Raw genomic sequence first — 55809 nt, 5'->3', positions numbered from 1 at the left:
GCGGTCAGCCGCTTCGACATCGGCATGGTGATCGCCACAGGCATGTCGATCGGCACGCTGTTCACCCTGTTCGTGTTGCCGAGCATCTATACGCTGCTGGCGCACAGGAGCGCAGTGAAGGCTTGAGGCAGCGCTGCCCTCTTCGCGGGTAAACCCGCTCCTACAACACCCGTGTCGATTCGTAAGGCATCGCCGAACCTTTCCTACTACTGGCGCACGTTGCTCTCAAGGGCACCGCCGAACCTGTGGGAGCGGGTTTACCCGCGAAGCGGTCAACACAAAATCGGCGGACATAAAAACGCCAGGGGCCCTTCATTGGGCCCCTGGCGTTTGTCCATCACGCGCTCGATCAACCGAACGGTCGCAGCCCTTGGCGCATACCGAACAGGAACAACAACAGGTCATGATCCGGCTGGACCGTGCTCTGCTGCTTCACTTCGTGGGGCACCGCGCACAGGCCCCCTATCTCGGCCTTGCTGAACACGGCCGGTCTCGGCTCTTCCCAGGCCGCCACCGCAACGGTGGTCACAGCCAGTGCCGCGACCAGGAACAAAGCTCGAGCGATTTCTAGTTTCATTGCTCTAACCCTTTGACAGCGCTGCCAAACGCCATCTGGTAAAAATAGAGCAGGCTCTGCCACTCTGCGTCGTTGAATGACGAATGGCGCCGTAGCTGGCGCAGGTCCTTGGCAGCGGCGCGCTGGCAACTGATACGCCGACGGCACTTTTCCAGGTCCAGCAGCGCGACTTCGACCCGGGCCCGCTCACCCTCACCGATAACCTTCACGAACACATGCTTGCCATACAGGCAACCGTGCTGCCAGTGGCCCAGGTGCATACGCGCCAGGTTGTCGGCCAACTCCTTGAGCATGCGTTCATGCAGCACCTGTGGATAACGCTCGCGGGCACCTTCGGCGTGCCAAGTGTCCAGGTCGACGAACCCGTCGAGCGCCTCGCTCACCAGCAGGGCTCGCCACTGGTGGTCGGCACCCCGCTCGGCGCCGGCGAAAACCAGACGCGGCACACGCACGCCGAGCTGCTCGAAACTGTTCAGGGCATCCAGCTCACGCAGTACCGTCGGACGGCCGAACGGATGGCGCAGGCTGCGATAGATGTGACCGACCTGGCGCTTGGCGTACAGGACCCTTCCCTTCGCATCGCTCAGGCGCTGCACACCACTCTCACCGCCGCGCCGCTGGTTGGGCTCTTCCACCCATTCACCCTGCTGCTGCCAGTAGAACTCGAAATCGGACACTGCATTGCCGGCCACTGCCATGAACACCTACCCCTTGCGTAATACGTACACCCGCCACATCGCATAGAACGGCAGGAAATCCAGACGGTCCTGAATTCTGAAACCGGCTGTAACAAACTCATTCTCGATGGTATCGACAGGCAACACAAAGCGATTTTGATAGCTGCCCTGCGCAGCCTTGGCACTGCGCCGCTGCTCAAGCTTCTTGCGTCGCCAGGCCTTGAAGTTGCCGTCCACCCAGAGGGACAAGATCACGCTGTCGCGGCTGACCCGATGAAACTCCGAGAGGATTGTCTTGCGGTGGGCAGGGTCGCCGATGTGGTGGAACAGGCGCATGCAGAAAATGCTGTCCACGGCGTTGTCCGGTAAATCGATAGCGAACGCAGAGGTCTGCAGGGGACGCACCCGGGCAACCACCTCGGGCGGCTGGGAGGTGCAGGCGGTCTCGATCATGTCGGCGGAGTTGTCGGCGCCGATGATCACCCGGTTGGGCTTTTCCGCCAGCAACGGCCAGAAACGCCCGGCACCGCACGGCAGATCGAGCACCAGGCCAGGCTCACCCGCCAGCGCCAGGGCGCGGCGGGCCAGTTGTTCGTCACGGTGGTGAGAGAGGCGGCGAGCCAGACCATCCTGGTGTTTGAGGAAGTACTCCTGGGCATGCTGACGGTCGTACTTCTCGGAAAATGGGAGTTTGATCGGGCTCCGCATCGGACATCTCCTGATTCAATTCCGCCCACTCTAGGGAGCGAAGCGTTGGAATCAGGTCATGCCAATGTGAAAAATACGTCATGCCTGCAACAGGATATTTCAGATATCACCCCAACAGTGGGGTCTGGCCACCTATCTCGCTCCCCGTCGCTATCACCTTGCCCTTGCTCAGATCCACCTGGAAACGACAGCCATGGGGCAAAGTCGCCGTCAGGGTAACGCGCCAGCCCTGGTCGTCGCAGATCCGCTGCACCAGCGACAAGCCCAGGCCCAGGCCTTCGCCGCGGCGTTCGTCGCCCCGCACGAAGGGGCGGAACATCGCTTCGCGCTGCTCCTCGGGAATGCCCACGCCGCTGTCCTCGACACTAAAGCCGCTCGGCTCCAGGCTAAGGCGGATGTAACCGCTGTCGGTGTAGTGGGCGGCGTTGCGCAAGAGATTGCCCATCACCGATTGCAGGAAGGTCGCGTTGTACAGCACCGGGCTCGCGCTGACCCGGCCATCGTAGTAAAGGGTCAGGCCCTTCTGCTCGATGGTATCGCGCCATACGCCCACCAGGTCGTCGGCCACTTCGCTCAAGGTCGCCTGGGAGGCGACCGCCCCTTCGTCACGCTGGGCACGGGCGAGCATCAGGAAGGTCTTGACCAGTTCACGCATCTCCTCGGTCGCCCGCGCAATGCGCTCCACCTGACTGCGTGAACGGCTGTCCAGGTTGGGGTTTTCGATCAACAGTTCGCAGGAGGTGGCCAGCACCATCAGCGGTGTGCGCAGCTCATGGCTGACATCGCTGGTGAACAACCGCTCGCGAGTCAGGGCATCACGCAGACGGCCCAGCGTATCGTCGAAGGCCACGGCCAACTGGCCGACCTCGTCTGCCGCATAGTCCGGCGCCAGAGGCGGAGCCAGGCCCAGCAGCTGGTCCCGGTGGCGGACCTGCCGGGCCAACCGGATGACCGGTGCCATCACGCGTCTTGCCAGCAGCCAGCCCAGGGTCACCGCCAACACCAGGCTGAGCACGAAGCCCACCACCACGACCGCGAACAGCACCCGCTCACGCTCTTCGAAATCGCTCTGGTCCTGCAGCAGCACATAGCGCCGTCCATCGACGATCTCGACCATGGCGTGGTAGGAAAGCTGGTCGCGGAACACCTCGTGGAAGCCCGGCGTCAGGTGCCGCAAGTCCTTGGGCAACTCGAAATCGTCACGTCCGCCGCTGAAATAGAACAACTGGTCGGGACGAGGTCGGTGACTCCAGTCGCTGATGCTGTCCATGCGCAGCAGACGCTGCAGGTCGCCGCCGAGCACGGCGGAAATCAGCCGTTCCTCGACCAGGTGGACCGTGGCGACGATACCGAAGGCGAAGGCCCCGGCGACCAAGGCGCTCATCAACGCAAAGGCGATGATGATGCGCTGGGCAAGGCTTTGCTTAAACTCCATCACGGCCCTCGGCGAGGCGATAGCCGACGCCATGGACGGTATGCAGCAAAGGCTTTTCGAACGGTTTGTCTATCACCTGGCGCAGTTGATGGACATGGCTGCGCAGGCTGTCGCTGTCGGGGCAATCGTCCCCCCAGAGGGCTTCTTCCAGCACCTCGCGGCGCAGCACGTGCGGGCTCTTCTGCATCAGCACCGCCAGCAGCTTGAGGCCGACGGGGTTGAGTTTGAGCAGACGGCCCTGGCGGGTGACTTCCAGGGTGTCGAGGTCGTAGCTCAGATCGGCGACCTGCAGCGTGCGCCGGCCACCGCCCTGGGAGCGGCGCAGCACCGCCTCGATACGCGCCGCCAGCTCCGACAGGGCAAAGGGCTTGAGCAGGTAATCGTCTGCGCCGGAGCGAAAGCCCTGCAAGCGGTCGTCGAGCTGGTCGCGGGCGGTGAGCATGATCACCGGGGTATCACGACGGGCGTCTTCGCGCAGGCGCTTGCACAGCGTGTAACCGTCGATCCCGGGCAGCATGATATCGAGGACGATCAAGTCGTAGTGCTCGGTCGCCGCCAGGTGCAGCCCGGACAGGCCGTCCTGGGCGCAGTCGACGGTATAGCCTTTCATCCCCAGGTAGTCGGCCAGGTTGGCGAGGATATCGCGGTTGTCTTCAACCAGTAGAATGCGCATCGGTTTCTCCTGTACGACGCTTTCGCTCTGCGCGGCAGGCGCAGCTTAAGGCCATCGCCCGCGCCGCGCCAGCCTTGGAGGCATTTGGCCGTTGCTGACGTAATTTTCACTGATCCTTCACGAACCCAGGATAGCGGCAGGCCGACAATGCCCGGCATTTATCGTCCCTGGAGCCGTCATGCAAGTACCCACCCGCCCCCGCCCGATCAACCTCTGGCTGTACCTGGGCATTCCCTTTGTCACCGTACTGGCCCTGCTCCTGAGTGAATGGACCTCCGTGGACATGGACGTGGCCAACCTGGCGTTCGACCCGGTGGCCGGGCAGTTCATCGGCCGTCACAGCTACCTGCTGGAAAATATCCTGCATGACCGGGTCAAGCAGATCGTGATCGTCCTAGGCTTGCTGTCCATCGTCGCCTTCATCGCCAGCTTCTTCTGGTCGCGCCTGTTCGGCTGGCGTCGCGAACTGGGTTGCCTGGTTCTGTCGCTGGCGCTGTCCACCTCGTTCGTCACCCCGCTCAAGGCGGTGACCGCAGTGCAGTGCCCATGGAGCCTGAGTCAGTTTGGCGGCAAGGAAACCTATAGCAAACTGCTGGAACATCGCCCGCAAACCGACAAACCTGGTCGCTGCTGGCCGGGCGGCCATGCGGCGACGGGCTTCAGCCTGTTCGCGCTGTTCTTCATGCTGCGTGATCGTCGACCACGCCTGGCCCGCGCAGCGTTCACCGTGGCCTTCGTGACCGGAACCGTGTTGTCTATCGGCCGTATGCTGCAGGGGGCGCACTTCCTGTCACACAACGTGTGGACGGCGGTGTTCTGCTGGTTGATCGGGCTGGGCTGCTATTACCTGGTCTTGTATCGCCGAGGCGTCGCTGTGGAGGTGGTGCCTCAGCGCAGCATTGCCTGAAACAACAGGGGCGCTTGGCGCCCCATCGCAGGCTGTCGCCAGTACCCACATCACCCGTAGATCCCTGTGGGGTTTACCCACGAAAAGCTGTACCACGATTGCAAAACACACGCCCAAGAAAAAGCCCCGCACTAGGCGGGGCTTTTTCATACAGCGGGTAAGGCTGGCTTACATCATGCCGCCCATGCCACCCATGCCGCCCATGTCAGGCATGCCGCCTGCAGCTGGCTTGTCTTCCGGCAGGTCGGCAACCATGGCTTCGGTGGTGATCATCAGACCACCGATCGAAGCTGCGGCTTGCAGAGCCGAACGGGTGACCTTGGCTGGGTCCAGGATACCCATCTCGATCATGTCGCCGTATTCGCCGGTAGCGGCGTTGTAGCCGTAGTTGCCCGAACCTTGCTTGACCTTGTCAGCGACAACGCTTGGCTCGTCGCCGGCGTTGGCAGTGATCTGGCGCAGCGGCGCTTCGACCGAGCGACGCAGCAGGGCGATACCGACGTTCTGGTCTTCGTTGTCGCCTTTGAGATCGGCAACAGCCTGCAGAGCGCGAACCAGGGCAACACCACCGCCAGGTACAACGCCTTCTTCGACGGCTGCGCGGGTAGCGTGCAGGGCGTCTTCAACGCGGGCTTTCTTCTCTTTCATCTCGACTTCGGTGCCAGCACCGACCTTGATCACGGCAACACCGCCAGCCAGTTTGGCCAGACGCTCTTGCAGCTTCTCACGGTCGTAGTCCGAAGAGGTTTCTTCGATCTGGGCACGGATCTGCTTGACGCGTGCTTCGATGTCGGCATCGGAGCCAGCGCCGTCGATGATAGTGGTGTTTTCCTTGGACAGGATGACGCGTTTGGCGTTACCCAGGTGCTCCAGGGTGGTGGTTTCCAGGGTCAGGCCGATTTCTTCGGAGATGACCTGGCCGCCGGTCAGGGTGGCGATGTCCTGCAGCATGGCCTTGCGGCGGTCGCCGAAGCCAGGTGCCTTGACAGCAGCGACCTTGACGATGCCGCGCATGTTGTTGACGACCAGGGTAGCCAGGGCTTCACCTTCGACGTCTTCAGCAACGATCAGCAGCGGACGGCCGGCTTTGGCAACGGCTTCCAGCACTGGCAGCAGTTCGCGGATGTTGGAGATCTTCTTGTCGACCAGCAGCAGCAGCGGGCCTTCCAGCTCGGCAACCATGGTGTCCGGCTTATTGATGAAGTACGGCGACAGGTAGCCGCGGTCGAACTGCATGCCTTCTACGACGGACAGTTCGTTTTCCAGGCCCGAGCCTTCTTCAACGGTGATGACGCCTTCTTTGCCGACTTTTTCCATGGCTTCGGCGATGATTTCACCGATGGAGGTGTCGGAGTTGGCGGAGATGGTACCTACCTGGGCGATGGCCTTGGAATCGGCGCAAGGCTTGGACAGGCTCTTGAGCTCGGCGACGATGGCAGCGGTGGCCTTGTCGATGCCGCGCTTGAGGTCCATCGGGTTCATGCCGGCGGCAACGGCCTTCAGGCCTTCGTTGACGATGGCCTGAGCCAGAACGGTAGCGGTGGTGGTGCCGTCACCGGCTGCGTCGTTGGCCTTGGAAGCGACTTCCTTGACCAGCTGGGCGCCCATGTTCTCGAAGGCGTCCTTCAGCTCGATTTCCTTGGCGACGGAAACGCCGTCCTTGGTGATGGTCGGAGCGCCGAAGCTCTTGGCCAGGACAACGTTACGGCCTTTCGGGCCCAGGGTCGCTTTTACCGCGTCAGCCAGAACGTTGACGCCAACCAGCATTTTTTTACGGGCGGAATCGCCGAATTTTACGTCTTTAGCAGCCATGATCGTTTAATCCTTGAATTCTAGAATGCTTCTGGAAACCGGGAGGGGAATCAGCCTTCGACGACAGCGAGGATTTCGTTCTCGCTCATCACCAGCAGGTCTTCGCCGTCGACTTTGACGGTGTTGCTGCCCGAGTAAGGGCCGAAGACCACTTTGTCACCCACTTTGACGGCCAGGGCACGAACTTCGCCGTTGTCCAGGATGCGACCGGTGCCGACGGCGACGACTTCGCCGCGGTTTGGTTTTTCAGCGGCCGAACCCGGCAGGACGATACCGCCAGCGGTTTTCGATTCTTCTTCGCTGCGACGGATGACGACGCGGTCATGCAGAGGACGAAGCTTCATTGTCGATCTCTCCCAAATTGTGGTTTTCATCGGCCGGTGTCGATACCGGCGGGTTGATACGGTCCGGCGTTGCCGGTCAGGGTTCGCACGGGACGAGCCCCGTATATATGTCTGGTGTCGCCACCAGAAACCTTGCGGTGACCCATACATGTGGTCGGCAAAATCAATTACAAGGCTTGCCCGAGAAAATTTTTCATCGGATTGAAAATGCCGGGGCCGCTTCGCAGCCCCTTAACGACACGAGGCCGCCCTACAGGGCCATGCAGGCGTCTGTAGCGCAGCCTCGTGTCGCGAAAGGGGCGCGAAGCGGCCCGTGTTACTTACTTGTCGTGCCGCTCGTACTCGCCCTCGATCACGTTGGGGCGATGGCCGGCGTCCTGGCTTGGCCGGGCCTGGAACGGGTCGTCCTGGAAGGCCCGCTGGCGCATGGCCTGGGCCTCGGCGCGTTGGCGCATCTTGCGTGCGGCGAGGTGACGGGTGAACGGCAACAGGCACAGCAGGCCCAGCACGTCGCTGATGAAGCCCGGCAGCAACAGCAGACCACCGCCCAGCGCCAGCATCATGCCCTGGAACATGTCTTCGGCCGGCAGCTCGCCGCGTTGCAGGCTCTCACGGGCACGCAGGGCTGTGGCCAGCCCAGCCACTCGCATCACCAGCACGCCCAAGGCAGAACCGGCGATGATCAACAGCAACGCCGGGAAGAAACCGATGGCGGCGCTGACCTTGACGAAGACGAACAGCTCCAGCACCGGAAAAATCAGAAACAGCAGTAGAAAAGCACGCATCAACGGATCCTCGGCGGAAGAAAACCTTCCATTACGACCATCAGATGGATGCGTGCGCTCGCCATTTCAACCCTCGACCTTCGTCGCGGCTGGCCATTGGTCGGCGCGGGCCAGCAAGACCAAGGCTTCGCGAACCTGTATCGGCGTGTTGCAAACATGGGGGAACGCCAACCAGTGGATACCCTGGCCGATGCGCAGGTGCATGCCCTCGCTGTCGATACCGACCATCTCGGCAGGCGCGGTACGCGGCAGGTCGGTCAGCGCGACGTAATGCGCGATGGCATTGGCATGGTCGCTGTTCATGTGCTCGATCATGCTCGCCTCGGCCTTGCCGGCGAAGGGGTTGGCCAAGGTGACCTGGTCGAGCCAGTGGATCGCGCCGAACCCGCCGATGTAGCGATGGCGTACCGGCTCCAGCACCCAGAAGTCGAAATCGTGGGCCTTGTGGTAGTTGGCCGCGTCGGGGAAGTAACGGTAGTAGCGTTCGGCTGCCATCTCGACGGCGGCTTCGTCGGTGAGCTTGCGCGCCTCGGCCATTACCGTCAGGCGCCCTACCGCCTGGACATCCTCGGCATCCCGCTCGCCCACCAGCAAGGAGCACTTGGCATCTTTCTGCAGGTTGTGGGTGTGCTGGGCGATGCGGCTGATGAGGATCAGCGGACGCCCCTCGGCGTCCAGGCAGTACGGCACCACGGAGCCGAATGGATAGCCGGGCATGGACTTGGAATGAGTCGAAAGCACGCCGCGGTATTCCTTGAGCAGGAGTTCGCGGGCGGGGCGCAGGGCGTTGTTACTCACAAAGGGCGCTCCTGGTGGGGGACGGGTTGGCTGACAAGATAAGCATTATCCCCGTCGCGTGCCACATCAGCAGAACAGCGCGGGCGCTGCGGGCCATCCTACGTCGAAGCGCTGGCGTCCTTGAGCCCCTGGGGCCGCTTTGCGGCCCATCGCGATGCAAGGCCGCGCCTACAGGAACCGTCCCTGTCGGAGAGGCCCGATACCTACCAGGTCACGCCAAAGCCTGCGGTGTAGCGGGTCTTGTCCAGGTCACTGTCACGCGTGCCGCTGATGATGTCTTTTTCCGCCTTGAGGTTGAGCGAGGCCCATTCGGTGACTTTGTAGCGCAGGCCCGCTTCGGCATCCAACGCATAGTTCGCCACCCCACCCAGCGGCTTGCCCACCTCGCCGCTGGTGAACAACTCGACACTCTTGCCAATGAGATAGCGGTTGTAGTCCCACTTCACAGCGGCGGAATAGAAGTTGTCCTTGCCGCCGTCGCGGTATTCGAAATCGGTGCGGTTGATCAGCGTGCCAAGGGAGAAAGCGCCCAGCTCGTCGTCCCAGAACTGGTAGCCCGGGCCAGTACCCACGGTACGCTGGCGGGCCAGGTCCTCGACATGGTCACGTTTGTACTCCACACGCCCCTGCCAGAACCACTTGTCGGTGATGAAGCGGTCCAGCGCGTATTCAGCACTCCAATTGTTGGTGGTGGTGACGTCGTCCTTGGTCTCGCGGTTGTATTCGCCTTCGGCGTTGTGTCGCCAGCGGCCATGGCGGGCCGTGGTCTTGAAGCTGATGTCGTAGTCGTCGGTATCGTTCTCGGCGCGCTTGTAATCCATGGCCAGGTCCACATTGCCCTTCCACAGGAAGTCCTCGACCAGCGGTTGGGGCTTCATGATCTGCTCGATGCTGGCCAGGTCCACCGTCTTGGGCGCATCGCCATTGGCCAGGGTGACCTTGCCGGGCTCGGCGGCCTTGAGCGACTTGGCCTTTTCACCGGTATAGGCGTCCTGTTTGACCAGCAGCTCTTGGTCGCTCTCCAAGGTCTGCACCTGCTTCCAGTCCAAGGCGATGGCGCCGCCGTAGGTGGTTTGCAACAATAGCTTGCCACCATCGAAGACCTTGATCGTGCCACTGAGCCTGTCGCCGTTTTTCATCCATACGGTGTCGGCGAATACCGGCACGCAGGAGAAAACAGCAAGGATGAAAAGCAGGGTTCTAGAATACATAAGCTGACTACAGGTTCGATTTGACGAAAAAAGCCGGGCATTATCCAGATCGCCACGACCAGAGCAAGGACAGACCCAGACCATGCCGTTGAGTTCCACTCTCATTTGCCCCGACCGTTGGTCCGCTTTCATCTACAGGCCAGGGCTCCTCTGATGTCTGGCCCCTCGCACGCGCCGCCAGACGATGCCCAGGCCCGACGAATGGCGCTGTACTCGGTACTCGGTGAAATTCCGGCCGGCAAGGTGGTCAGTTACGGTCAGTTGGCCGAGCTGGCGGGCCTGGGCCGCGCAGCGCGCTGGGTGGGCCGCACCCTCGGGCAACTGCCTCCCGACACCCGCCTGCCCTGGCACCGGGTGCTCGGTGCGGGCGGTCGTCTGAGCCTGGCGCTGGGTACGCCGTCAGGAGACGAACAGCGCGCACGATTGCGTGCAGAAGGCGTTACAGTCAGGAACAATCGCGTCGATATGTCGCGTCACGGCTGGCGTCCAATGGAGCACAGCGGTTAGAGTGCGCGTTTTGTTTTCGCAAACTTGAGGCAGATGTTGGCCCATGCCCCGTAAAACCTGGCGCGCTGCGCTCGCTGCCTATGCCAGCCCGTCGACCTTGGTGCTCTTGTTGCTCGGTTTCGCCGCCGGTCTGCCCTACATGCTGGTGTTCTCGACATTGTCGGTCTGGCTCCGGGAGGCTGGCGTTGCCCGCGAAACCATCGGCTACGCCAGCCTGATCGGCCTGGCCTACGCGTTCAAATGGGTCTGGTCGCCCTTGCTCGACCAATGGCGCCTGCCGGTGCTCGGCGCCCTGGGCCGTCGCCGCTCCTGGTTGCTGCTGTCGCAGATGCTGGTGGTGATCGGTCTGATCGGCATGGGCCTGTGCGACCCGCAAAAACACCTTTCCTGGCTGATTGCCCTGGCCGTGCTGGTGGCGTTCGCCTCGGCCACGCAGGACATCGCCGTCGACGCCTACCGCCTGGAAATCGCCGACGACCAGCGTCAGGCCGCCCTCGCCGCCAGCTACATGGCCGGCTACCGGGTCGCCGCCCTGCTCGCCACCGCTGGCGCCCTGTTCTTCGCCGAATGGTTCGGTTCCACCGGCTTTAGCTACCTGCACCAGGCCTGGACCGGCACTTACGTGCTGTTCGGCGTGCTGATGCTGCCGGCCGTGTTCACCACGCTGGTGATGCGCGAACCACCGGTGCCCATGCGCACCCAGCTGTCGGCGGCGCGCTATGGGCTTGTGCACCAATTGGCTTCGGTGTTCGTGTTGATCATCCTGCTGGTATCGGTGCCGGCGAGCTTCACCCAGATGTTCAACACGGGATGGTCCACCGTGATTTCCGGCGACGCGACGATACTCGACCTGCTGCTCGAGGACCGTGCCTTCCTGCGCCTGATTCTTTACGTGCTGCTGACCTGGGCCTGCCTGTCGTCCCTGGGCCGCCGGGGCCTGGCGCCCGTGCTGACACCGGTCAACGACTTCATCCTGCGCTATCGCTGGCAGGCGCTGCTGCTGCTGGGCCTGATCGCCACCTACCGCATGTCGGACACCGTGATGGGCGTGATGGCCAACGTGTTCTACATCGACCAGGGCTTCACCAAGGACCAGATCGCCAGCGTCAGCAAGATCTTCGGTTTGATCATGACCCTGGTCGGCGCGGGTATCGGCGGACTGTTGATCGTGCGCTTCGGCATCCTGCCGATCCTGTTCATCGGCGGTGCGGCATCGGCGGCGACCAACATCCTGTTCCTGATGCTGGCCGACATGGGCCCGAACCTGGAGATGCTGGTGGTCACCATCTCTCTGGACAACTTCAGCTCGGGCCTTGCCACCTCGGCCTTCGTCGCCTATCTGTCGAGCCTGACCAACCTGAAGTTCTCGGCGACTCAGTACGCCTTGCTGAGTTCGATCATGCTGCTGCTGCCACGCTTGATCGGTGGATATTCAGGCGTGCTGGTAGAGAAGTTCGGCTACCACGACTTCTTCCTGATCACCGCCCTGCTGGGCGTGCCGACCTTGATCCTGATTGCCCTGCACTGGCATCAAGAAGCCGGCCGCGGCAAGCAGGCGCCCGTGGAAGATTCCGCGACCGAACGGCCTTGAGATACAGTCTCTAGGCCACAGCCCCTTCGTCCCGACGCCCACCCACCACGTACCACAACGGCCACAACGCCAGCGCCCCGGCGATACCTGCCCCCAGTGCGAAGTGCATCAGGCTCGCCCCCGCCCCCAGCATCGCCAGCAGCGCGCCACCGAGCCCCAGCAGGGCAATGGTGATCATGCCCAGCATGGCCGACACCAGCCCCTTGCTCTGCTCGCTGGAGAACAGGGTCATGCGGTACAGCACCGCGTTGGCCACGCCCAGGCCCAGGGCATACAACGACATCCCCGCGACCAGGCTGGTCACCGTCGGCCAAGTCCAGGTTGCCACGACCATCAGGCACAGGCCTGCCAGGTAGGGCCACAGCGCGCCCCGCACCAGGCTGGCCAGCGGGTAGCGGTCAGCGATGCGGTTGATGATCAGGTTGCCCAGGATCAGGCCACCGAACACCGGCAGTTGCCACAGCGCATACTCCATTGTGCTCAAGCCTTCGTCGCTGATCAGCAGTACCGGCGATAGGCCGATCCAGCCAATCAGTGGCAAGCCCACCAGGCCCAGCGCCGCGCTGCCCGCCACGAATCGGCGATTGGCCAGCAGTTGGCCATAGCCGGCCAGCAACGGCAGCAGATGGATTGGGGTGAACGGCAGGCGAGAACCATCGCGCCGCTCCACGCCCAATGTTTCCGGCATCAGCCGGTACAGCAGCAGCCAAGTCAGCACCGCACCGACGGCGAAGGCCAGGAACAACCAGCGCCAGTCCAGCCATTGCAACAGCAAAGTGCCCACCAACGGCCCCAACAGGGGCGACAGCAAGGCGATGTTCGCCAACAAGGCCATCATGCGCACCGCATCGGCTTCGCTGAACGCCTCGTTCAAAGCTGGGTAGCTGACCGTGACGACAAAGCCCAGGCCAATGCCCTGCAACAGGCGCAGCAGGTTGAACAGCCCGATGTCGTGCACCCAGTAGGTGGCCAGGCAGGCCACGCCAAAGAACGCGCAGCCAGCCAGCAACAGCGGACGACGACCATAGCGGTCGGCCAGCGGGCCGATCAGCCATTGCAACAGCACACCGCCGAGCAGGTACAGATTCAGGGCGTGGGGAATGTACTCGGGGCTGGCCTTGAGGTCGTCGACCACCACGGGCATGGCGGGCATGACCGCATCACTGGCGAGGTACGTCAGCAATTCGAACAGGGCCAGGGTCAGCGCGAACAGCAAGGCTCGCAGAGGCGTGATATGCAGCAATGGTTTCATGATGAAAAACAGCTGAAAACAGGAGGGATCAGCCTATATGCCAGAAATGACAGGATCAGGCTGTGAACAAGTGTAATGGGCTGAAACGCATCGCGGGACAAGCCTCGCTCCACCGTTCGAATGCACGCTGAACGCATGCACTGAATCAGAAGGAGCGGGCTTGCCCCGCGATAGGTACGTCGCGCAGTGCAGTTTACTGCACAGCCGCCTCCTGCACCACGCGGATGACCCGCTGCGGGAAGGGGATGTCGATGCCTTCGGCCTTGAGGCGATCACGGGCATGCTCGTTGAGCATGAACATCACGTCCCAGTAATCGGCGGTCTTGACCCATACGCGCAGGGACACGGTGATCGCGCTGTCGCCCAGGGTGGAAACCACCGCCTGCGGGGCCGGATCCTGCATGACGCGGGGGTCCTTGGCCAGCTCCAGCAGGACATTGCGGGCTTTCTGCAGGTCGGCGTCATAGTCCACGCCCACATCGAACACCACCTTGCGGGTGGGCTGGCGGTTGAAGTTGGTGACGATACCGTTGGACAGGCTGCCGTTGGGCATGATCACGGTCTTGTTGTCACCGGTACGCAACACGGTGTGGAAGATCTGGATGCTGTCCACGGTGCCGCTGACGCCTTGGGCTTCGATCCAGTCGCCGATACGGAACGGGCGGAACAGCAAGATCAGCACGCCACCAGCGAAGTTCGCCAGGCTGCCCTGCAGGGCCAGGCCGATCGCCAGGGCGGAACCACCGATGGCCGCCACGAACGAGGTGGTCTCGATGCCGATCATCGAGGCCACGCTGATCGCCAGCAGTATCTTCAGCACGATGTTGGCGAGGGTGCTGATGAAGCTTTGCAGCGCCGGATCAGAGTTGCGCATCCCGACCAGCTTGCCCAGGCGGGCGCTGAGCTTGTTGGTGACCCACCAGCCGATAGCCAGGGTCACCAGCGCGAGCGCCACGCGGCTGCCGTATTCCATGATCAAAGGGATCCAGGTCTGCGATTGGCGGACCAGCTGATCGACTTCAGCGTTCAAATCCATATTCATCTCCTGATGCCGGATGACACATACACGAAAAAACAGGCCGCGGAATTTCCGCGGCCTCAGGGACCCATGGACATCAATACGCCATCAAGGTTCCTGCGATACCTGATCAGTCGCGGAAGTTGTTGAACTGCAGCGGCATCTCGAATTCCTTGGTGCGCAGCAGGGCGATGGCTTCCTGCAGGTCGTCACGCTTCTTGCCGGTGACGCGCACCTGCTCGCCCTGGATGGCGGCCTGGACCTTCAGCTTGCCATCCTTGATGGTGGCAACGATCTTCTTGGCCAGGTCCTTGTCGATACCCTCGCGGAACTTGGCTTCCTGTTTCATTTCCTTGCCCGAAGGGTAGGCATCCTTGACTTCCAGGCACTTGACGTCGATCTTGCGCTTGACCAGGGCCATGCGAAGAATCTCGATCATCGCCTCGAGCTGGAATTCCGCCTCGGCGGTCAGGAGCACGGTCTGCTCCTTGTCCTTGAACTCGAAGCTGCCCTTGCCCTTGAGGTCGTAGCGACGGTCCAGTTCCTTCACCGCGTTGTCCACGGCGTTGGTGACTTCGTGCTTGTCCAGTTCCGATACCACGTCGAACGAAGGCATGGTTGTTCTCCAAAAATAAAAGCGCGCTCGGTCGGATGGAGCGCGCCAGGTTTGACGGTTAAAATGCGAACTCATTATAACGGGTTGCGAAACGCAGATGAGCAGCACCTGGCATATTCTCGGCGCCGGTAGCCTCGGCAGCCTCTGGGCCTGTCGCCTGGCCCGCGCGGGCAAGGCGGTCCGTCTGATCCTGCGTGACGAGCAGCGCCTGGCCGCGTATCAAGCCGCTGGCGGCCTGACTTTGCTGGAGCAAGAGCAGACCAGCCATTACGCGATTCCCGCCGAAACCGACCAGGCTCACGGCCCCATCCACCGCCTGCTGGTGGCCTGCAAGGCCTATGACGCCGCGCCCGCCATCGCCCGTTTGGCACCTCGCCTGGCCGACGGTGCCGAACTGCTGCTACTGCAGAACGGCCTGGGCAGCCAGGATGAAGTGGCCGATCAGGTCCCTCACGTCCGTTGCATTTTCGCCTCCAGCACCGAAGGCGCCTTCCGCGAGGACGACTGGCGTGTGCGCTTTGCCGGACAAGGCTTCAACTGGTTGGGCGACCCCATCAACCCTTCCCTGCCGGAATGGTTCGACGATTTGCACGATGCCGCCATCCCTGCCGAATGGACGGTGGATATCCTGACCCGCCTGTGGCGCAAGCTGGCGCTCAATTGCGCGATCAACCCGCTGACCGTGCTCCATGACTGCCACAATGGCGGCTTGCTGGAGCATCTGGGCGAGGTCTCCACCCTGTGCGACGAACTTGCCGGGCTGCTGCGCCGCTGCGGCCAGCCTGAGGCCGCCGAAGGGCTGGATGAACAGGTGCAACGGGTGATCCTGGCCACCGCGGCCAACTACTCTTCCATGTACCAGGATGTACGCCATGGCCGTCGCACCGAGGTGCACTACCTGCTTGGCCACGCCTGCCGGGCCGCTGGCCGCCATGGCCTGGACGTGCCACACCTGGAACGCCTGCACCAACGCCTGGTCGATAGCTTGAATGCCCGAGGCCTGCCCAGCGACTGACGCTGGCCCTTCAACCGCACAGAGGACACGCCCTCGCCCATGACCTTGCGCCAACGCCTGGAAAACCTCCCGGTCGGGCAAAAGCTGCTGGCGGCCCTGCTGGTATTGCTGGTCACCATCCTTCTGGTGGCCAACCTGACGTTCATCAGCGCCGCCTACTGGATCACCCAGGAAAGCATGGCGCCCCAGGCGCTGCAGACCATCGGTCGGCTGGTGTCCAACCCACAGCTGTCGGCCCGCGCCGGCGACTCACCGCAAACGGCCACGGCGCTGCTCAAAGAGCTGGACAGCTATTCCCCCTTGCGTGCAGCGGCCTTGTACGGCAGCGATGGGCGCATGTTGGCGCAGCTGCAACATGGCGAGCCGCTGGCCCTGCCCAAGCGTTTTCGCAACATCGATGGCTGGCGCCTGATGGAGTTTCGCAGCACCCAGCTGATCCGCCTGCCCCGCGAAGGCGGCCCGCCGGCGCACCTGCTGCTGGTGGCCAGCAGCGAACTGCCCGTGGCCTTCTACACCGGCACCCTGACCGCCAGCCTGGCGATCCTGGTGTTCAGCATCCTGTTGTGGATGGTCATCGCCCGGCAGATCAAGCGCCTGATCACCCAGCCCATCAACCAGTTGGAGGAACTCAGCCGTCAGGTCACCCGCGAGGAGAGCTATGCCCTGCGCGCCCGACGCGGCAACGACGACGAGATCGGCAGCCTGGCCGAGGCGTTCAACACCATGCTTTCGCGCATCGAGGCGCGCGAGCAGCAGCTAAAGCGCACCCGCGACGAGTTCCAGATGGCCTATGACCAGGCCCAGGGCCTGGCCGAGGAAACCCGCCATACCAATCGCAAGCTGGAGCTGGAAGTCCAGGTGCGCAGCAAGATCGAGAAGAAGCTCACAGGCTTTCAGAACTACCTCAACAGCATCATCGATTCCATGCCCTCGGCCCTCATCGCCCTGGACGAGCAGCTCTACGTGACCCAGTGGAACCACGAGGCGACCGTGCTCTCCGGCACGCCCCTGGACGAAGCGCTGAACCAACCGATCTTCATTGCCTTCGAGCCGCTCAAGCCGTTTCTCCCGCAGCTCAAGGAAAGCGTCGAGAAACACCGGGTGGCGAAGATCGAACGGGTCACCTGGCCCAAGGGCGAGGACCTGCGCCACTATGCCCTGACCTTCTACCCACTGACTGGCGGCGGCGGCCGAGGCGTGGTGATTCGTATCGACGACATCACCCAGCGCCTGTCGCTCGAAGAGATGATGGTGCAGTCGGAGAAAATGCTCTCGGTGGGCGGGCTGGCCGCTGGCATGGCCCATGAGATCAACAACCCGCTTGGCGCCATCCTGCACAACGTGCAGAACATTCGCCGCCGGCTCTCGCCGGAGCTGCCGCGCAACCAGGAGCAGGCTGCGGAGCTGGACATCGACCTGGCGACCGTCAATCGCTACCTCGAAAGCCGCGACGTTCCACAGTTGCTCGACGGCATCCAGCAGGCCGGCGCACGGGCGGCGAAGATCGTCACCCACATGCTCAGCTTCAGCCGGCGCAGCAATCGCCAACTGGCACCCTGCGACTTGCCCGCCCTGATCGATCAGGCCGTGGAAATCGCAGGCAACGACTTCGACCTGACGGTCGGTTTCGACTTCAAGGGCCAGCATATCGTGCGCCAGTTCGACCCCGAGCTGGGGCCGGTGCCCTGCACCGCCAACGAGCTGGAGCAAGTGCTGTTGAACCTGCTCAAGAACGCCGCCCAGGCCATCCACCAACGGCCGCAGCCCGCCGAACCTGGGCGTATCGTCCTGCGTACCCGGCTCAACCCGCCCTGGGCGGAAATCCAGGTCGAGGACAACGGCGTCGGCATGCCCGAATCGGTGCGCAAACGCACGTTCGAACCGTTCTTCACCACCAAGGAGATCGGCCAGGGGACAGGGCTCGGCCTGTCGGTTTCGTATTTCATCATCACCAACAATCACAAGGGGCAGATGGAGGTTCACTCCGCGCCCGGCCAGGGCACCTGCTTTACCCTGCGCCTGCCCCTCGGCCAGCCGGCACCAATGGCGTCGGCCAACACGGAGGCATGAGATGGGCTATCGGTTGTCTAAGATCTACACCCGCACCGGGGACAAAGGCGAAACCGGCCTTGGCGATGGCCGTCGGGTGCCCAAGGATCATCCGCGGATCGAGGCGATCGGCGAGGTGGACAGCCTCAACAGCCAGCTGGGCGTGCTGCTCGCCGGGCTGCAGGCCGAAGCGCTGGAAGAGTTGATCGAGGTTCTGGCGCCCTGCCAGCACCGACTGTTCGATTTGGGTGGCGAACTGGCGATGCCCAGCTACCAAGCCTTGGACCAGGGCGAAGTGGAGCGGTTGGAAGTGGCCATCGACCGCTGGAACGAGGAACTCGGGCCGCTGAAGAACTTCATCCTGCCCAGTGGCTCGGCGCTGGTGGCCCAGGCCCATGTGTGCCGAAGCCAGGCGCGCAGTGCGGAGCGGCGGTGCCAACAGTTGAACGCCATCGAGCCGCTGGAAGGGGTGGGCTTGGCGTACATCAACCGGCTGTCCGACCTGTTGTTCGTCGCAGCGCGGATCATCGGGCGACGCCAAGGGGTCGCCGAGGTGCTGTGGCAGGCTGCGGCCAAGCCCCAGGGCTGATATCGCGAGCTGCTCTTCAACCCGCCCCCACAACGCCCGCGTCGATGAACGTCGCTGCTGCTGGACTGCGCAGCTCTTGAGGGCTGCGCTGTACTTGTGGGAGCGGGTTTACCCGCGAATGATCGACATCACGCCTGCGGCCAGAACGCCCGGATGCCTGCAACGCCCTGGGCACCGATCTCCCAGGCACGCTCACGCTCAGCGGCTCCAACGCCTCCGAGCAGGAACACCGGATGATTGATCCCCTGGATCAACCGGCCAGCCGCCTCCCAGCCCAATGGTGTGGCCTCGGGATGGGTCTGGGTGGCCTGCACCGGCGACAAGGTGACGAAATCCACCCCCATCTGCTCAGCCAGGGCCAGCTCTTCGGCGTTGTGGCAAGAAGCTGCCAACCAGCGGGTCGTCGGAAACGGTCTGCCCTTGGCGGCATACTTGCGCAGCTGCGCGGACGTCAGGTGCCAACCCGCCGACGGGAAGTCGCCCAACCATTCCAGCGGCCCCTTGAGCATCAGCTGGGCTTTGCCGGCGCACAGCCCGACCGCATCGACAGCCACATCACGGTACTTGGGATCGTACATGTCCGGTGCCCGCAGTTGGATCAGGCGGATGCCGCCCGCGATGGCTTTCTGGATGCCGCGCAGCAGCTCCGGCGCCTCAAGGCCATCAGGGGTGATCAGGTACTGGTCCGGCAGACGCGCGGCAGCGACGATCGGCGTGTTGGCCTCGGGGAACGCGTACTGCCCCAAGTCACGCGGCGCCACCCAGGCCAGTGGCTGGCCCTCGGCGCCGTGGGGTTCGCCAGTAAAGGCGTCTACCTCACGAACATCCAGCAACACCTGTTTGTCCGGGTAGTCATGGCTGACCTTTATCAACGGCCGCGAACGGGTCACCTCGATGCCCAGCTCTTCGCGCAACTCACGGGCCAGCGCCATCTCGATGGCTTCGCCTTCTTCCACCTTGCCGCCCGGAAACTCCCAAAGCCCGCCCTGGTGCTGGGTATCGGCTCGGCGAGCGATCAGGATGCGCCCATCGGCGCCACGAATGACCGCCGCCACAACATGAATCCGCTTCACCCTTCTCGCTCCGCCAGGCCAGCTTTCTGCCAAGCCTGGAAGGCCGGCCACTGATAAATGGTTTCAATGTAGGTGGCCGCCTCGGCCGGGACTTCGACACGGTAGGTACGAAGACGCACTGCCACCGGCGCGAAGAACGCATCGGCCAGGCTCGGCTTGCCGAACAGGAACGGCCCAGGCTCCTTGGCCGCCAGCCGGCACTCGGACCACAGGGCAACGATGCGGTCGATATCGACTTGCACGTCCAGCGGCATGTTTTCCAGCGCTTCGTCACGAGACAGATCGAATGGCATCGCACTGCGCAGGGCCATGAAACCGCTGTGCATCTGCGCGCAGGCCGAACGCGCCTGGGCACGGGCAGCGATATCCACCGGCCACAGCTGGGCTTCGGGGTGGCGTTCGGCGAGGTATTCGGCAATGGCCAAGGAGTCGGCGATAACGCCGTGCTCGGTCTTGAGCAGCGGCACCTTGCCGGTGGCAGAGAATGCGAGGAGGCGCTTGCGGGTATCGGGCTGGTTGAGGGTAATCAGCGTTTCTTCATAGGGCACGCCAGCCAGCTCGAGGGCCAGGGCGCCGCGTAGCGACCAGGATGAGTACAGCTTGTCGCCGATGATCAGGTGATAGCTCATGGTTCGGCTCCATTGGGTTGGAATGTCAGGGCTGTCTGCAGCCCATCGCGGCACAAGGCCGCTCCTACAGGGACCGCGCAAGCCCGTGTAGGAGCGGCCTTGTGCCGCGAAAGGGCCGCAGCGCGGCCCTGGCTGAATCAGGTGCGGTATTCAGCGTTGATCTTCACATACTCGTGGGACAGGTCGGTGGTCCAGATGGTTTCGCTGCATTGGCCACGGCCAAGCTCGATGCGAATGGTGATTTCTTCCTGAGCCATCACCTTGGCGCCCTGGTCCTCGGTATAGCTCGGGCTGCGGCCGCCTTTGCTGGCGATACACACGTCATCGAGGAATACATCGATCAGGCTGACGTCCAGCGCCGGCACGCCGGCACGGCCGACTGCGGCGAGGATGCGGCCCCAGTTCGGATCGGAGGCGAACAGCGCGGTCTTGATCAGCGGCGAGTGAGCCACGGCGTAGCCCACATCCAGGCACTCCTGGTGATTGCCGCCACCGTTGACCTGAACGGTGACGAACTTGGTCGCACCTTCGCCGTCGCGCACGATGGCCTGGGCCACTTCCATGCACACTTCGAATACAGCCTTCTTCAGGGCTTCGAACAGCGCACCGCTGGCCTGGGTGACTTCCGGCAGGTTGGCCTTGCCAGTGGCCACCAGCATGCAGCAGTCGTTGGTCGAGGTGTCGCCGTCGATGGTGATGCGGTTGAACGACTTGTTGGCGCCGTCGAGCAGCAGGTCCTTGAGCACCGAGGGCGCGACCTTGGCGTCGGTGGCGATGTAGCCGAGCATGGTGGCCATGTTCGGACGAATCATCCCCGCGCCCTTGCTGATGCCGGTCACGGTGACGGTCACGCCGTCATGCTGGAACTGGCGGCTGGCCCCCTTGGGCAGGGTGTCGGTGGTCATGATGCCGGTGGCGGCTTCAGCCCAGTTGTTCTCGGACAGATCGTCCAGGGCCGCCTGCAATGCACCCTCGATCTTCTCGACCGGCAGCGGCTCGCCAATCACGCCGGTGGAGAACGGCAGTACGGCACTGGCGTCCACGCCCGCCAGTTCCGCCAGCTTGGCGCAAGTACGCTCGGCAGCGGCCAGGCCCGGTGCGCCGGTACCGGCGTTGGCGTTACCGGTATTGGTCAGCAGGTAGCGCACGGTGCCCTGCACGCGCTGTTTGGACAGGATCACAGGCGCTGCACAGAAGGCGTTGAGGGTGAATACACCGGCGACGCTGGAGCCTTCGGCGCAACGCATCACCACCACGTCCTTGCGCCCAGGGCGCTTGATACCCGCCGAAGCGATGCCGAGTTCGAAACCGGGAACCGGGTGCAGGGTGGGCAAAGGACCAAGACCAACAGCCATGTAAGCGCTCCTAGAAAAACGGTGATAAGGGTGATGGAAAAGCGGGGCCGCTTCGCGCCCCTTTCGCGGCACAAGGCCGCTCCTACCGGTACGGCGTGGTACCTGTGGGAGCGGCCTTGTATCGCGACTGGGACTGCACGGCAGCCCCAGGCTCTCAAGCCAACAGAGGGGTCAGATCACTCGATCTGGCCGTGGCAGTGCTTGAACTTCTTGCCCGAACCGCACCAGCACGGCTCGTTGCGACCCAGCTTCTGCTCGTTGCGCACCGGCGCGGCAGCCACAGCCACCTCGGCGCCTTCCTCGGCAAGCTGCTGCTCGCTTTCCAGGCCTGGGGCGGCGGCATGCTGGAACTGCATGCGCTGAGCCAACTCCTCGGCTTCGCGGCGCAGGCGGGCTTCTTCTTCGGCCGGGTCCTCGCGGCGAACCTGAACGTGGGAGAGCACGCGGATGGTGTCGCGCTTGATCGACTCCAGCAGTTCTTGGAACAGGGTGAAGGACTCGCGCTTGTACTCCTGTTTCGGGTTCTTCTGCGCGTAGCCACGCAGGTGAATACCGTGGCGCAAGTGGTCCATGGTCGACAGGTGGTCTTTCCACAGATCGTCCAGCACACGCAGCAGGATTTGCTTCTCGAAGGTGCGCAAGGCATCGATGCCAGCCTGGTCTTCCTTCTCGTTGTAGGCCGTGGTGATTTCGTTGAGCAGCTTCTCGCGCAGGGTCTCTTCGTAGAGGCGCTCGTCCTCGTCGAGCCACTGCTGGATCGGCAGCTTGATGGCGAAATCGCTGGCCAGCGCGGCTTCCAGGCCAGCCACGTCCCACTGCTCAGGCAGCGACTGCGGCGGGATGTGCTGGCTGATGGTGGCATCGAGCACTTCCTGGCGGAACTCGGCGATGGTGTCGCCGATGTTCTCGGCGGCCAACAGACTGTTGCGCATGTGGTAGATCACCTTGCGCTGTTCGTTGGCCACGTCATCGTATTCGAGCAGTTGCTTACGGATGTCGAAGTTACGGCCTTCGACCTTGCGCTGGGCCTTCTCGATGGCATTGGTGACCATGCGGTGCTCGATGGCCTCGCCGGACTGCATGCCCAACGCCTTCATGAAGTTCTTCACCCGGTCAGAGGCGAAGATACGCATCAGGCTGTCTTCGAGCGACAGGTAGAAGCGGCTGGAGCCCGGGTCACCCTGACGACCGGCACGACCACGCAGTTGGTTGTCGATACGACGGGATTCGTGACGTTCGGAGGCGATCACATGCAGGCCACCGGCCTCGATCACCTGCTGGTGACGCTTCTGCCAGTCGGCCTTGATCTGGGCGATCTGCTCGGCGCTGGGGTTCTCCAGGGCGGCGACTTCAGCCTCCCAGTTACCGCCCAGCAGGATGTCGGTACCACGACCGGCCATGTTGGTGGCGATGGTCAGTGCACCCGGCGCGCCGGCCTGGGCAATGATCTCGGCCTCTTTTTCGTGGTACTTGGCGTTGAGCACTTTGTGGTCGATACCTTCTTTCTTCAGAAGGTTGGACATGTGCTCGGACGTCTCGATGGTGGCGGTACCGACCAGGACCGGACGGCCCTGCTTCATGCTTTCCTTGATGTCGGCGATGATCGCGGCGTACTTCTCGTCGGCGGTCAGGTACACCAGGTCGTTGAAGTCCTTACGCGCCAGAGGCTTGTTCGGCGGAATGACCATCACGTTCAATGCGTAGATCTGGGCGAACTCGAAGGCCTCGGTATCAGCGGTACCGGTCATGCCGGACAGCTTGGTGTAAAGGCGGAAGTAGTTCTGGAAGGTGGTCGAAGCCAGGGTCTGGCTCTCGGCCTGGATATTCAGGTTTTCCTTCGCCTCGATGGCCTGGTGCAGGCCTTCGGAGAGGCGACGGCCCGGCATGGTACGGCCGGTGTGCTCGTCGATCAGCAGGACCTGGCCGTCCTGGACGATGTACTCGACGTTGCGGTGGAACAGCTTGTGGGCGCGCAGGCCGGCATAGACGTGGGTCAGCAGGCCCAGGTTGTGCGCCGAATAGAGGCTCTCGCCCTCGGCCAGCAGGCCCGCCTGGGTCAGCATCTCTTCGATGAACTGGTGACCGGCTTCGTTGAGCTCCACCTGACGGCTCTTCTCGTCGATGGTGAAGTGACCTTCCTGGGTGACCTGGCCTTCGACTTCCTCGATGTGCTGCTTCAGGCGCGGGATCAGGCGGTTGATTTCGATGTACAGCTTCGAGCTGTCTTCGGCCTGGCCGGAGATGATCAGCGGGGTACGGGCTTCGTCGATCAGGATCGAGTCGACTTCGTCGATCACGGCGAAGTTCAGCTCACGCTGGAACTTCTCCTCCTGGCTGAAGGCCATGTTGTCGCGCAGGTAGTCGAAACCGAATTCGTTGTTGGTGCCGTAGGTGATGTCGGCGGCGTAGGCGGCACGCTTTTCTTCCGGCGGCTGGAATGCCGAGACGATGCCCACGGACAGACCGAGGAATTCGTACAGCGGGCGCATCCAGTTGGCATCGCGGCGGGCGAGGTAGTCGTTGACGGTCACTACGTGCACGCCTTTGCCGGACAGTGCGTTGAGATAGACCGCCAGGGTACCGACCAAGGTCTTGCCTTCACCGGTACGCATTTCTGCGATCATGCCCTCGTGCAGGGTCATACCGCCGATCAGCTGCACGTCGAAGTGACGCATGCCCATGACACGCTTGCCGGCCTCACGGGCCACGGCGAAGGCTTCCGGCAGCAGTTGGTCGAGGGTCTCGCCTTTGGCCAGGCGCTCCTTGAACTCTGCGGTCTTGTTCCGCAGTTGCTCGTCGGAGAGGGCCACCATCTTCTCTTCGAAGGCATTGACGATGTTCACCGTCTTGAGCATGCGTTTGACTTCACGCTCGTTCTTGCTTCCAAAAAGTTTTTTTAACAAAGGCGCAAACATATCGGCAGGATCTTCCACACGTAGGGATGGAGGGCGGCCCCATGAGTCGCCCGTGCAGCCCTGAGGCCGCATGCGAACGAGCATTCTACCCGGAAACGATGGTGAGGAAAGTGGTGGATTTCCACGATGCTGGCACAGCGCTTTGGCGGGGGCCCTCCTAACATGAGGGCTTTTCGAGCAAGTTCAAGGTGCTGAAAGATGAAACGTATCAGGGACAATTCCCAAAGAGATCAGCAGCTTGCCGCCCTTGCACGTCCGCCTGCGCCCGCAGTTGGCCGACAAACCCGCCGCGTTGGCCATGCCTGGGGGTCAGGCCAAGGGCCCGGCTTCTGTTAAGATGGCCAATCTGTAACCACCTGCGACCCCCCATGGCCTACAAGCCCTCCCCCGCCCAGCCCCCCGCCGCGCTGTTGCGTCAGGCCAGACCGCTGCGCCTGCTGCTCAACCAGGCCGAGCGCCTGGCCCATTTGCAGCGCCTGCTGGAAAGCCAGCTGCAGCCGGCTGCCCGCGATCATTGCCATGTGGCGTCCTGGCGAGATGGCACCTTGTTACTGGTGGTGACGGATGGCCACTGGGCCACGCGCCTGCGCTATCAGCAAAAACGCCTGCAGCGACAACTGCAGGCCCTGGAGGCGTTCGGTAACCTGCAACGCATCCTGTTCAAGGTGCAACCGCCCCTGGTGCCGGCCAAGCGGGATGGTCAAGGTGTGGAGCTGTCGAGCAAGGCCGCCGAGAGCATCCGTGACTCGGCCGAAGGCATTGCCGACCCAAAATTGCGGGCAGCCTTGGAACGCCTGGCGGCGCACGCACAGGGCAAGGACAAGGGCTGAGGGCGCCCATAAAAAAGGCCACCCGAAGGTGGCCTCAATGAACTAGAGAGTGTTCGAACTTACACGGCCGCAACAGGGCGCATGTAGGAGATCGGTGCCGTGCTGGCATCTTCGAAAGTGACCACTTCCCAGGCGTCCTTCTCAGCGATGAGCTTGCGCAGCAGCTGATTGTTCAGCGCGTGTCCGGACTTGTAGCCCTTGAACTCGCCGATCAGGCTGTTGCCCAGCAGGTAAAGATCGCCGATGGCGTCGAGGATCTTGTGCTTGACGAATTCGTCTTCGTAACGAAGGCCGTCTTCGTTGAGCACGCCGTCCTCATCGACCACGATGGCGTTTTCCACACTGCCGCCCAACGCAAGGTTGTGCTTGCGCAGGTACTCGATGTCGCGCATGAAACCGAAGGTACGGGCGCGGCTGACTTCCTTCACGAACGACGTGCTGGAGAAGTCGACACTGGCGCTCTGGGTCCGGTTGCGCAGTACCGGATGATCGAAGTCGATCTCGAAGCTCACCTTGAACCCGTCGAAAGGCAGGAAGGTGGCGCGCTTGTCGCCCTCCTCCACCGTCACTTCGCGCAGGATGCGGATGAACTTCTTGGCAGCGTCCTGTTCTTCCAGGCCGGCGGATTGAATCAGGAATACGAAGGGGCCCGCGCTGCCATCCATGATCGGTACTTCCGAGGCGGAGAGCTCGACGTAGGCGTTATCGATGCCCAGGCCCGCCATGGCGGAGAGCAGGTGCTCGACCGTATCGACCTTTACGTCACCGTTGACCAGCGTCGTCGACATGGTTGTCTCGCCGACGTTGGCCGCACGGGCCGGGATCTCGACGACTGGGTCGAGGTCGGCACGGCGGAAGACGATGCCGGTGTCCACAGGCGCTGGCTTGAGGGTCAGGTAGACCTTCTCCCCGGAGTGCAGGCCGACACCTGTGGCACGGATGGTATTCTTCAGGGTGCGTTGTCTAATCATGGCATTGGCCGCTTCAGCGCAAATTGCGAACAGGTATCAACAAAGGCTGGGGATGATAACAGACCCGGCCTTTGCTGAACACCAATCACCCCTATACCCCTGATAAATTCCATTAATCGGCCTGGCGACGCAGGAACGCCGGGATGTCGAGGTAGTCCAGATCATCCTGTGGATTGAGTTTAGCTGCTGCTGCGGCACCACCGTGGGCCTGGTTGCGCATCACGGTCGGACGCTCCAGATCGCGGTAGTTGACGGCAGGCTGCTCCTGACGCACCGGTGCAGGATTGGAAGCCTCGTAAGCGGCGGCCGCGCTCTGCAGGGTGTTGTCGACGACCTTGACCGGCTTCTCGATACGCGCGCCCAGGCCGGTAGCGACCACGGTCACGTGCAACTCGTCGCGCATGTCTGGATCGATCACGGTGCCGACCTTGACCATCGCGTGGTCGGAGGCGAAGGCCTCGATGATGCTACCGACGTCGGAGTACTCGCCCAGGGACAGGTCCGGACCTGCGGTGATGTTCACCAGGATGCCGCGGGCGCCCTGCAGGTTGACGTCCTCGAGCAGCGGGTTGCGGATCGCCGCCTCGGTGGCTTCGCGGGCACGGTTCGGACCGCTGGCGCAGCCGGTACCCATCATCGCCATGCCCATCTCGCCCATCACGGTGCGCACGTCGGCGAAGTCGACGTTGATCATGCCCGGACGCTTGATGATGTCGGAGATGCCACGCACGGCGCCAGCCAGTACGTCATCGGCCTTGGCGAAGGCGGACAGCAGGCTTGCATCCTTGCCCAGGATGGTCAGCAGCTTCTCGTTGGGGATGGTGATCAACGAGTCGACGCTTTCGGCCAGCATGCGGATGCCTTCGTCGGCGATCTGCATGCGCTTGCGACCTTCGAACGGGAACGGACGGGTCACCACCGCAACGGTGAGAATGCCCATTTCCTTGGCCACTTCGGCGATGATCGGCGCAGCACCGGTACCGGTACCGCCACCCATGCCGGTGGTGATGAAGACCATGTTGGTGCCCTGCAGCACCTCGGCGATGCGCTCACGGTCTTCCAGCGCGGCCTGGCGGCCGACTTCCGGATTGGCGCCGGCACCCAGGCCCTTGGTGACACCGGTACCCAGTTGCAGGATGGTGCGCGCGCCGATGTTCTTCAGCGCCTGGGCATCAGTGTTGGCGCAGATGAACTCGACGCCTTCGATGTTGCTTTTGACCATGTGGTTGACGGCGTTGCCACCACCACCACCGACACCGATCACTTTGATGACCGGACTTTGCGGGACGTTGTCTACGAGCTCGAACATTTTCCCTCTCCTTAACTGTTCTCTAGTTTTTGCGCCTACCACTACTGCTTTGAAACTTAGAAGTTGCCCTGGACCCAACGCTTGAATCGTTCAAGCACCGGGGCCTTCGGTTCATCGCCATAGCTGTTGTTGCTGCTGTTGCCGGTCAGGGGCAGGTCCTCGGTCTGCTTTTGCAGGCCATAGGTGAGCAAGCCCACGCCGGTGGAATAGATCGGGTTGCGTACGACATCGCTCAGCCCCCGAACGCTATGTGGCACGCCAAGGCGCACCGGCATGTGGAAGATTTCCTCGGCCAATTCCACAGCGCCTTCCATCTTCGCGGTACCGCCGGTCAGGACGATGCCGGCCGGCACCAGGTCCTCGTAGCCGCTGCGACGCAGCTCGGCTTGGATCAAGGTGAAGAGCTCGTCGTAACGGGGCTCCACCACCTCGGCCAGGGCCTGGCGCGACAGCTCGCGCGGTGGGCGATCGCCCACGCTCGGCACCTTGATGGTCTCGCCAGCGCCGGCCAGCTTGGCCAGGGCGCAGGCGTAGCGGATCTTGATTTCCTCGGCGTACTGGGTCGGGGTACGCAGGGCCATGGCGATATCGTTGGTCACCTGGTCGCCCGCGATCGGGATCACCGCAGTGTGGCGAATGGCACCTTCGGTGAAGATGGCGATGTCGGTGGTACCGCCACCGATGTCCACCAGGCACACACCCAGCTCCTTTTCGTCATCGGTCAGGACCGAGTAGGCCGATGCCAGCTGCTCGAGGATGATGTCGTCGATTTCCAGGCCACAACGGCGCACGCATTTTTCGATGTTCTGGGCCGCATTGACCGCGCAGGTGACCACGTGGACCTTGGCTTCCAGACGCACGCCGGACATACCCAGGGGCTCGCGCACACCTTCCTGGTTGTCGATCACGTAGTCCTGCGGCAGGGTGTGCAGCACCCGCTGGTCGGCCGGAATGGCCACGGCCTGGGCGGCGTCCAGGACGCGCTCGAGGTCAGCGGTGCTGACTTCCCGATCGCGAATGGCGACGATGCCGTGGGAGTTCAGGCTACGAATGTGATTGCCGGCGACACCGACGAACGCCGAGTGGATGCGGCAGCCGGCCATCAGCTGCGCTTCTTCCACTGCGCGCTGGATCGACTGCACGGTGGACTCGATGTTCACCACCACGCCCTTCTTCAGGCCGCGGGACGGATGGGTACCGATGCCCACGATTTCCAGAGTGCCGTCAGCGGCCACCTCACCCACCAGCGCCACCACCTTGGAGGTGCCGATGTCCAGCCCGACGATCATTTTGCCGCTATGCGCGTTTGCCATGGTCCTGCCTCTCTCTAATTCTTCGCAACGGCGGGTTGGGCCGTCGTCGGTGCAATCGGTTCCCGCCAGCCAACGGCAAGCCCGTTGGCGTACCGCAGATCAACGCGGGCGATGTTGGTGATCTGCTCTTTGAGTGTCTTGTCGTAAATGGCAATGAAACGGCGCATCTTCTCCACCAGATGGTCGCGCCCCAACAGCAGCTCGATCCCCGGCCCGGCGCTGCCCGCGCCGGTGGTGAGGAACCAACTGCCTCGCTCGCGCAGCTCCAGGCGAGCGATGGAAAAGCCCAGGGGGCGCAGCATCTGGCTCAGTACCTGATACTGCTGCATGACTTGTTGCTGAGCGCGCTGCGGCCCGAACAGCTGCGGCAGGTGCTCGTAGTTGGCCAGTTCGCGCGGGGTGAAGGCCTGGCCCTGGTTATTGAGCAAGGCTTCATCGCCCCAACGCGCCACCGGCAACTGTTCTTCCAGGCGGATCACCACCTCGTCCGGCCATACCCGGCGGACTTCGGCATGGGCGATCCAGGGCATCTGCTCGAGCTCCAGGCGCATCGCCGTGAGGTCGACGCTGAAGAAGCTCGAAGCAACATACGGCGCGATTCGCTGCTGCACCGCCTGCTGGCTGATGTAGCTCAGGTCGCCCTGCACGGCGATCTTGGTGATCGGCCGGTCGGCGTACGGCATCAGGCGCACGGCGCCTTCATAGGCACCGAACCCCGCAGCGACCAACAGCACCGGCCACAGCAGGCGCTTGAGGCCGCCCAGACTGGGCCGCGGCAGGCGCGCCGATACGGGCTCGTCGGCCACCAGTCGGCTGGCACCACGCGGCACCGGCTTGCTACGGCCGGTAACGGGTTGCTGCTGACGTATCATCGCGCCGTGCATGGCTCTCAACCTCGCGTCGCTACGCTTTCGGCCAGGATCGCCAGCACCAGTTGCTGGAAGTCCAGACCGGCCGCGCGGGCCGCCATGGGCACCAGGCTATGGTCGGTCATGCCGGGTGCGGTGTTGACTTCGAGCAGCCAGAACCGGCCCTGCTCGTCCTGCATCACGTCCAGCCGCCCCCAACCTTCGATGCCGATGGCATCGCAGGCACGTGCGGTCAGGTCGATCAGCTCCTGCTCCTTGGCGCTGTCCAGGCCGCACGGAATGCGGTACTGGGTATCGTTGGCCAAGTACTTGGCGTCGTAGTCGTAGAACACGTGCGGCGTACCCAGGGCAATCGGCGGCAGCACCTGACCACGCAACACGGCCACGGTGAACTCCGGACCATGAATCCACTGCTCGACCAGCACTTGAGAGTCGTAACGGGCGGCATCGCGCCAGGCGGCAACCAGTTCTTGCTCGTTGTTCACCTTGGCCATGCCGATACTGGAACCTTCATGGGCCGGTTTGACGATCAACGGGAAGCCCAGTTCCGCACCGGCCTCGACACAATCGTGTTCGTTGCCCAGCACGGCATGGCGCGGGGTCGGAATACCCAGACTCTGCCAGACCTGCTTGGTGCGCAGTTTGTCCATCGCCAGGGCCGAGGCCAGGATGCCGCTGCCGGTGTAGGGAATGTCCAGGCACTCCAGCAGGCCCTGCATGCTGCCGTCTTCGCCACCACGGCCGTGGAGAATGATGAAGGCGCGGTCGATCTTCTCGCTCTGCAGGCGCGCCAGCAGATCATCGCCCACGTCGATGCCAACCACGTCGACACCGGCGCTGGTCAGCGCTTCGAGCACCGCCTTGCCGGACTTGAGCGACACCTCGCGCTCGGCGCTCTTGCCGCCGTAGAGTACGGCGACGCGACCGAAGGCTTTGACGTCCAGGGTCGAGTGCAATTTGTCGTAGGCGCTGCTCATTTCGACTTCTCCTGGCTGGCGACGGCGCCAGCGAACAGCGGGCTCTTGATCAGTTGCGGCGCCAGGCCACCGATGTCACCGGCGCCTTGGCACAGCAGGATGTCGCCGGCACGCAGCAATGGTTTGACCAGCGGCGCCAGGTCGACGCCACGCTCGATGTAGATCGGGTCCAATTGCCCGCGCTGACGGATGCTGTGGCACAGCTGGCGACTGTCGGCACCTGGGATCGGCTCCTCGCCGGCCGGGTAGACCTCCATCAGCAGCAATACGTTGGCATCCGCCAGGACCTGCACGAAATCGTCGTACAGGTCGCGGGTGCGGCTGTAGCGGTGCGGCTGATAGACCATCACCAGGCGTCGGCTCGGCCAGCCACCCCGCACGGCCTTGATCACCGCAGCGACTTCGGTCGGGTGATGCCCATAGTCGTCGACCAGCATCACGCTGCCGCCGTCGACCGGCAGTTCGCCGTACACCTGGAAGCGCCGACCCACGCCCTGGAAGCCCGACAGGCCCTGGACGATGGCGTCGTCGCTGATGCCTTCATCAGTGGCGATGGCGATGGTGGCCAGGGCATTGAGTACGTTGTGGTTGCCCGGCATGTTGACCGAAACCTCCAGCGGCTCGCAGTCACGGCGCAGCACGGTGAAGTGGGTCTGCATGCCTTGCTGGCGGACGTTGATGGCACGCACGTCAGCTTCTTCGCTGAAGCCATAGGTCACGGTCGGGCGCTTGACCTGCGGCAGGATCTCGCGCACCACCGGATCGTCCAGGCACATCACTGCCAGACCGTAGAACGGCAGGTTGTGCAGGAACTCAACGAAGGTTTTCTTCAACTTGTTGAAGTCGCCTTCGTAGGTGGCCATGTGGTCGGCGTCGATGTTGGTGACGACCGCGACCATCGGCTGCAGATGCAGGAAGCTGGCGTCGCTCTCATCGGCTTCGGCGATCAGGTAGCGACTGGTGCCGAGCTGGGCGTTGGTACCGGCTGCGGTCAGGCGACCACCGATGACGAAGGTCGGGTCCAGGCCGCCGGCAGCGAACACCGATGCCAGCAGGCTGGTGGTGGTGGTCTTGCCGTGGGTACCAGCCACGGCGATGCCATGACGGTAGCGCATCAGTTCGGCGAGCATCTCGGCGCGCGGCACCACTGGAATGCGGCGCTCCAGGGCGGTGGCGACTTCCGGGTTGGCCGGGTTGATGGCGCTGGACACCACCAGCACATCGGCGTTGGCGGCGTTCTCGGCACGGTGGCCGACGAAAATCTCGGCGCCGAACGACTCCAGGCGCTCGGTGACCGGGGACGCCTTGAGGTCCGAGCCGGACACCTGGTAACCCAGGTTCAGCAGCACTTCGGCGATGCCGCACATGCCCACGCCGCCGACACCGACGAAGTGGATGCGACGGATACGGCCCATCTTCGGCTGGGGCATGGCTTTCTGGCTCTCAACCATGGGCCACCTCCAGGCAGATATCGACCACGGTGCTGGTTGCGGCAGGTTTGGCCAGGCGCCGTGCGGTGCCGGCCATGGTGTTGAGTTTCTCGGGTTGCATCAGCACCTCGTTCAGGCGTTCAGCGAGCTGCGCTGCGCCAGTTGTCGCTTGTGGCATCAGGAAGGCAGCGCCTTCACGAGCCAGGTATTGGGCGTTGTGGGTCTGGTGGTCGTCGATGGCGTGGGGCAAAGGCACCAGCACCGAGGGCAGACCTGCCGCAGCCAGTTCGCTGACGGTCAGGGCACCCGCCCGGCATACCACCATGTCGGCCCAGCCATAGGCGTGGGCCATGTCCTTGATGAAGGGCTCTACCTGAGCCTCGACCCCCGCCTCGCGATAACGCTCGGCGGTGACCGGCGCATGTTGCTTGCCAGCCTGGTGGAACACCTCGGGGCGCAGGTTCGCGGGCACTTCCGACAGGGCCTTAGGCAGCAATTTGTTCAATGGTTCCGCACCCAGGCTGCCACCGAGCACCAACAGGCGTGCGCGGCGCTCGGCCAACGGGGCGCGTTGAGCCTCCAGGAACAGCTCCGGGCGCACCGGATTGCCGGTAGTACGGCGTTTGTCGCTGGCCGGAAAAGTGTCCGGGAAAGCTTCGCAGACTCGCGCCGACAGCGGCACCAGCAGCCGATTGGCGGTACCGGCACGGGCGTTCTGCTCATGGATGACCAACGGCACGCCACACAGCCGCGCGGCGACACCGCCCGGGCCGGTCACGTAGCCGCCAAAGCCCAGCACGCAGACGGGCTTGAGCTGGCGAATGATGCGGCGCGCCTGAAGCACAGCCTTGACCAAGGTGAACGGTGCCTTGAACAGCGACAGCTTGCCTTTGCCGCGCAGGCCGCTGACCTGGATCAGGTGCAAGGGCAGGCCTGCCTGGGGCACGAGTTCATTCTCGATGCCGCGCGGCGTGCCCAGCCAGTGCACGCTGTAGCCACGGGCCTGGAACTCACGGGCGCAGGCCAGGGCCGGGAAGACATGCCCACCGGTGCCACCGGCCATGATCAGAACGTTCTTGCCGTCAGCGGCCATGGTTGGTCTCCTCGGCAAAATCGCTTTCCTTGAACTCGTGCTCCTCGCTGCCCAGGTGCGTCCGGCTCTCCCATTCGATGCGCAGCAACAACCCCACGCAGGCACAGCAGATCACCAGCGAGCTGCCGCCGTAACTGAGGAACGGCAGGGTCAGGCCTTTGGTCGGCAGCAGGCCGACGTTCACGCCGATGTTGATCAAGAACTGACCAATCCACAGGAACGCCAGACCAAACGCCATGTAGGCGGCGAAGAACTGCTTGGCCTTTTCCGCCCACAGGCCGATGTACAGGGCCCGCACGGTGACGAAGACGAACAGCGCCACGGTGCACAGCGAGCCGACCACGCCCAGCTCCTCGGCCAGGACCGAGAACACGAAGTCGGTGTGCGCCTCAGGCAGGTAGAACTGCTTCTGCACGCTGTTGCCCAGGCCCACGCCAAGCCACTCGCCGCGACCGAAGGCGATCAGCGCCTGGGTCAGCTGGTAGCCGGAGCCAAATTGGTCGGCCCAGGGGTCGGTGAAGGTGATCAGGCGCGCCATCCGGTAAGGCTGGGCCTGGACCAGGATGAACACTGCCACCACCGCCAGCACCACCATCAGGCTGAAGCGGAACAATCCCACCCCGCCGAGGAAGAGCATGGCCGCGGCCGCGCCCATCATCACTACGGTGGCGCCGAAGTCCGGCTCCATCAGCAGCAGGCCGGCCATCGGCAGCAGCACGATGAACGGTTTGAAAAAGCCCATCCAGCTCTCGCGCACTTCTTGCTGGCGACGCACCAGGTAACCGGCCAGGTAGATGACCACGAAGACCTTGGCGATCTCCGAGGGCTGGACGTTGAAGAAGCTGAAGCCGATCCAGCGCATGGAGCCGTTCACTTCACGACCAATGCCCGGCACCAACACCAGGAACAGCAGGCCGAAGGCACCGACCAGCATCATGAAGCCCATGCGCTGCCAAGTGGCGATCGGCACCATCATGGTCGCGCCACAGGCGACCAGGCCCAAGGCCACATACACCAGGTGACGGAACATGTGATACAGCGGGTTGCCCGACTGCACCGCAGCCACTTCCGAGGAGGCCGAGGTGATCATCACCAGGCCCAGGCCCAGCAATGCCAGGCAACCGGCGAGGAAGGCGAAGTCCAGGTCGATGCCGCGACCACTGATCAGCGGCGATGGGTAAGGCTTGAGGATGCCGAAAATCATGCCAGCCCCTCCGCCGCCCGGGCGAACAGACGTCCGCGTTCTTCGAAGTTCTTGAACATGTCGAGGCTGGCGCAGGCTGGCGACAGCAACACGGCATCGCCAGGTTCGGCCAGCAGGGCGCATTGCTGCACGGCTTCATCCAGCGTCTTGACTCGAACCTGGTGCACACCCTCGCCCAGCGACTCGGCCAGACGCTCGGCATCACGCCCCAGCAGGACGACGGCGCGGCAGAAACGCGCCACCGGCTCACGCAGCGCGGAGAAGTCCGCACCCTTGCCGTCGCCCCCGGCGATCAGCACCAGCTTGCCGTCGATGTCCGCGCCCAGACCTTCGATGGCAGCCAGGGCGGCGCCGACGTTGGTGGCCTTGGAGTCGTCGTACCAGTTGACGCCGTTGCGCTCACGCACCCATTGGCAGCGGTGGGCGAGCCCGGCAAATTCGCGCAGCGCTTCGAGCATCGGTGCGAACGGCAGGCCAACGGCATGGCCCAGGGCCAAGGCGGCCAGGGCGTTGCTCTGGTTGTGAGCGCCGCGGATCTTCAGTTCGCGTACCGGCATCAGGGTCTGGAATTCGAAGGCCAGGTACTTCTCGCCGTCGACTTCACGCAGGCCAAAGGCCTTGAAATCCGGCACGTTGAGGCCAAAGGTCCAGCAGGGGCGCCCTTCGACGGGCAACGGCCGGCTCAGGGCATCCTGGCGGTTGACCACGACTTGGCGAGCGCCACGGAAGATCCGGTGCTTGGCCAGGTGATAGGCCGGCAGACCGCTATAGCGGTCCATGTGGTCTTCGCTGATGTTCAGCACAGTGGCCACTTCGGCGTTGAGTTGGTCGGTGGTCTCCAGCTGGAAGCTGGAAAGCTCCAGGACATACAGCTCCACCGCGTCATCCAGCAGGTCCAGCGCCGGCGTACCCAGGTTGCCGCCGACTGCCACACGTTTGCCAGCCTTGGCGGCCATCTCCCCAACCAGGGTGGTGACGGTGCTCTTGGCGTTGGAACCGCTGATCGCCACGATCGGCGCTTTGGCATATCGCGCGAACAGTTCGATGTCGCCGGACAGCATCACGCCACGGGACGCGGCCTGTTGCAGCGCCGGCGTGGCGAGGGCCAGCCCAGGGCTGACATAGAGCTCGTTGGCGCGGCACAGGAAGTCCACGTCCAACTCGCCACAGCGCACTTCCACCTGCGGGTATTCACGGCGCAGGGTTTCCAGTTCCGGCGGCTGCTCGCGGGTATCGGCGACCGCAAAGGCAATGCCCCGGCTCGCCAGGAAGCGAACCAGGGACATGCCGCTCTTGCCGAGGCCGACAACGATGCGGAATTGGTCGGAAGCGATCAGTGACACGCTCATCTACCTCAGTTTCAGGGTGGCAAGGCCGATCAGCACCAGAATCACGGTGATGATCCAGAATCGGACGATCACCCGCGGCTCGGGCCAACCCTTGAGTTCAAAGTGGTGGTGAATCGGCGCCATGCGGAACACCCGCTTGCCGGTCAACTTGAAGGAGGCCACCTGGATCACCACCGACAGGGTCTCCATGACGAACACACCGCCCATGATGAACAGGACGATTTCCTGGCGAACGATGACCGCGATGGTGCCAAGCGCCGCGCCCAGCGCCAGCGCACCGACGTCACCCATGAAGACCTGGGCCGGGTAGGTGTTGAACCACAGGAAGCCCAGGCCTGCGCCGATCAGCGCGCCACAGAACACGATCAGCTCACCGGCGCCCGGCACATACGGGATCAGCAGGTATTCGGCGAACTTCACGTTGCCCGACAGGTAGCAGAAGATGCCCAGGGCACCGCCGACCATCACGGTTGGCATGATCGCCAGGCCATCGAGGCCGTCGGTCAGGTTGACCGCGTTGCTCGAGCCGACGATGACGAAATAGGTCAGTACGATGAAGAACGCGCCCAGGGGAATGGTGAGGTCCTTGAGCATCGGTACGATCAGCGTGGTCTCGACGCTGGTCGGTGCGGTCATGTACAGGAACACTGCGGCGCCCAGGCCGAACACCGATTGCCAGAAGTACTTCCAGCGGCTCGGCAGGCCACGGGAGTTCTTCTCGATCACCTTGCGGTAGTCGTCCACCCAGCCAATGGCACCGAACAGCAGGGTCACGATCAGCACGACCCAGACGTAGCGGTTGGTCAGGTCGGCCCACAGCAGGGTGCTGATGCCGATGGCGGACAGGATCAAGGCGCCGCCCATGGTGGGGGTGCCGGACTTGGACAGGTGCGATTGCGGGCCGTCGTTACGGACAGCCTGACCGATCTGGCGGATCTGCAGGGTGCGGATCATCCACGGCCCGAGCCACAGCGCCAGGGACAGCGCGGTCAATACACCCAGGATCCCGCGCAGGGACAGGTACTGGAAGACCGCGAAGCCCTTGTAGAACTGTTGCAGATACTCGGCCAACAGCAGCAGCATTAATGTTTCTCCCCGCTGGGACCGCACAAGGCCGCCACGACGTTTTCCATCGCAGCGCTGCGCGAGCCCTTGATCAAGATAGTGGTGTCGCTGGCAGTCTCGGCGCGAACGGCATCGATCAGCTCAGCTTGGGTAGCGAAATGGCGGCCATTGGCGCCGTACGCCGCGACCGCGTGGGCCATGTTGGTACCCACCGCGTACAGGGCGTCGACCTTGCCACGGGCATAGTCCCCCACCTGACGGTGGCCTTCTTCTGCCCATTGCCCCAGTTCGCCGATATCCCCGAGCACCAGGACGGTGCGTCCGGAAAAGCCGGCGAGTATATCAATGGCAGCGCACATCGAGGTGGGATTTGCGTTGTAGCTGTCGTCGATGACCCGCACGCCATTAGGGGCGATCTGGGCGACGGTCCGGCCCTTGACCGGTTGAACCGCGCCCAGCCCGGCGGCAATACCTTCCAAGCTCACACCCAGGGCATGGGCGGCCGCGGCTGCGGCCAATGCATTGCTGACGTTGTGAGTGCCCAGCAGGTTCAGTTGCACCTGCACCGAGCCTTGCGGCCCATGCAAGGTAAACGATGGGCAGCCACGGGCGTCGCGCCCAATGTCGCTGGCATGGAAATCGGCCTGTGGGTTATCCAGCGCGAAGCTGAGGACGCGGTGCTGGCCCGCGCGCTTGCGCCAGATCTCGAAGGCTTTGTCAGCCAGATTGAGGATGGCCGTACCGCCCTCGCCCAGACCTTCGAGGATCTCGCCCTTGGCCTCGACGATTTTCTCGGGGCCGCCGAACTCGCCGACATGGGCGGTACCGGCATTGTTGATGATGACCACCTGAGGTTGGGTCAGGCCAACGGTGTAGCGGATCTCGCCGATGCGCGAGGCGCCCAGCTCGATCACCGCGGCACTGTGCTCCGGGGAGATTTCCAGCAAGGTCAGGGGCGCGCCGAGGTCGTTGTTCAGGTTGCCACGGGTGGCCAGTACCAGCCCGCGGGTGCGAAGAATGCCGGCAAGCAACTCCTTGACCGTGGTCTTGCCGCTGGAGCCGGTGATGGCCGCGACGGGCTTGTCGAACGCGGCGCGGTTCAGGGCACCGAGCTGGCCCAGGGCCAGACGACTGTCGGCGACAACCAATTGTGGCAGGTCGACACCTTCCACTTCGCGCTCCACCAGGGCCGCCACGGCGCCCTTGGCTTTCACGTCGGCCAGGTAATCGTGACCATCGAAACGCGGCCCGGCCAGGGCGACGAACAACTGCCCGGCGCCCACGGTGCGACTGTCGATGCTGACACCGCTGAAGCTTGCGTCGACGCCGACCTGACGCCCCGCAAGCGGCGCGGTCAGCTGGCTGAGTGTCATGGGCTTAAGCATGCGGAGCCTCCCAGGCTGCAAGTGCCTTCTCGGCTTCGACCAGGTCGGAGAAGTCATGGCGTTCGCCATGGATCTCCTGGTAGTCCTCATGCCCCTTGCCGGCCAGGACGATGACGTCGTCGGCAGCAGCGGTGGCAATCAGGTGGGCGATGGCCTCGCCCCGGCCGGCGACGAATTCGACGTCAGCGGGCTTGGCGAAACCAGGGCGAATGTCATCGAAGATCCGCTGTGGGTCTTCGGTGCGAGGGTTGTCATCGGTGACCAGCACGCGATCGGCCAGGCGCTCGGCCACTTCGGCCATCAAAGGGCGCTTGCCGCGATCACGATCGCCACCGCAACCAAACAGGCACAACAGGTGGCCATGGGCATGCGGGCGCAGGGCTTCGAGCACTTTTTCCAGGGCATCGGGGGTGTGGGCGTAATCGACCACCACCAACGGCTTGTCGCCACCACCCAGACGCTGCATGCGGCCGATGGGGCCTTGCAGTTGCGGGGTGACCTTGAGGATCTCGTCCAGCGGATAGTCCAGCGCCAGCAGCGTGGCCACGGCGGCGAGCATGTTGCTCAGGTTGAAGCGGCCCAGCAGACGGCTGCGCAGCGCGTGCTCACCCTGCGGGGTCACCAGCACCGCGCGCACGCCGTCGTCATCGAAGCGGGCTTGCTTGCAGAACAGCGTGGCGGTCGAATCCAGCAGGCTGTAGCTGATCAGACGCGACTCGCCATGGCTCTGGGCCAGGCGACGACCGAATTCATCGTCCAGGTTGACCACGCGGCAACGCAGGTTCGGCCAGGCGAACAGCTTGGCCTTGGCGGCCTCGTAGGCCTCCATGCTGCCGTGGTAGTCCAGGTGATCGCGGGACAGGTTGGTCATCACCGCGATATCGAATGCCAGCGCCGCGACACGGCCCTGCTCCAGGGCATGGGACGACACTTCCATCGCCACGGCCTTGGCGCCGCCATGCTTGAGGTCATTCAGGGTCGCCTGCACGGCGATCGGGTCCGGTGTAGTCAGGCGCCCGCTGCGCAGCTCGCCATAGAAGCCGGTGCCCAGGGTACCGATCAGACCGCAACGCTGGCCCAGGGCATCGAGGGCCTGAGCCACCAGTTGGGTGACACTGGTCTTCCCGTTGGTGCCGGTGACACCAACCAGGTCCAGTTGACGGCTCGGCTCGCCATAGAAGCGCCCGGCGATCTCAGACAGCTGGCCAATCAGGCCACGCACAGGGATCAGCGGCACCTCGGTGATCGGCAGAACGCTCGCGCCCTGTTCTTCATAGGCCACTGCGGCAGCGCCACGGGCCAGGGCATCGGCGATGTGCGCACGGCCATCGACCTTCGCCCCAGGCACAGCCAGGAACAGATCGCCCGGCCGCACCTGGCGGCTGTCGAGGGTCAGCTCGCGGATCAGCGGATCGCGGCTGGCATGGGCGAAAAGCTTGCTCAATGGCATTGTCATCAACCACGCCCTCCATTGGCGGGTACTGCGCTGGCCTGCTGGGTCGCGGGTTGCGGCAGGTTGTCCGGCGGTACGTTCATCAGGCGCAGGGTGCCCGACATCACCTTGCTGAATACGGGAGCCGATACCAGGCCGCCGAAGTAGCCGCCCTTGCTCGGCTCATCGATGACCACGACGATGGCATAGCGCGGATCGCTCATCGGACCAAAACCGGCGAACAGCGAGCGATAGGCGTTTTCGGTGTAGCCCTTGGAGCCGACGGTGGCCTTACGCGCGGTCCCGGACTTGCCACCCACGTGATAGAACGGCACCTGGGCACGGAACACGCCACGCGGGGCTTCGATGACCTGCTGCAACATGGCCTGTACGGTTTCGGCGGTGTCGGCCGGAATCGCCTGCACGGCCTCCGGCGCTTTGTCGACCTTGAGAATCGACAGCGGCACCATCTTGCCGTCGTTGGCAATCGCCGCGTAGGCGTGCACCAGTTGCAGCGCCGTCACCGAAACGCCGTAGCCGTAGGACAGCGTAGCGGTCTCGGCCTTGCGCCATTCACGGTGGTTGGGCAGGTTGCCAACACGCTCGCCCGGGAAGCCCAGGCCTGTGTACTGGCCCAGACCGACCTGGGACATGACCCGGTAGATCGCCTCGCCACCAATGTCGAAGGCGATCTTGCTCATGCCGACGTTACTGGAGTTGATCAGGATGCCGGTCAGGTCGAGGATCGGGCCTTCGCTCCTGGACACGTCCTTGATGGTGTAGCGACCGATCTGCAGACTGCCCGGGTAGACCTCGACCTTGTCGGTGGGTTTCCAGCGACCACTCTGCAAGGCCGCGCTCATGGAGATCGGCTTGACCGTGGAGCCTGGCTCGAACACGTCGATGATCGCCCGGTTGCGCATGGCTGCGGGGAACATGCTACGGCGGTTGTTCGGGTTGTAGGTCGGCTGGTTGACCATCGCCAGAACCTCACCGGTCTTGACGTCCATGATCACCAGGCTACCTGCCTTGGCTTCCTGCTCGGCGATGGCATTGCGCAGTTCGCGGGTGGCCAGGTATTGCAGACGCAAGTCGATGGACAACGCCAAGGTCTTTCCGGCCTTGGCGTTCTTGGTAACCTGGATGTCCTTGATCAGCCGACCGCGTCGGTCCTTGATCACCTGGCGCTTGCCAGGCACGCCGGCGAGCCATTCGTCATAGGCCAGCTCGACCCCTTCGCGACCGTGGTCGTCCAGGTCGGTGAAGCCCACCATATGCGCAGTGACATCGCCCGCCGGATAGAAGCGGCGGAATTCTTCCATGCCGTAGACACCCGGCACCTTGAGATCGAGCACCTGCTGGCCCTGCTCCGGTGTCAGACCCCGAACCAGATAGATGAATTCTTTATTGGCTTGCTGGGTCAGGCGCTCGGTCAGCTGCTGAGCGTTCTGCCCGAGCGCGGCAGCCAGCTGTGGCCAGCGATCACGGGCGACCTGCATTTCCTTGGGGTTGGCCCACAGGGTAGTGACCGGCGTACTGACAGCCAGCGGCTCGCCGTTACGATCGGTGATCAGGCCACGGTGCGCGGGAATAGGAATATGACGCAGGCTGCGAGCATCGCCCTGCCCTTTGAGGAAATCACGGTCGACCACCTGCAGATCGATGATGCGCCAGGCGATGGCACCGACCATCAGCGCCAGCAATGCGATCACCACCCGGAAGCGCCAGGGGTAGAGTGCGCCTTCGAGCTTCATCATGGCGCCACCATCCGCACTTCGTCAGCGGCCGGCACGCGCATTTTCAGCTGTTCGCTGGCCAGGTTCTCGATACGGCTGTGGGCGGTCCAGGTGCTTTGCTCGAGAATCAGCCGCCCCCATTCAGCCTGAGCCTTGTCGCGCTCGTTCAGCTCGCCGTAGAGGGTGTTGAGCAACTGACGGTTCCAATGGGCGCTGTAGGACACGGCGATCGCCGACACCAGCACACCGACAAACAGCAGAAGCATCAGGAAGCTTCCGCCTGGCAAAGGTTTGGCGAACAGCCGGCTCACCGCAGTTTCTCCGCCACCCGCATCACGGCACTGCGCGCGCGCGGGTTGGCCTGAAGCTCTGCATCGGAGGCGAATTGCGCCTTGCCGATCAGGCGGATCTTGGGTTCGAAGACCTTGTGCTGCACCGGCAGGTTGCGCGGCAGGTTGTCCGCCTCACCCTTGGCCAACTTGCGCATGAACAGCTTGACGATGCGGTCCTCGAGCGAGTGGAAGCTGATCACCGCCAGGCGGCCACCGACTTCCAGCGCTTCGATTGCGGCTTCAAGGCCGGTCTCGAGATCGCCCAGTTCGTTGTTTACATGAATACGCAGCCCCTGGAAGGCGCGGGTAGCGGGGTTCTTGCCCTTCTCCCAGGCGGGGTTGGCGACCTTGAGCACTTCGGCAAGATCACCTGTGCGGGTGAACGGCTGCTGTTCGCGGCGCTGCACCACGGCCCGCGCCATGCGCTTGGCGAAGCGCTCCTCGCCGTACTCCTTGAAGACACGGGCGATTTCTTCTTCGGGGGCGGTGGCGATGAACTCGGCGGCGCTGATGCCCTGGTCGGGGTTCATGCGCATATCCAGCGGGCCATCATTGAGGAAACTGAAACCACGCTCGGGGTCATCCAACTGCGGCGAGGAGACGCCCAGGTCGAGCAGAATGCCGCTGACCTTGCCATCGAGGCCGCGCTGCGCGACTTCATCGCCCATCTCGGCAAAGCTGCGCTGCACAATGACAAAGCGGCCGTCTTCGGCCGCCAGCGCTTGCCCCGTCGCAATCGCTTGTGGATCTTTGTCGAACCCCAGCAGCCGCCCTTGCGGCCCGAGCTTGCTGAGGATCAGGCGGCTGTGCCCACCCCGCCCAAAGGTGCCATCCAGATAGCAACCGTCGGCGCGCAGGGCCAATGCCTCGACAGCCTCGTCGAGCAGCACGGTGATGTGGTTGAAGCCGCTATCTATCGTCACAGGATCAGGTCACGCAAGTCATCGGGCATGGCGCCCGGTTGTTGAATAGCTGCAAGGTCGGCTGCCGAAACCGCGTTCCAGGCATCCTCATCCCACAGCTGGAATTTGTTCAGTTGCCCCACCAGCATCGCCTTCTTGTCGAGCTTGGCGTATTCGCGCAAACGGGGCGGTACCAGAAAACGACCACTGCCATCGAGCTCCAGGTCCACCGCATTACCGATCAGCAAACGCTGCAGGCGGCGGTTTTCCTCACGCAACGACGGCAAGGCACGCAATTTGGCTTCGATCTGTTCCCACTCATCGAGGGGATAAACACACAAGCAGGGGTCTACAGCGTCGATGGTCACGATCAACTGACCATTGCAACGCGAATCGAGCTCGTCACGGTACCGACTCGGCATGGCGAGTCGGCCCTTTGCATCGAGGCTGACGGCGTTGGCTCCGCGGAACACGGCTGCGATTCCCCACTGATGTTAGCTTTATTTGGTCAGAAAACCCACTTCATCCCACTTTCTGCCACTTGCGCACACTATAGGAATCCGTCCGCCACACCGTCAAGGCACGTTCATAAGGAAATCCCTTACAGGACGGCGATTTAGCGCAACAAAGGAAGGAGGAACGACTACCAGCGAAGAAATTTGGCGAGAAAAATCAAAGACACGCGGACACATGCGGCGCGAACTTAAAGTGATTTATTAAGAGTAAGAATTTTTCGGTATTACCAGGACATATCTGCTATCGATTCAAGCAGGGAAGGAAGAGGTGGAGAGTCGATCTGTAAGCCGGGTTCTGTCGAGGACAGTCATTCCTCTACGACGGCCATCACTGGACGCCTTTAGCAACCTACCCGGTTCCGACGCGGGCCACGCCGTAAGGAACCCTATTTGGTCTTGCTCCGAGTGGGGTTTACCTAGCCACGAACTGTTGCCAGTCGTGCGGTGCGCTCTTACCGCACCTTTTCACCCTTACCGGCACCGAAGTGCTTAGGCGGTTGTTTTCTGTGGCACTTTCCGTAGGCTCGCGCCCCCAGGCGTTACCTGGCACTCTGCCCTATGGAGCCCGGACTTTCCTCCCCCCTCTTTTGCGAAACAAAAGAAGGCAGCGACTGTCCGATCGACTCTCCGCCGACAAGGTTAACGGCAGGCGCGCTCAAGAACAAGTGACGCCACTAAAGAATATCAATTTGCCACTACTGAGATTTCTGTTTTTCCAGTGCAATTTGATAGAGCAAGTTCTTACGCACACCAGTGATTTCCGCCGCCAGTGCCGCCGCGCGTTTGAGTGGCAACTCCGCCAGCAACAGATCCAGCACCCGCTGCGCCTCTCCGCTAATGGCCTGTTCGTCCTCAGGCGCGCTCCAGCCGCCGACCAACACCACGCATTCACCCCGCTGCTGGTTGCTGTCGCCTGCAACAAAGGCGCGCAACTCACCCAGCGGCAAACCCTTGAGGGTCTCGAAAGTCTTGGTCAGTTCACGCCCCAGCACGGCGGGGCGGTCCGCACCGAACACCGCTTCCATGTCCTCCAGGCATTCGAGGATACGGTGTGGTGCTTCATAGAAGATCAGGGTACGCGGCTCTTCCTTGACCTGCTCGAGCCGAGCGCGGCGACCGGCCGTCTTGGCCGGCAGGAAGCCTTCGAAGATGAACCGGTCCGACGGCAGCCCCGCCGCCGACAAGGCGGCGATCAATGCGCAGGCGCCCGGCACCGGCACCACTTGCACCCCAGCGGCGCGCGCCTGGCGCACCAGGTGGTAGCCCGGATCGGAGATCAAGGGCGTACCGGCGTCCGACACCAACGCCACGTCGTCCCCGGCCAGAAGACGGGTGATGAATCGCCCGCCTTCATCCCGTTCGTTGTGCTCGTGGCAAGCCGCCAAGGGGGTGTCGATACCGAAGTGCTGGAGCAGGCGCACCGAGTGACGGGTATCTTCGGCAGCGATCAGCGCCACATTCGCCAGGACCTTGAGGGCCCGGGCGCTCATGTCGTCCAGATTGCCGATCGGCGTGGCGACGACATAAAGCGTCCCCATCGTGGATTTCGAAGCCCCTGCAACATCAGTCACTGCGCACACCTGTCTTGTGGATCAAAGGCGCCATTGTAGCCCGAGCACCCGTAACAGCGCGCAAAGAACTTCAAGGGGCTGCTCCTGCAGACGACCTATAGTGAAGGATCCACGTCAGCAACATCGCGCCCCGGCCGACGCTTGGGTACAATTGCCGGCCACCTTGATCGAGTAACAGGACCTTTACATGATCGCTTGCCTGCGGCTGTTCACAGCCCTCTGCTTCGCTGCCCTGCTGGCAGCTTGCGCCAGCTCGCCCTCATCCAGCCTGGGCGAACTGCCACGCACCCCGGATGCCAGCATCGAGCAATTGCTCGACAAGGCAGCCACCAGCAAGTCCGCGGAAGATGCCGCACTGCTGCGCCTGAGCGCCGCCGACCTGGCCTACAAGCAGAAGGATTACCCACGCGCCGCACGCATTCTCGAGCAGGTCCCGATGGACTCGCTCAAGCCGGCCCAACAAGTGTTCGCCAGCACCCTGGCCGCCGAGCTCGCCATGAGCCGCAACCAGCCCAAGGCGGCCCTGAGCGCCCTCGCCCACCCGAGCCTGCAACGCCTGGACGAATTGCCGAAGGACCAGCAGGCACGCACCTACAGCGTTCACGCCGCCGCCCTGGAGGCCGACGGTCAGGCTCTGGCCGCCGCCCAGCAACGCGTACTGCTTGCCCCGCTGCTCAGCGACAAGGCCGCCGCGGCGAACGACGACGCCATCTGGGCTCTCGTCGCCTCGCTGCCAGCCGAGCAACTGCAACAGCCCGCCAACAATGAAACCCTCGCCGGCTGGACCAGCCTGGCCCTGACCGTCAAGCGCGCTGGCACCCTGGAGCAACAACAGGCCGCCATCGACACCTGGCGCGACCAGCACCCGGATCACCCGGCCGCCAAGCAACTGCCGCAGGCCCTGGCCAAACTCAAAGAGTTGGCCAGCCAGCCACTGACCAAGATCGCCCTGCTGCTGCCTCAGGAAGGCCCGCTCGCGGGCGTTGCCCGCGCCCTGCGTGATGGTTTCATGGCTGCCCACTTCCAGGCCCAGCAGTCCGGCCAGCCCGCCCCGGCCGTACAGGTCTTCGACAGCTCGCGCATGACCTCGCTCGATGAGTTCTATCGCCAGGCTCAAGCTGCCGGCGTGCAACTGGTCGTCGGCCCTCTGGAAAAACCCTTGGTGAAAAAGCTTGCGGCCTACCCGCAACTGCCAATCACCACCCTGGCCTTGAACTACGCCGACGCCGGACAGAAAGCACCACCACAGCTGTTCCAGTTCGGCCTTGCCGCCGAGGACGAAGCCCGCGAAGTCTCCCGCCGTGCTCGCGCCGACGGCATGGTTCGCGCCGTGGCACTGGTACCGAGCGGCGAATGGGGTGACCGCGTGCTGGCCGCCTTCCGCCAAGACTGGGAAAGCCACGGCGGCACCCTGCTGGCCGCCGAACGCATCGCCCAGCCGGTCGCCCTGGCACAACAGATCGCCGAACTGTTCCAACTGCGCCAGAGCGAAGGTCGCGCCAAGAGCCTTCAAAGCACTGTAGGTGGCACCATCGCCGCACAGCCTTCGCGTCGCCAGGACATCGACTTCATCTTCCTCGCCTCGACCCCGCAACAGGCGCAGCAGATCAAGCCGACCCTGAATTTCCAGTACGCCGGTGACGTTCCGGTCTATGCCACCTCGAACCTGTACAGTGCCAGCGGTGACGTGAACCAGTACAACGACATGAACGGCATTCGCTTCTGCGAAACCCCGTGGCTGCTCGATTCCGCCAACAGCCTGCGCCAGCAGGTCGTCCAGCAGTGGCCTCAGGCCGCTGGCAGCCTCGGCCGCCTGTACGCGATGGGTGTCGATGCCTACAGCCTGGCGCCGCGCCTGAACCAGCTCAAGGCCCTGCCCGACAACCGTGTCGAAGGCCTTTCCGGCAGCCTGACCATGAATCCCAGCCAGCGCGTCGAACGCCAACTGCCCTGGGCCGAGTTCTCGGGCGGCCAGGTCAAGCGCCTGCCGGACACCCCTCGCTGATGCCCGACGCGCCGCCTGCCAGCGCTGGCCAGGCTGCGGAAAACCATGCCCTCGCGTTTCTTCGAGGGCAGGGTCTGCAGTTGCTGGCGCGCAACTGGCGATGCAAGGGTGGTGAGCTCGATCTGGTCATGCTCGACGCCGATACAGTAGTATTCGTCGAAGTCCGCTACCGGTTGCACGCGGCCTTCGGCGGAGCCGTCGGCAGCATCGACATGCGCAAACAGAAGCGACTGGCGCTAGCCGCCAACCTGTTCCTGCAGAAGGAGCCACGCTGGGCCGATCAGCCCTGCCGCTTCGACGTTGTCGCCCTGCAGGGCAGCCACCATGCGGGCCAGCCGCTGCAATGGCTGAAAAACGCCTTCGAATGCTGAACCCATTCCGATTTTTTAGCTCTATGTTTCGCGGGCTGGTCCCTGTCGCGCGTCGCGCCGGCCACCGCCCCTCTTAAGGTCACACCAGATGGACATGCAATCCCGAATTCGCCGGCTGTTCCAGGCCAGCATCGACACCAAGCAACAGGCGATGGACATCCTGGCACCCCATATCGAGCAGGCCAGCCTGGTCATGGTCAATGCGCTGCTCAACGAGGGCAAAATGCTCGCGTGCGGCAACGGCGGCTCGGCCGGCGATGCCCAGCATTTCTCTTCGGAGCTGCTCAATCGCTTCGAGCGTGAACGCCCGAGCCTGCCAGCCATCGCCCTGACCACCGATAGCTCGACCCTCACCTCGATCGCCAACGACTACAGCTACAACGAAGTCTTCTCCAAGCAGATCCGCGCCCTGGGCCAGCCCGGGGATGTGCTGCTGGCGATCTCTACCAGCGGCAATTCCGCCAACGTGATACAAGCGATCCAGGCCGCGCACGACCGAGAAATGATCGTCGTGGCACTGACCGGGCGCGACGGCGGAGGCATGGCCTCGCTGCTGCTGCCTGAAGATGTGGAGATCCGTGTGCCGTCGAACGTCACCGCGCGAATCCAGGAAGTCCACCTGCTGGCGATCCATTGCCTGTGCGACCTGATCGACAGCCAACTGTTCGGGAGTGAAGAATGATCCCTAAGCGCCTCGGCCTGATGGCCCTGACCCTGTGCCTGAGTATCTCTGGCTGCAGCTCGGTACTGACCTCCACCCGCAACTCGCCCATCGAGGACGATCGCGGCACCCGCACCATCGGTAGCAAGATCGACGACTCGCTGATCGAGACCAAGGTTTCGGTCAACATCGCCAAGGCCAACGCCGACCTGGACAAGGGCTCTCACATTGTCGTCAGCAGCTACAACGGCGTAGTCCTGCTGGCCGGCCAGACCCCACGCGCCGACCTCAAGAGCCTGGCCGAGCAAACCGCCAGCCAGGTACAACGGGTCAAGAAGGTCCACAACGAGCTGCAAGTCATGCAGCCGTCCTCGATCCTTGCCCGAAACAACGACGCCTGGCTGACCACCAAGATCAAGGCTCAGATGCTGGGCGATGCCAGCGTGCCCAGCACCCGCATCAAGGTGATCACCGAGAACGGCATCGTCTACCTGCTCGGCCTTGTGACCCAGGGCGAAGCCAACGCCGCCACCAACGTGGTGCAGGGCGTCTCGGGCGTGCAAAAGATCGTCAAGTTGTTCGAATACATCGACTGACGCAAACAGCGTAACGCCTGACCGCAATACAAGCCCGCCCCGCAGGGATCACACACGACCCTGCGGGAGCGGCAAACCCCGCCCCAAGATCCGTTCCACCCCTCGCTATCCTCAGGAAGTACCCATGAAGAAGTCCCTGCTGTCCGTCCTCGCGATCGGTGCATTCGCCGCCCTGGCCGGCTGCTCGACCCCAAGCCAGATCACCCTCAACGATGGCCGCGAAATCCAGACCGTCGACACACCGAAGTACGACAGCGACGCTGGCTTCTACGAGTTCGAGCAACTGGACGGCAAGCGTACCCGCGTCAACAAGGACCAGGTCCGCAGCATTCAGGATCTGTAAGCCCAAGACCCGAAACCAATAAAAAAGGCGATCCATCTGGATCGCCTTTTTTGTTACTTGACCACCTTGAGGCTGGGTCGACCACTGGGGCGTGGTGGCTGGCCACCTCCCTCGGGCGGGCCATCGTCATCCGGCTCGACATCGTCGTCCAGTTCGTCGCTGTCCAACGGTGGCTCCAACTCGAAGACCATGCCCTGACCGTTCTCCCGGGCATAGACACCCAGGATTGCACCGACCGGCACGAACAACGAATGCGCCACGCCGCTGAAGCGACCTTCGAAACTGACCGCCTCGTTGTCCATGTGCAGGTTACGCACGGCATTGGGGGAGATGTTCAGGACGATCTGGCCATCGCTGGCAAATCCCTGGGGAACCTGGACTGCTGGAAACTCAGCATTGACCAGCATGTGGGGCGTGCAATCGTTGTCGACGATCCACTCGTACAGCGCTCGAACCAGATAGGGGCGACTGGAGTTCATCAACGGCTCCTTAAAGCTTGCGCATTTCACGTTCTGCAGCGGACAGGCTCGCCTGGAAAGGCTCGCGGGCAAACTGCCGCTCCATGTAATCCAACAGCGGCTTGGCCTGCCGCGACAATTCGATACCCAATACCGGCAACCGCCACAATATGGGCAATAGACAACAATCGACCAGGCTTTGCTCCTCACTCATGAAGCAAGGGAACTCTCCGAACAACGGAGATACGCCAGTCAGGCTCTCGCGCAATGCCTTGCGCGCCTCAACGCGCGCCGCCTCCGTGCTGCGCGCATCGAGGATGGTGTCGGCCAGCGCGCACCAGTCGCGCTGGATGCGATGCATCAGCAGACGGCTGTTGCCGCGCGCCACCGGATAGACCGGCATCAGCGGCGGGTGCGGATAACGTTCCTCGAGGTACTCCATTACCACGGTCGATTCGTACAGCGCCAGATCGCGATCGACCAAGGTCGGCACGCTGGCGTAAGGGTTCACTTCGACCAGCTTGGGCGGCAGGCGTGCAGGATCGACATCGACGATCTGCACGGTGATGCCCTTCTCGGCGAGAACAAGGCGTACCCGGTGAGAATAATGATCAGCGGGGTCGGAATAGCAGGCTAACCGGTTGGTTGCGCCCATGTAGCGCCTCCTCGCATGGGGATGCTTTGTGAAACTCTAAATGCAAACGCGCCCTGGAGAGCTCCACCGCTTCAGCGATGGAGCGCTCCAGGGCGCGTTCAACTACCAGAAACTACTGCGTGATCAGTGCACGTCCTTCCAGTATTCGCGCTTGAGCAAATAAGCGAATATGAAGAAGAAAGCCAGGTACAGCAACACATAGGTACCAATGCGCTGGCTTTCCAGTTTGACCGGGTTGGCCGAATAGGCCAGGAAGGTCACCAGGTTCTTGACCTTCTCGTCGAACTGCTCGGTCGTCAGGGTACCGGATTTCGGCTCGATGGTCAGCTGGTCACAGGCTTCATGGGTCAACGGACTGCCGGTGAGCGGGTCGAACTGCTTCTTGCCATCGACCACCATCTGCACCTGCTTGCAGCCGATCACCTGATTACCCTGCAGACCAACCAGCACGTTAGGCATGCCGACGTTCGGGAACACCTTGTTGTTCACCCCATAAGGACGCGACTTGTCCTCATAGAAGCTGCGCAGGTAGGTGTACAGCCAGTCGGTGCCGCGAACACGCGCAACCAGGGTCAGGTCGGGCGGCGCCGCACCAAACCAGGTCTTGGCATCGCTGGGCTGCATACCGATCGTCATGTGATCGCCGATCTTGGCACCGGTGAACACCAGTTTCTCGAGCATCAGCTCGTGCGGGATGCCCAGATCATCGGCCACTCGCTCGTAGCGCTGGAACTTGGCGCTATGGCAACCCATGCAATAGTTGGCGAAGGTACGTGCGCCATCCTGCATGGCAGCCTTGTCGGTCAGGTCGATATCGACCTTGTCCAGCACCGGACCGTGCTCGCTGGCGGCGAAGGACAAGGCGGGCATCATTGCCAGGAACAGTACTGCAATTAGCTTTTTCATCAGCCAGTCACCCTTTCCGGAACCGGTTTGGTCTTCTCAAGCCTTGTGTAGAACGGCATCAGCAGGAAGTAGGCGAAATACAGCACGGTGCAGACCTGCGACAGCAAGGTCCGACCCGGCGTAGGCGCCAGTACGCCCAGCACACCGAGAATCACAAAGGCAATGCAGAACACCACCAGGAACACTTTGCTCATCCAGCCCTTGTAGCGCATCGAGCGCACGGGGCTGCGGTCAAGCCAGGGCAACACGAACAGCACGGCAATCGCGGCCCCCATGGCGATCACACCGAACAACTTGTCGGGGACCGCACGCAAGATCGCGTAGAACGGCGTGAAGTACCAGACCGGCGCGATATGCTCAGGTGTCTTGAAGGCGTTCGCCTGTTCGAAGTTCGGTTTTTCCAGGAAGTACCCACCCATTTCCGGGAAGAAGAACACCACCGCGCAGAACACAAAGAGGAACACCACCACACCGACGATATCCTTGACGGTGTAGTACGGATGGAACGGGATGCCGTCGAGCGGAATGCCGTTTTCATCCTTCTTCTTCTTGATGTCGACGCCGTCCGGGTTGTTCGAACCCACTTCGTGCAGGGCCAGGATGTGCAACACCACCAGGCCCAGAATCACGATTGGCAGGGCCACCACGTGCAGGGCGAAGAAGCGGTTCAGGGTGATACCCGAAATCAGGTAGTCGCCGCGGATCCACTGGGTCAGGTCACCGCCGATCACCGGGATGGCGCCAAACAGCGAGATGATCACCTGGGCGCCCCAGTAGGACATCTGGCCCCATGGCAGCAGGTAGCCCATGAACGCCTCGGCCATCAGCGCCAGGTAGATCAGCATGCCGAACAGCCAGACCAGTTCTCGCGGCTTCTGGTAGGAGCCGTAGAGCAGGCCGCGGAACATGTGCAGGTACACCACGATGAAGAACGCCGAGGCGCCGGTCGAGTGCAGATAGCGCAAGATCCAGCCGTATTCGACGTCACGCATGATGTACTCGACCGAGGCAAATGCCTCTTCCGCCGAGGGCGTGAAGCTCATGGTCAGCCAAACACCGGTGACGATCTGGTTGACCAGCACCAGCAGTGCCAGCGAGCCGAAGAAGTACAAGAAGTTGAAGTTCTTGGGCGCGTAATACTTGCTCAGGTGGTCTTCCCACATCTTGGTGGCGGGGAAGCGAGCATCAATCCAGTCCATGAACTTGCTCATCATGCCTTCTCCTGATCGATGCCGATGACAATGATGTCGTCCGACTCATACGAGTGCGGAGGCACTGGCAGGTTGAGAGGTGCCGGTTGCGACTTGTAGACGCGACCAGCGAGGTCATAGTGCGAACCGTGGCAAGGGCAGAAATAGCCGCCTACCCATTTCGGCCCCAAGTCAGCGGGCGCGACCTCTGGACGGAAGGTCGGCGAACAACCCAAGTGGGTGCACAGACCAACAAGGACAAGGATCTCCGGCTTGATCGAGCGATTCTGCGGGTCGACGTAGGTCGGCTGCACCGAAGCCTTGGATTCGGGATCGGACAAGTCCCCGGTGATTTTCTTCAGATTGCCGAGAATTTCCTCAGTTCGTCGCACGATGAAAACAGGTTGCCCCCGCCACTCAGCCACCATCTGCTGACCTGGCTCGACCTTGGCGATATTGACCTTCACCGGTGCGCCGGCGGCTTTCGCCTTGGCACTGGGGAACCATGACCCCACGAACGGTACCGCAGCCCCCACTGCCCCCGCTGCGCCTACCACGGATGTGGCGGCTACGAGGAAGCGGCGCCGGCCTGCGTTGACGCCGTCATTGCTCATTCAGTCCTCTCCCATCAGCTGCTTTGGCCTGTTGGATCAGGCATCTACTTAGTTGTGTCTGTGGCACTAAAAGTTGGCCGCAATGGTAAGGAACAAGTCCACACACTGACAAGGTGATTACCCCCCAGGCGGGCTGCAACCCTCGCTTTGCTTGATCTGCGTCTATGCGGCAAGTTGTCACTGACATGCTGACAGGTTAGTTCAAGACATAAAAAAAGCCCGGTTCCATAAACGGAACCGGGCTTTTTTTCGACTGCCGAAGCGGTATTAACGCTTGGAGTACTGAGGACGCTTACGCGCTTTACGCAGACCCACTTTCTTACGCTCGACTTCACGAGCGTCGCGGGTGACGTAGCCAGCACGACGCAGAGCGCCACGCAGGGATTCGTCGTAGTCCATCAGAGCGCGGGTGATACCGTGACGGATCGCACCGGCTTGACCGCTGACACCACCACCGGAAACGGTGACGTAGATGTCGAACTTCTCAACGGTCTCGGTCAGCTCCAGCGGCTGGCGAACAACCATGCGAGCGGTTTCGCGACCGAAGAACACGTCCAGAGAACGGTTGTTGATGGAAATGTTACCAGTACCCGGACGCAGGAAAACGCGAGCGGTTGCGGTCTTGCGACGGCCAGTGCCGTAATTTTGAGTCGCCGACATAATGAACTATCCCGTTAGATCTTCAGTTCTTGAGGCTGCTGAGCAGTGTGTGGGTGAGCAGCACCCGCGTACACTTTCAGCTTGCGGTACATGTCGCGACCCAGCGGGTTCTTCGGCAGCATGCCTTTGACCGCGGTCTCGATGACACGCTCAGGGGCTTTGTCGATCAGCTTCTCGAAGCTGATTTCCTTGATGCCACCTGGGAAACCGGAGTGGGAGTAGTACATTTTGTCCGAAGTTTTGGCACCAGTAACACGTACCTGCTCGGCGTTGATGACGACGATGTAGTCGCCGGTGTCAACGTGAGGGGTGTATTCTGGCTTGTGCTTGCCACGCAGACGACGAGCGATTTCGGTAGCCAGACGACCCAGGGTCTGACCAGCGGCGTCAACTACGTACCAGTCGCGCTTTACTGTTTCCGGTTTAGCAGTAAAAGTTTTCATTCTCTAAAGCCTCAGAGGCCGCCCAGCGAAAAATAGACGGCGAATCTTACTGGATAGTGCACAGCTTGCCAAGGGCAAGCGCGCAGCCGCACACGGACGCTATTGGGGGCTCGGGTCGGCGCGTCCAATGTTCGACAAGGGTTCCTTCTGCATGGTGGTGCATCACTTCCGCCACACGGAGAGGTGCCGAATTATCCAGATTGCAGAAAAAAATTCAACCTGATTTGATGGTTCGATTTGCAGGAGACGATGCCCATGGAATATCGCCAACTCGGCCGAACCGACCTTGATGTCAGCGCCCTGTGCCTGGGCACCATGACCTGGGGCGAACAGAATGACGAGGCCCAGGCCTTTGCCCAGATCGCTCTGGCCAAGGCCAGCGGGGTCAACTTCATCGACACGGCAGAGATGTATCCGGTGCCGCCACGCCCGGAAACCTACGCCGCCACCGAGCGCATCATCGGCAACTGGTTCCGCCGCCATGGCGATCGCGACGACTGGATCCTGGCGAGCAAGGTCGCAGGTCCTGGCAACGGTATCAGCCACATCCGCGACGGCCAGCTCAAACACAACCGCCAGCACATCGTCGCCGCGCTGGAAGACAGCCTGCGGCGCCTGCACACCGACCGCATCGACTTGTACCAATTGCACTGGCCCGAGCGCAGTACCAACTTCTTCGGCAAGCTGGGCTACCAGCACCTGCCCCATGATCTGTTCACGCCGCTGGAAGAAACCCTCGAGGTGCTCGACGAGCAGGTGCGTGCAGGCAAGATCCGCCATATTGGCCTGTCCAACGAAACGCCATGGGGCACCATGAAGTTCCTGCACCTGGCCGAGACCCGTGGCTGGCCGCGGGCAGTGTCGATCCAGAACCCCTATAACCTGCTCAACCGCAGCTTCGAGGTGGGCCTGGCGGAAGTGGCGATCCGTGAGCAGTGCGGTTTGCTGGCCTATTCTCCCCTGGCCTTCGGCATGCTCTCGGGCAAGTACGAGGACGGCGCACGGCCAGCGCATGCACGCCTGACGCTGTTCAGCCGCTTCTCCCGCTACTCCAATCCGCAGACCGTCTCCGCCTGCAGCCGCTACGTGCAGCTGGCTCGCCAGCATGGCCTGGACCCAGCGCAGATGGCCCTGGCCTTCGTCACCCGCCAGCCGTTCGTGACCAGCAACATCCTGGGCGCCACCAGCGTGGAGCAACTGCAAAGCAACCTGGACAGCCAGGCCTTGACCCTCAGCGACGAACTGCTCGCGGCCATCGAGGCGATCCATCAGGACCAGCCCAACCCGGCGCCTTGAACGCAGTCCGGCATATCCTCTTCGCAGACAAACCCACCTCCACGGCGTCGCGTACTTTTCTGTGGACGTGGGCTTTTTCGCAAATGGATCCAACTGGCTTTGGCGGGGTAGACACAACCGCCAAAAAATAAGACGATCCAGCCGGTGATTGACCACTCTACCCTATAAGAACAATGACAATGATGTTTACCCAACCCTCCGCGTCGTTGCGGCGCGTCAGCATCCTGGCCATTGACAAGGTGTTCGCTTCGACCCTCATGCAAGCCAAGGATTTCTTCCACCTGGCCAGCCTGCGCTACAGCAAGCAATTGGGCCTGGGGCTGCAACCGATGTTCGAGATCTGCCTGGTGAGCCCGGACGGCAAGCCTGTGGACAGCTTCAGCAATGTTCAGGTACCGGTCGACAGCGGCCTGGTCGATGCCGACGTGATCATCCTCCCGGCGTTCTGGGAAGACTTCGACAACCTCCAACAACGCTACCCCCAGGTCCTGCCCTGGCTACGCGAGCAGCATGCCCGCGGCGCGGTACTGTGTGGCGAGGCCAGCGGTGTGTTCTGGCTGGCCGAGGCAGGCCTGCTCGATGGCAAGGAGGCGACCACCTACTGGCGGTTCTTCAACAGTTTCGCCGAGCGCTTCCCCAACGTACGACTGAACCAGGACAAACACCTGACCGACGCCGACAACCTGTACTGCGCAGGCGGCACCACGTCGGCGTGCGACCTGTACATCTATCTGATCGAGCGTTTCTGCGGCCCCAACGTCGCCCGCGCCGTGGCCCGCGACATCCTCTACG

At 62.8% G+C, this 55809-nt stretch carries 56 protein-coding genes and 1 other RNA gene (2 of these 57 cut by a window edge); 15 read left to right on the top strand and 42 right to left on the bottom strand.

Annotated features, from left to right (window positions below; translation table 11 throughout):
- A protein-coding gene (locus tag ACNFCH_RS00795) for a multidrug efflux RND transporter permease subunit (protein ID WP_416742088.1) crosses the window boundary here: on the top strand, positions 1-126 show its final stretch. Its footprint begins 2907 nt before the window's first position; 126 of the gene's 3033 nt are visible here — the last part of the coding sequence; its start codon lies off the left edge, out of view; the stop codon is at positions 124-126.
- A 223-nt stretch (positions 127-349) separates the two neighbouring features.
- Here the strand turns inward: ACNFCH_RS00795 and ACNFCH_RS00790 are convergent, their stop codons facing one another.
- From ACNFCH_RS00790 to colR, 5 genes are all read right to left on the bottom strand, one after another.
- On the bottom strand, positions 350-577 hold the full coding sequence (locus tag ACNFCH_RS00790) for a hypothetical protein (RefSeq protein WP_337158592.1): 228 nt from the start codon (positions 575-577) through the stop codon (positions 350-352).
- Entirely contained in the window at positions 574-1275 is a 702-nt protein-coding gene (locus tag ACNFCH_RS00785) for a lipopolysaccharide kinase InaA family protein (RefSeq protein ID WP_337158591.1), read from the bottom strand. Before ACNFCH_RS00785 ends, ACNFCH_RS00790 begins: the two co-directional genes overlap by 4 nt.
- A 6-nt stretch (positions 1276-1281) precedes the next feature.
- The gene (locus tag ACNFCH_RS00780; protein ID WP_196163064.1) at positions 1282-1962 is read right to left on the bottom strand and encodes a class I SAM-dependent methyltransferase; all 681 of its coding nucleotides are present in this window, start codon (positions 1960-1962) and stop codon (positions 1282-1284) included.
- A 106-nt stretch (positions 1963-2068) separates the two neighbouring features.
- Positions 2069-3397 (bottom strand): HAMP domain-containing sensor histidine kinase, encoded by a 1329-nt coding sequence (locus tag ACNFCH_RS00775; protein WP_337158589.1) that lies wholly within the window; start codon positions 3395-3397, stop codon positions 2069-2071.
- Complete coding sequence (gene colR, locus ACNFCH_RS00770) at positions 3387-4070, bottom strand: two-component system response regulator ColR (RefSeq protein WP_043213544.1); 684 nt, start codon at positions 4068-4070, stop codon at positions 3387-3389. The genes ACNFCH_RS00775 and colR overlap by 11 nt, the downstream gene beginning before the upstream one ends.
- Positions 4071-4248: 178 nt before the next feature.
- On the opposite strand from colR, the gene ACNFCH_RS00765 reads away from it, so the two are divergent.
- Entirely contained in the window at positions 4249-4977 is a 729-nt protein-coding gene (locus ACNFCH_RS00765) for a phosphatase PAP2 family protein (RefSeq protein ID WP_337158588.1), read from the top strand.
- A gap of 168 nt (positions 4978-5145) precedes the next feature.
- Here ACNFCH_RS00765 and groL read toward each other — a convergent pair whose 3' ends face one another.
- The 5 genes from groL to ACNFCH_RS00740 all read right to left on the bottom strand — a co-directional run bounded on the left by groL (position 5146) and on the right by ACNFCH_RS00740 (position 9927).
- A complete protein-coding gene (gene groL, locus ACNFCH_RS00760) occupies positions 5146-6789 on the bottom strand; it encodes a chaperonin GroEL (RefSeq protein ID WP_070092367.1) in 1644 nt (547 codons plus the stop codon).
- Between the two features lie 50 nt (positions 6790-6839).
- Positions 6840-7133 (bottom strand): co-chaperone GroES, encoded by a 294-nt coding sequence (locus ACNFCH_RS00755; protein WP_009395550.1) that lies wholly within the window; start codon positions 7131-7133, stop codon positions 6840-6842.
- Between the two features lie 320 nt (positions 7134-7453).
- Entirely contained in the window at positions 7454-7918 is a 465-nt protein-coding gene (locus ACNFCH_RS00750) for an FxsA family protein (protein WP_337158587.1), read from the bottom strand.
- A gap of 66 nt (positions 7919-7984) precedes the next feature.
- Positions 7985-8716, bottom strand: coding sequence for a HugZ family protein (locus ACNFCH_RS00745; RefSeq protein ID WP_337158586.1), 732 nt, complete (start codon positions 8714-8716; stop codon positions 7985-7987).
- 203 nt (positions 8717-8919) lie between these two features.
- Positions 8920-9927, bottom strand: coding sequence for a DUF481 domain-containing protein (locus tag ACNFCH_RS00740; protein ID WP_337158585.1), 1008 nt, complete (start codon positions 9925-9927; stop codon positions 8920-8922).
- Between the two features lie 153 nt (positions 9928-10080).
- Between ACNFCH_RS00740 and ACNFCH_RS00735 the strand changes: the two genes are divergently transcribed.
- On the top strand, positions 10081-10434 hold the full coding sequence (locus tag ACNFCH_RS00735) for an MGMT family protein (protein ID WP_337158584.1): 354 nt from the start codon (positions 10081-10083) through the stop codon (positions 10432-10434).
- Between the two features lie 43 nt (positions 10435-10477).
- On the top strand, positions 10478-12025 hold the full coding sequence (locus ACNFCH_RS00730) for an AmpG family muropeptide MFS transporter (RefSeq protein ID WP_196163058.1): 1548 nt from the start codon (positions 10478-10480) through the stop codon (positions 12023-12025).
- Between the two features lie 10 nt (positions 12026-12035).
- Here ACNFCH_RS00730 and ACNFCH_RS00725 read toward each other — a convergent pair whose 3' ends face one another.
- The 3 genes from ACNFCH_RS00725 to ACNFCH_RS00715 form a co-directional block, all read right to left on the bottom strand.
- Positions 12036-13277 (bottom strand): MFS transporter, encoded by a 1242-nt coding sequence (locus ACNFCH_RS00725; protein WP_337158583.1) that lies wholly within the window; start codon positions 13275-13277, stop codon positions 12036-12038.
- A gap of 193 nt (positions 13278-13470) precedes the next feature.
- Positions 13471-14313, bottom strand: coding sequence for a mechanosensitive ion channel family protein (locus ACNFCH_RS00720; RefSeq protein ID WP_196163056.1), 843 nt, complete (start codon positions 14311-14313; stop codon positions 13471-13473).
- 112 nt (positions 14314-14425) lie between these two features.
- On the bottom strand, positions 14426-14911 hold the full coding sequence (locus ACNFCH_RS00715; RefSeq protein WP_070092359.1) for a YajQ family cyclic di-GMP-binding protein: 486 nt from the start codon (positions 14909-14911) through the stop codon (positions 14426-14428).
- Positions 14912-15008: 97 nt separating this feature from the next.
- Between ACNFCH_RS00715 and ACNFCH_RS00710 the strand changes: the two genes are divergently transcribed.
- The 3 genes from ACNFCH_RS00710 to ACNFCH_RS00700 are packed head-to-tail and all read left to right on the top strand — an operon-like array spanning position 15009 to position 18564.
- Positions 15009-15926: a putative 2-dehydropantoate 2-reductase gene (locus ACNFCH_RS00710; protein WP_337158582.1), complete on the top strand. Its 918-nt coding sequence runs from the start codon at positions 15009-15011 to the stop codon at positions 15924-15926.
- A 39-nt stretch (positions 15927-15965) separates the two neighbouring features.
- Complete coding sequence (locus tag ACNFCH_RS00705; RefSeq protein WP_337158581.1) at positions 15966-17996, top strand: ATP-binding protein; 2031 nt, start codon at positions 15966-15968, stop codon at positions 17994-17996.
- Position 17997: 1 nt separating this feature from the next.
- A complete protein-coding gene (locus tag ACNFCH_RS00700) occupies positions 17998-18564 on the top strand; it encodes a cob(I)yrinic acid a,c-diamide adenosyltransferase (protein WP_337158580.1) in 567 nt (188 codons plus the stop codon).
- Between the two features lie 128 nt (positions 18565-18692).
- Here ACNFCH_RS00700 and ACNFCH_RS00695 read toward each other — a convergent pair whose 3' ends face one another.
- From ACNFCH_RS00695 to secA, 4 genes are all read right to left on the bottom strand, one after another.
- Positions 18693-19637, bottom strand: coding sequence for a Nudix family hydrolase (locus ACNFCH_RS00695; RefSeq protein ID WP_416742087.1), 945 nt, complete (start codon positions 19635-19637; stop codon positions 18693-18695).
- Positions 19634-20266, bottom strand: coding sequence for a glutathione S-transferase family protein (locus ACNFCH_RS00690; protein WP_337158578.1), 633 nt, complete (start codon positions 20264-20266; stop codon positions 19634-19636). The genes ACNFCH_RS00695 and ACNFCH_RS00690 overlap by 4 nt, the downstream gene beginning before the upstream one ends.
- A gap of 137 nt (positions 20267-20403) precedes the next feature.
- Positions 20404-21621: a bifunctional glutamate N-acetyltransferase/amino-acid acetyltransferase ArgJ gene (gene argJ, locus ACNFCH_RS00685; protein WP_070092353.1), complete on the bottom strand. Its 1218-nt coding sequence runs from the start codon at positions 21619-21621 to the stop codon at positions 20404-20406.
- Between the two features lie 176 nt (positions 21622-21797).
- A complete protein-coding gene (gene secA / locus ACNFCH_RS00680; protein ID WP_337158577.1) occupies positions 21798-24536 on the bottom strand; it encodes a preprotein translocase subunit SecA in 2739 nt (912 codons plus the stop codon).
- A gap of 368 nt (positions 24537-24904) precedes the next feature.
- On the opposite strand from secA, the gene ACNFCH_RS00675 reads away from it, so the two are divergent.
- The gene (locus ACNFCH_RS00675) at positions 24905-25366 is read left to right on the top strand and encodes a DUF721 domain-containing protein (protein ID WP_337158576.1); all 462 of its coding nucleotides are present in this window, start codon (positions 24905-24907) and stop codon (positions 25364-25366) included.
- Positions 25367-25425: 59 nt separating this feature from the next.
- On the opposite strand, the gene lpxC is transcribed toward ACNFCH_RS00675, so the two are convergent.
- From lpxC to rsmI, 18 genes are all read right to left on the bottom strand, one after another.
- Entirely contained in the window at positions 25426-26337 is a 912-nt protein-coding gene (gene lpxC, locus ACNFCH_RS00670) for a UDP-3-O-acyl-N-acetylglucosamine deacetylase (RefSeq protein ID WP_070092350.1), read from the bottom strand.
- 112 nt (positions 26338-26449) lie between these two features.
- Entirely contained in the window at positions 26450-27646 is a 1197-nt protein-coding gene (ftsZ, locus tag ACNFCH_RS00665; protein ID WP_043207523.1) for a cell division protein FtsZ, read from the bottom strand.
- 56 nt (positions 27647-27702) lie between these two features.
- Positions 27703-28959 (bottom strand): cell division protein FtsA, encoded by a 1257-nt coding sequence (gene ftsA, locus ACNFCH_RS00660; protein WP_070092349.1) that lies wholly within the window; start codon positions 28957-28959, stop codon positions 27703-27705.
- 14 nt (positions 28960-28973) lie between these two features.
- On the bottom strand, positions 28974-29843 hold the full coding sequence (locus ACNFCH_RS00655) for a cell division protein FtsQ/DivIB (protein ID WP_070092348.1): 870 nt from the start codon (positions 29841-29843) through the stop codon (positions 28974-28976).
- Between the two features lie 5 nt (positions 29844-29848).
- A complete protein-coding gene (locus tag ACNFCH_RS00650) occupies positions 29849-30805 on the bottom strand; it encodes a D-alanine--D-alanine ligase (protein WP_337158575.1) in 957 nt (318 codons plus the stop codon).
- On the bottom strand, positions 30802-32256 hold the full coding sequence (murC, locus tag ACNFCH_RS00645) for a UDP-N-acetylmuramate--L-alanine ligase (RefSeq protein WP_070092346.1): 1455 nt from the start codon (positions 32254-32256) through the stop codon (positions 30802-30804). Before murC ends, ACNFCH_RS00650 begins: the two co-directional genes overlap by 4 nt.
- Positions 32249-33328 (bottom strand): undecaprenyldiphospho-muramoylpentapeptide beta-N-acetylglucosaminyltransferase, encoded by a 1080-nt coding sequence (gene murG, locus ACNFCH_RS00640; RefSeq protein WP_337158574.1) that lies wholly within the window; start codon positions 33326-33328, stop codon positions 32249-32251. The genes murC and murG overlap by 8 nt, the downstream gene beginning before the upstream one ends.
- Positions 33318-34532 carry a putative lipid II flippase FtsW gene (gene ftsW, locus ACNFCH_RS00635; RefSeq protein WP_416742086.1) on the bottom strand — a complete coding sequence of 405 codons (1215 nt, stop codon included), beginning with the start codon at positions 34530-34532 and terminating at the stop codon, positions 33318-33320. The genes murG and ftsW overlap by 11 nt, the downstream gene beginning before the upstream one ends.
- Positions 34529-35875, bottom strand: a complete 1347-nt coding sequence (gene murD, locus ACNFCH_RS00630; protein ID WP_416742085.1) for a UDP-N-acetylmuramoyl-L-alanine--D-glutamate ligase — start codon at positions 35873-35875, stop codon at positions 34529-34531. The genes ftsW and murD overlap by 4 nt, the downstream gene beginning before the upstream one ends.
- 6 nt (positions 35876-35881) lie before the next feature.
- Positions 35882-36964, bottom strand: coding sequence for a phospho-N-acetylmuramoyl-pentapeptide-transferase (gene mraY, locus ACNFCH_RS00625; RefSeq protein ID WP_337158572.1), 1083 nt, complete (start codon positions 36962-36964; stop codon positions 35882-35884).
- Positions 36964-38331 carry a UDP-N-acetylmuramoyl-tripeptide--D-alanyl-D-alanine ligase gene (locus ACNFCH_RS00620; RefSeq protein ID WP_337158571.1) on the bottom strand — a complete coding sequence of 456 codons (1368 nt, stop codon included), beginning with the start codon at positions 38329-38331 and terminating at the stop codon, positions 36964-36966. The genes mraY and ACNFCH_RS00620 overlap by 1 nt, the downstream gene beginning before the upstream one ends.
- Positions 38324-39787 (bottom strand): UDP-N-acetylmuramoyl-L-alanyl-D-glutamate--2,6-diaminopimelate ligase, encoded by a 1464-nt coding sequence (locus ACNFCH_RS00615; RefSeq protein WP_337158570.1) that lies wholly within the window; start codon positions 39785-39787, stop codon positions 38324-38326. The genes ACNFCH_RS00620 and ACNFCH_RS00615 overlap by 8 nt, the downstream gene beginning before the upstream one ends.
- Positions 39787-41517 (bottom strand): peptidoglycan D,D-transpeptidase FtsI family protein, encoded by a 1731-nt coding sequence (locus tag ACNFCH_RS00610; RefSeq protein ID WP_196163157.1) that lies wholly within the window; start codon positions 41515-41517, stop codon positions 39787-39789. Before ACNFCH_RS00610 ends, ACNFCH_RS00615 begins: the two co-directional genes overlap by 1 nt.
- Positions 41517-41810: a cell division protein FtsL gene (gene ftsL, locus ACNFCH_RS00605; protein WP_070092339.1), complete on the bottom strand. Its 294-nt coding sequence runs from the start codon at positions 41808-41810 to the stop codon at positions 41517-41519. Before ftsL ends, ACNFCH_RS00610 begins: the two co-directional genes overlap by 1 nt.
- Positions 41807-42754 (bottom strand): 16S rRNA (cytosine(1402)-N(4))-methyltransferase RsmH, encoded by a 948-nt coding sequence (rsmH, locus tag ACNFCH_RS00600; RefSeq protein WP_416742084.1) that lies wholly within the window; start codon positions 42752-42754, stop codon positions 41807-41809. Before rsmH ends, ftsL begins: the two co-directional genes overlap by 4 nt.
- Positions 42751-43206: a division/cell wall cluster transcriptional repressor MraZ gene (mraZ, locus tag ACNFCH_RS00595; RefSeq protein ID WP_011535546.1), complete on the bottom strand. Its 456-nt coding sequence runs from the start codon at positions 43204-43206 to the stop codon at positions 42751-42753. Before mraZ ends, rsmH begins: the two co-directional genes overlap by 4 nt.
- A gap of 310 nt (positions 43207-43516) precedes the next feature.
- Positions 43517-43875, bottom strand: an RNA gene (gene rnpB, locus ACNFCH_RS00590) — RNase P RNA component class A.
- Between the two features lie 68 nt (positions 43876-43943).
- Positions 43944-44786, bottom strand: coding sequence for a 16S rRNA (cytidine(1402)-2'-O)-methyltransferase (rsmI, locus tag ACNFCH_RS00585; protein ID WP_416742151.1), 843 nt, complete (start codon positions 44784-44786; stop codon positions 43944-43946).
- Positions 44787-45006: 220 nt separating this feature from the next.
- Here rsmI and ACNFCH_RS00580 point away from each other — a divergent pair, with 220 nt between their 5' ends.
- The 5 genes from ACNFCH_RS00580 (at position 45007) to ACNFCH_RS00560 (ending at position 48795) form a co-directional block, all read left to right on the top strand.
- Complete coding sequence (locus tag ACNFCH_RS00580; protein WP_416742083.1) at positions 45007-46824, top strand: penicillin-binding protein activator; 1818 nt, start codon at positions 45007-45009, stop codon at positions 46822-46824.
- Entirely contained in the window at positions 46824-47195 is a 372-nt protein-coding gene (locus ACNFCH_RS00575) for a YraN family protein (RefSeq protein WP_337158568.1), read from the top strand. The genes ACNFCH_RS00580 and ACNFCH_RS00575 overlap by 1 nt, the downstream gene beginning before the upstream one ends.
- An 88-nt stretch (positions 47196-47283) precedes the next feature.
- Positions 47284-47877, top strand: a complete 594-nt coding sequence (locus tag ACNFCH_RS00570) for a phosphoheptose isomerase (RefSeq protein WP_043207486.1) — start codon at positions 47284-47286, stop codon at positions 47875-47877.
- A complete protein-coding gene (locus tag ACNFCH_RS00565; protein WP_070092334.1) occupies positions 47874-48452 on the top strand; it encodes a BON domain-containing protein in 579 nt (192 codons plus the stop codon). Before ACNFCH_RS00570 ends, ACNFCH_RS00565 begins: the two co-directional genes overlap by 4 nt.
- A 124-nt stretch (positions 48453-48576) precedes the next feature.
- Positions 48577-48795 (top strand): YgdI/YgdR family lipoprotein, encoded by a 219-nt coding sequence (locus ACNFCH_RS00560; RefSeq protein ID WP_070092333.1) that lies wholly within the window; start codon positions 48577-48579, stop codon positions 48793-48795.
- Positions 48796-48848: 53 nt separating this feature from the next.
- Here the strand turns inward: ACNFCH_RS00560 and ACNFCH_RS00555 are convergent, their stop codons facing one another.
- The 7 genes from ACNFCH_RS00555 to rplM all read right to left on the bottom strand — a co-directional run bounded on the left by ACNFCH_RS00555 (position 48849) and on the right by rplM (position 53721).
- Positions 48849-49274 (bottom strand): ClpXP protease specificity-enhancing factor, encoded by a 426-nt coding sequence (locus ACNFCH_RS00555; RefSeq protein ID WP_337158567.1) that lies wholly within the window; start codon positions 49272-49274, stop codon positions 48849-48851.
- Positions 49275-49284: 10 nt separating this feature from the next.
- Positions 49285-49908: a glutathione S-transferase N-terminal domain-containing protein gene (locus ACNFCH_RS00550; RefSeq protein ID WP_337158566.1), complete on the bottom strand. Its 624-nt coding sequence runs from the start codon at positions 49906-49908 to the stop codon at positions 49285-49287.
- 123 nt (positions 49909-50031) lie between these two features.
- Positions 50032-50814 (bottom strand): cytochrome c1, encoded by a 783-nt coding sequence (locus ACNFCH_RS00545; protein WP_337158565.1) that lies wholly within the window; start codon positions 50812-50814, stop codon positions 50032-50034.
- Positions 50814-52025, bottom strand: coding sequence for a cytochrome b (locus tag ACNFCH_RS00540; protein WP_196163155.1), 1212 nt, complete (start codon positions 52023-52025; stop codon positions 50814-50816). Before ACNFCH_RS00540 ends, ACNFCH_RS00545 begins: the two co-directional genes overlap by 1 nt.
- The gene (gene petA / locus ACNFCH_RS00535) at positions 52025-52618 is read right to left on the bottom strand and encodes a ubiquinol-cytochrome c reductase iron-sulfur subunit (protein WP_070092328.1); all 594 of its coding nucleotides are present in this window, start codon (positions 52616-52618) and stop codon (positions 52025-52027) included. The genes ACNFCH_RS00540 and petA overlap by 1 nt, the downstream gene beginning before the upstream one ends.
- 267 nt (positions 52619-52885) lie before the next feature.
- Positions 52886-53278, bottom strand: coding sequence for a 30S ribosomal protein S9 (gene rpsI / locus ACNFCH_RS00530; protein WP_043207470.1), 393 nt, complete (start codon positions 53276-53278; stop codon positions 52886-52888).
- Between the two features lie 14 nt (positions 53279-53292).
- Positions 53293-53721, bottom strand: a complete 429-nt coding sequence (gene rplM, locus ACNFCH_RS00525) for a 50S ribosomal protein L13 (protein WP_043207468.1) — start codon at positions 53719-53721, stop codon at positions 53293-53295.
- Between the two features lie 255 nt (positions 53722-53976).
- Here rplM and ACNFCH_RS00520 point away from each other — a divergent pair, with 255 nt between their 5' ends.
- Together ACNFCH_RS00520 and ACNFCH_RS00515 are read left to right on the top strand one after the other, a co-directional pair.
- Positions 53977-55017 (top strand): NADP(H)-dependent aldo-keto reductase, encoded by a 1041-nt coding sequence (locus ACNFCH_RS00520; RefSeq protein ID WP_416742082.1) that lies wholly within the window; start codon positions 53977-53979, stop codon positions 55015-55017.
- A 281-nt stretch (positions 55018-55298) separates the two neighbouring features.
- Positions 55299-55809 carry the 5' portion of a GlxA family transcriptional regulator gene (locus ACNFCH_RS00515; protein WP_167358094.1) on the top strand. The gene runs 386 nt beyond the window's last position, so 511 of the gene's 897 nt are visible here — the first part of the coding sequence; the start codon lies at positions 55299-55301; its stop codon lies off the right edge, out of view.

This window comes from Pseudomonas sp. NY15354, from assembly GCF_048068075.1.
GTDB classification, from domain to species: Bacteria; Pseudomonadota; Gammaproteobacteria; order Pseudomonadales; family Pseudomonadaceae; genus Aquipseudomonas; species Aquipseudomonas guariconensis_C.
Note: the sequence above shows the minus strand (reverse complement) of the source record. Positions and strands in the feature narration are given on the sequence as shown.

Bases quoted from the DNA above. Each gene is read 5' to 3' on its own strand.
- colR (WP_043213544.1), bottom strand. From the start codon at position 4,070: ATGCGCATTCTACTGGTTGAAGACAACCGCGATATCCTCGCCAACCTG.
- ACNFCH_RS00545 (WP_337158565.1), bottom strand. From the start codon at position 50,814: ATGAAAAAGCTAATTGCAGTACTGTTCCTGGCAATGATGCCCGCCTTG.
- ACNFCH_RS00765 (WP_337158588.1), top strand. From the start codon at position 4,249: ATGCAAGTACCCACCCGCCCCCGCCCGATCAACCTCTGGCTGTACCTG.
- ACNFCH_RS00780 (WP_196163064.1), bottom strand. From the start codon at position 1,962: ATGCGGAGCCCGATCAAACTCCCATTTTCCGAGAAGTACGACCGTCAG.
- ACNFCH_RS00785 (WP_337158591.1), bottom strand. From the start codon at position 1,275: ATGGCAGTGGCCGGCAATGCAGTGTCCGATTTCGAGTTCTACTGGCAG.
- ACNFCH_RS00730 (WP_196163058.1), top strand. From the start codon at position 10,478: ATGCCCCGTAAAACCTGGCGCGCTGCGCTCGCTGCCTATGCCAGCCCG.
- petA (WP_070092328.1), bottom strand. From the start codon at position 52,618: ATGAGCAATGACGGCGTCAACGCAGGCCGGCGCCGCTTCCTCGTAGCC.
- ACNFCH_RS00725 (WP_337158583.1), bottom strand. From the start codon at position 13,277: ATGAAACCATTGCTGCATATCACGCCTCTGCGAGCCTTGCTGTTCGCG.
- ACNFCH_RS00790 (WP_337158592.1), bottom strand. From the start codon at position 577: ATGAAACTAGAAATCGCTCGAGCTTTGTTCCTGGTCGCGGCACTGGCT.
- lpxC (WP_070092350.1), bottom strand. From the start codon at position 26,337: ATGATTAGACAACGCACCCTGAAGAATACCATCCGTGCCACAGGTGTC.
- ACNFCH_RS00615 (WP_337158570.1), bottom strand. From the start codon at position 39,787: ATGACAATGCCATTGAGCAAGCTTTTCGCCCATGCCAGCCGCGATCCG.
- rplM (WP_043207468.1), bottom strand. From the start codon at position 53,721: ATGAAAACTTTTACTGCTAAACCGGAAACAGTAAAGCGCGACTGGTAC.
- ACNFCH_RS00775 (WP_337158589.1), bottom strand. From the start codon at position 3,397: ATGGAGTTTAAGCAAAGCCTTGCCCAGCGCATCATCATCGCCTTTGCG.
- groL (WP_070092367.1), bottom strand. From the start codon at position 6,789: ATGGCTGCTAAAGACGTAAAATTCGGCGATTCCGCCCGTAAAAAAATG.
- ftsZ (WP_043207523.1), bottom strand. From the start codon at position 27,646: ATGTTCGAGCTCGTAGACAACGTCCCGCAAAGTCCGGTCATCAAAGTG.
- ACNFCH_RS00650 (WP_337158575.1), bottom strand. From the start codon at position 30,805: ATGAGCAGCGCCTACGACAAATTGCACTCGACCCTGGACGTCAAAGCC.
- ftsW (WP_416742086.1), bottom strand. From the start codon at position 34,532: ATGATTTTCGGCATCCTCAAGCCTTACCCATCGCCGCTGATCAGTGGT.
- secA (WP_337158577.1), bottom strand. From the start codon at position 24,536: ATGTTTGCGCCTTTGTTAAAAAAACTTTTTGGAAGCAAGAACGAGCGT.
- ACNFCH_RS00550 (WP_337158566.1), bottom strand. From the start codon at position 49,908: ATGGGCGCAACCAACCGGTTAGCCTGCTATTCCGACCCCGCTGATCAT.
- ACNFCH_RS00540 (WP_196163155.1), bottom strand. From the start codon at position 52,025: ATGAGCAAGTTCATGGACTGGATTGATGCTCGCTTCCCCGCCACCAAG.
- ACNFCH_RS00675 (WP_337158576.1), top strand. From the start codon at position 24,905: ATGGCCTACAAGCCCTCCCCCGCCCAGCCCCCCGCCGCGCTGTTGCGT.
- ACNFCH_RS00750 (WP_337158587.1), bottom strand. From the start codon at position 7,918: ATGCGTGCTTTTCTACTGCTGTTTCTGATTTTTCCGGTGCTGGAGCTG.
- ACNFCH_RS00735 (WP_337158584.1), top strand. From the start codon at position 10,081: ATGTCTGGCCCCTCGCACGCGCCGCCAGACGATGCCCAGGCCCGACGA.
- ACNFCH_RS00715 (WP_070092359.1), bottom strand. From the start codon at position 14,911: ATGCCTTCGTTCGACGTGGTATCGGAACTGGACAAGCACGAAGTCACC.
- rpsI (WP_043207470.1), bottom strand. From the start codon at position 53,278: ATGTCGGCGACTCAAAATTACGGCACTGGCCGTCGCAAGACCGCAACC.
- ACNFCH_RS00560 (WP_070092333.1), top strand. From the start codon at position 48,577: ATGAAGAAGTCCCTGCTGTCCGTCCTCGCGATCGGTGCATTCGCCGCC.
- mraY (WP_337158572.1), bottom strand. From the start codon at position 36,964: ATGCTGCTGCTGTTGGCCGAGTATCTGCAACAGTTCTACAAGGGCTTC.
- ACNFCH_RS00610 (WP_196163157.1), bottom strand. From the start codon at position 41,517: ATGAAGCTCGAAGGCGCACTCTACCCCTGGCGCTTCCGGGTGGTGATC.
- ACNFCH_RS00620 (WP_337158571.1), bottom strand. From the start codon at position 38,331: ATGCTTAAGCCCATGACACTCAGCCAGCTGACCGCGCCGCTTGCGGGG.
- ACNFCH_RS00580 (WP_416742083.1), top strand. From the start codon at position 45,007: ATGATCGCTTGCCTGCGGCTGTTCACAGCCCTCTGCTTCGCTGCCCTG.
- ACNFCH_RS00655 (WP_070092348.1), bottom strand. From the start codon at position 29,843: ATGCACGGCGCGATGATACGTCAGCAGCAACCCGTTACCGGCCGTAGC.
- ACNFCH_RS00690 (WP_337158578.1), bottom strand. From the start codon at position 20,266: ATGAGCTATCACCTGATCATCGGCGACAAGCTGTACTCATCCTGGTCG.
- ftsA (WP_070092349.1), bottom strand. From the start codon at position 28,959: ATGGCAAACGCGCATAGCGGCAAAATGATCGTCGGGCTGGACATCGGC.
- ACNFCH_RS00710 (WP_337158582.1), top strand. From the start codon at position 15,009: ATGAGCAGCACCTGGCATATTCTCGGCGCCGGTAGCCTCGGCAGCCTC.
- ACNFCH_RS00740 (WP_337158585.1), bottom strand. From the start codon at position 9,927: ATGTATTCTAGAACCCTGCTTTTCATCCTTGCTGTTTTCTCCTGCGTG.
- ACNFCH_RS00575 (WP_337158568.1), top strand. From the start codon at position 46,824: ATGCCCGACGCGCCGCCTGCCAGCGCTGGCCAGGCTGCGGAAAACCAT.
- ACNFCH_RS00565 (WP_070092334.1), top strand. From the start codon at position 47,874: ATGATCCCTAAGCGCCTCGGCCTGATGGCCCTGACCCTGTGCCTGAGT.
- ACNFCH_RS00570 (WP_043207486.1), top strand. From the start codon at position 47,284: ATGGACATGCAATCCCGAATTCGCCGGCTGTTCCAGGCCAGCATCGAC.
- rsmI (WP_416742151.1), bottom strand. From the start codon at position 44,786: ATGGGGACGCTTTATGTCGTCGCCACGCCGATCGGCAATCTGGACGAC.
- ACNFCH_RS00755 (WP_009395550.1), bottom strand. From the start codon at position 7,133: ATGAAGCTTCGTCCTCTGCATGACCGCGTCGTCATCCGTCGCAGCGAA.
- argJ (WP_070092353.1), bottom strand. From the start codon at position 21,621: ATGGCTGTTGGTCTTGGTCCTTTGCCCACCCTGCACCCGGTTCCCGGT.
- ACNFCH_RS00705 (WP_337158581.1), top strand. From the start codon at position 15,966: ATGACCTTGCGCCAACGCCTGGAAAACCTCCCGGTCGGGCAAAAGCTG.
- murC (WP_070092346.1), bottom strand. From the start codon at position 32,256: ATGGTTGAGAGCCAGAAAGCCATGCCCCAGCCGAAGATGGGCCGTATC.
- murG (WP_337158574.1), bottom strand. From the start codon at position 33,328: ATGGCCGCTGACGGCAAGAACGTTCTGATCATGGCCGGTGGCACCGGT.
- ACNFCH_RS00555 (WP_337158567.1), bottom strand. From the start codon at position 49,274: ATGAACTCCAGTCGCCCCTATCTGGTTCGAGCGCTGTACGAGTGGATC.
- ACNFCH_RS00720 (WP_196163056.1), bottom strand. From the start codon at position 14,313: ATGGATTTGAACGCTGAAGTCGATCAGCTGGTCCGCCAATCGCAGACC.
- ACNFCH_RS00520 (WP_416742082.1), top strand. From the start codon at position 53,977: ATGGAATATCGCCAACTCGGCCGAACCGACCTTGATGTCAGCGCCCTG.
- ACNFCH_RS00700 (WP_337158580.1), top strand. From the start codon at position 17,998: ATGGGCTATCGGTTGTCTAAGATCTACACCCGCACCGGGGACAAAGGC.